At 72.1% G+C, this 53,934-nt stretch carries 44 protein-coding genes and 1 pseudogene; 30 read left to right on the top strand and 15 right to left on the bottom strand.

All coding sequences use genetic code 11. The annotated features are described in order from the left end of the window. From ACWCRA_RS32950 to ACWCRA_RS32935, 4 genes are all read left to right on the top strand, one after another. On the top strand, window positions 1-471 hold a 471-nt coding region (locus ACWCRA_RS32950; RefSeq protein ID WP_451069287.1), incomplete at its 5' end, for a flavodoxin-dependent (E)-4-hydroxy-3-methylbut-2-enyl-diphosphate synthase. A 120-nt stretch (window positions 472-591) separates the two neighbouring features. Beyond that, window positions 592-1,437, top strand: coding sequence for a GNAT family N-acetyltransferase (locus tag ACWCRA_RS32945; RefSeq protein WP_351546290.1), 846 nt, complete (start codon window positions 592-594; stop codon window positions 1,435-1,437). A gap of 20 nt (window positions 1,438-1,457) precedes the next feature. Beyond that, a complete protein-coding gene (locus tag ACWCRA_RS32940; RefSeq protein ID WP_451069286.1) occupies window positions 1,458-2,006 on the top strand; it encodes a GNAT family N-acetyltransferase in 549 nt (182 codons plus the stop codon). Between the two features lie 68 nt (window positions 2,007-2,074). Then, a complete protein-coding gene (locus ACWCRA_RS32935) occupies window positions 2,075-3,772 on the top strand; it encodes a proline--tRNA ligase (protein WP_351546284.1) in 1,698 nt (565 codons plus the stop codon). Between the two features lie 546 nt (window positions 3,773-4,318). Here the strand turns inward: ACWCRA_RS32935 and ACWCRA_RS32930 are convergent. The 3 genes from ACWCRA_RS32930 to ACWCRA_RS32920 are packed head-to-tail and all read right to left on the bottom strand — an operon-like array spanning window position 4,319 to window position 6,130. Next, window positions 4,319-5,188 (bottom strand): aminoglycoside phosphotransferase family protein, encoded by an 870-nt coding sequence (locus tag ACWCRA_RS32930; protein ID WP_351546282.1) that lies wholly within the window; start codon window positions 5,186-5,188, stop codon window positions 4,319-4,321. Between the two features lie 34 nt (window positions 5,189-5,222). After that, a complete protein-coding gene (locus tag ACWCRA_RS32925) occupies window positions 5,223-5,669 on the bottom strand; it encodes a ferritin-like domain-containing protein (RefSeq protein ID WP_451069285.1) in 447 nt (148 codons plus the stop codon). Beyond that, entirely contained in the window at window positions 5,666-6,130 is a 465-nt protein-coding gene (locus tag ACWCRA_RS32920; RefSeq protein ID WP_351546278.1) for a hypothetical protein, read from the bottom strand. Before ACWCRA_RS32920 ends, ACWCRA_RS32925 begins: the two co-directional genes overlap by 4 nt. A gap of 188 nt (window positions 6,131-6,318) precedes the next feature. On the opposite strand from ACWCRA_RS32920, the gene rimP reads away from it, so the two are divergent. The 10 genes and pseudogenes from rimP to ACWCRA_RS32870 all read left to right on the top strand — a co-directional run bounded on the left by rimP (window position 6,319) and on the right by ACWCRA_RS32870 (window position 16,669). Next, window positions 6,319-6,816 carry a ribosome maturation factor RimP gene (gene rimP / locus ACWCRA_RS32915; RefSeq protein WP_451069284.1) on the top strand — a complete coding sequence of 166 codons (498 nt, stop codon included), beginning with the start codon at window positions 6,319-6,321 and terminating at the stop codon, window positions 6,814-6,816. 2 nt (window positions 6,817-6,818) lie between these two features. After that, window positions 6,819-7,826 carry a transcription termination factor NusA gene (nusA, locus tag ACWCRA_RS32910; protein WP_351546272.1) on the top strand — a complete coding sequence of 336 codons (1,008 nt, stop codon included), beginning with the start codon at window positions 6,819-6,821 and terminating at the stop codon, window positions 7,824-7,826. A 177-nt stretch (window positions 7,827-8,003) separates the two neighbouring features. Beyond that, entirely contained in the window at window positions 8,004-8,291 is a 288-nt protein-coding gene (locus ACWCRA_RS32905) for a YlxR family protein (protein WP_451069283.1), read from the top strand. 148 nt (window positions 8,292-8,439) lie between these two features. Then, window positions 8,440-11,544 carry a translation initiation factor IF-2 gene (infB, locus tag ACWCRA_RS32900; protein ID WP_451069282.1) on the top strand — a complete coding sequence of 1,035 codons (3,105 nt, stop codon included), beginning with the start codon at window positions 8,440-8,442 and terminating at the stop codon, window positions 11,542-11,544. 154 nt (window positions 11,545-11,698) lie between these two features. Beyond that, complete coding sequence (locus ACWCRA_RS32895; protein WP_351546265.1) at window positions 11,699-11,992, top strand: DUF503 domain-containing protein; 294 nt, start codon at window positions 11,699-11,701, stop codon at window positions 11,990-11,992. Between the two features lie 34 nt (window positions 11,993-12,026). Continuing rightward, entirely contained in the window at window positions 12,027-12,470 is a 444-nt protein-coding gene (gene rbfA / locus ACWCRA_RS32890; protein WP_351546262.1) for a 30S ribosome-binding factor RbfA, read from the top strand. After that, complete coding sequence (truB, locus tag ACWCRA_RS32885) at window positions 12,467-13,366, top strand: tRNA pseudouridine(55) synthase TruB (RefSeq protein WP_351546259.1); 900 nt, start codon at window positions 12,467-12,469, stop codon at window positions 13,364-13,366. Before rbfA ends, truB begins: the two co-directional genes overlap by 4 nt. Before the next feature lie 149 nt (window positions 13,367-13,515). Continuing rightward, window positions 13,516-14,227 (top strand): annotated as a pseudogene (locus ACWCRA_RS32880) (hypothetical protein); the annotation flags it as partial. A 360-nt stretch (window positions 14,228-14,587) separates the two neighbouring features. Continuing rightward, on the top strand, window positions 14,588-15,688 hold the full coding sequence (locus tag ACWCRA_RS32875; RefSeq protein WP_451069281.1) for a hypothetical protein: 1,101 nt from the start codon (window positions 14,588-14,590) through the stop codon (window positions 15,686-15,688). A gap of 36 nt (window positions 15,689-15,724) precedes the next feature. Further along, window positions 15,725-16,669, top strand: a complete 945-nt coding sequence (locus ACWCRA_RS32870) for a bifunctional riboflavin kinase/FAD synthetase (RefSeq protein WP_351546256.1) — start codon at window positions 15,725-15,727, stop codon at window positions 16,667-16,669. A gap of 526 nt (window positions 16,670-17,195) precedes the next feature. On the opposite strand, the gene ACWCRA_RS32865 is transcribed toward ACWCRA_RS32870, so the two are convergent. The 9 genes from ACWCRA_RS32865 to eccE all read right to left on the bottom strand — a co-directional run bounded on the left by ACWCRA_RS32865 (window position 17,196) and on the right by eccE (window position 28,911). Beyond that, window positions 17,196-18,272 (bottom strand): ABC transporter ATP-binding protein, encoded by a 1,077-nt coding sequence (locus ACWCRA_RS32865; protein ID WP_451069289.1) that lies wholly within the window; start codon window positions 18,270-18,272, stop codon window positions 17,196-17,198. Further along, complete coding sequence (locus ACWCRA_RS32860; protein ID WP_451069288.1) at window positions 18,158-19,186, bottom strand: ABC transporter ATP-binding protein; 1,029 nt, start codon at window positions 19,184-19,186, stop codon at window positions 18,158-18,160. Before ACWCRA_RS32860 ends, ACWCRA_RS32865 begins: the two co-directional genes overlap by 115 nt. Then, window positions 19,132-20,049, bottom strand: a complete 918-nt coding sequence (locus tag ACWCRA_RS32855; RefSeq protein ID WP_351557579.1) for an ABC transporter permease — start codon at window positions 20,047-20,049, stop codon at window positions 19,132-19,134. Before ACWCRA_RS32855 ends, ACWCRA_RS32860 begins: the two co-directional genes overlap by 55 nt. Beyond that, the gene (locus ACWCRA_RS32850) at window positions 20,046-21,032 is read right to left on the bottom strand and encodes an ABC transporter permease (RefSeq protein ID WP_351557577.1); all 987 of its coding nucleotides are present in this window, start codon (window positions 21,030-21,032) and stop codon (window positions 20,046-20,048) included. Before ACWCRA_RS32850 ends, ACWCRA_RS32855 begins: the two co-directional genes overlap by 4 nt. A gap of 3 nt (window positions 21,033-21,035) precedes the next feature. Beyond that, window positions 21,036-22,937, bottom strand: a complete 1,902-nt coding sequence (locus ACWCRA_RS32845) for an ABC transporter substrate-binding protein (RefSeq protein WP_451069280.1) — start codon at window positions 22,935-22,937, stop codon at window positions 21,036-21,038. A gap of 177 nt (window positions 22,938-23,114) precedes the next feature. Then, window positions 23,115-26,084 (bottom strand): SCO5717 family growth-regulating ATPase, encoded by a 2,970-nt coding sequence (locus tag ACWCRA_RS32840; RefSeq protein ID WP_451069279.1) that lies wholly within the window; start codon window positions 26,082-26,084, stop codon window positions 23,115-23,117. Between the two features lie 350 nt (window positions 26,085-26,434). Beyond that, window positions 26,435-26,668 carry a DUF397 domain-containing protein gene (locus tag ACWCRA_RS32835; RefSeq protein WP_351557570.1) on the bottom strand — a complete coding sequence of 78 codons (234 nt, stop codon included), beginning with the start codon at window positions 26,666-26,668 and terminating at the stop codon, window positions 26,435-26,437. A gap of 198 nt (window positions 26,669-26,866) precedes the next feature. After that, complete coding sequence (locus ACWCRA_RS32830; RefSeq protein ID WP_351557567.1) at window positions 26,867-27,517, bottom strand: hypothetical protein; 651 nt, start codon at window positions 27,515-27,517, stop codon at window positions 26,867-26,869. A 44-nt stretch (window positions 27,518-27,561) separates the two neighbouring features. Further along, on the bottom strand, window positions 27,562-28,911 hold the full coding sequence (eccE, locus tag ACWCRA_RS32825; RefSeq protein ID WP_451069278.1) for a type VII secretion protein EccE: 1,350 nt from the start codon (window positions 28,909-28,911) through the stop codon (window positions 27,562-27,564). Between the two features lie 181 nt (window positions 28,912-29,092). Here eccE and eccB point away from each other — a divergent pair, with 181 nt between their 5' ends. From eccB to ACWCRA_RS32790, 7 genes are all read left to right on the top strand, one after another. Then, window positions 29,093-30,628, top strand: coding sequence for a type VII secretion protein EccB (gene eccB / locus ACWCRA_RS32820; RefSeq protein WP_451069277.1), 1,536 nt, complete (start codon window positions 29,093-29,095; stop codon window positions 30,626-30,628). Then, a complete protein-coding gene (mycP, locus tag ACWCRA_RS32815) occupies window positions 30,625-31,905 on the top strand; it encodes a type VII secretion-associated serine protease mycosin (protein ID WP_351557559.1) in 1,281 nt (426 codons plus the stop codon). The genes eccB and mycP overlap by 4 nt, the downstream gene beginning before the upstream one ends. A 169-nt stretch (window positions 31,906-32,074) precedes the next feature. Beyond that, window positions 32,075-32,551, top strand: coding sequence for a hypothetical protein (locus tag ACWCRA_RS32810; protein ID WP_351557557.1), 477 nt, complete (start codon window positions 32,075-32,077; stop codon window positions 32,549-32,551). 6 nt (window positions 32,552-32,557) lie between these two features. Next, entirely contained in the window at window positions 32,558-34,399 is a 1,842-nt protein-coding gene (locus ACWCRA_RS32805; RefSeq protein ID WP_451069276.1) for a WXG100 family type VII secretion target, read from the top strand. Window positions 34,400-34,425: 26 nt separating this feature from the next. Further along, window positions 34,426-35,736, top strand: a complete 1,311-nt coding sequence (locus ACWCRA_RS32800) for a S8 family serine peptidase (protein WP_451069275.1) — start codon at window positions 34,426-34,428, stop codon at window positions 35,734-35,736. A 123-nt stretch (window positions 35,737-35,859) separates the two neighbouring features. Continuing rightward, window positions 35,860-36,225, top strand: a complete 366-nt coding sequence (locus ACWCRA_RS32795) for a WXG100 family type VII secretion target (RefSeq protein WP_351557548.1) — start codon at window positions 35,860-35,862, stop codon at window positions 36,223-36,225. Window positions 36,226-36,284: 59 nt separating this feature from the next. Further along, window positions 36,285-36,584 carry a WXG100 family type VII secretion target gene (locus ACWCRA_RS32790; RefSeq protein WP_351557545.1) on the top strand — a complete coding sequence of 100 codons (300 nt, stop codon included), beginning with the start codon at window positions 36,285-36,287 and terminating at the stop codon, window positions 36,582-36,584. A gap of 300 nt (window positions 36,585-36,884) precedes the next feature. Here ACWCRA_RS32790 and eccCa read toward each other — a convergent pair whose 3' ends face one another. After that, window positions 36,885-40,862 carry a type VII secretion protein EccCa gene (eccCa, locus tag ACWCRA_RS32785; protein ID WP_351557542.1) on the bottom strand — a complete coding sequence of 1,326 codons (3,978 nt, stop codon included), beginning with the start codon at window positions 40,860-40,862 and terminating at the stop codon, window positions 36,885-36,887. A gap of 565 nt (window positions 40,863-41,427) precedes the next feature. Here eccCa and eccD point away from each other — a divergent pair. The 6 genes from eccD to ACWCRA_RS32755 all read left to right on the top strand — a co-directional run bounded on the left by eccD (window position 41,428) and on the right by ACWCRA_RS32755 (window position 48,826). Beyond that, window positions 41,428-42,927 carry a type VII secretion integral membrane protein EccD gene (gene eccD, locus ACWCRA_RS32780; RefSeq protein WP_351557536.1) on the top strand — a complete coding sequence of 500 codons (1,500 nt, stop codon included), beginning with the start codon at window positions 41,428-41,430 and terminating at the stop codon, window positions 42,925-42,927. Window positions 42,928-43,140: 213 nt separating this feature from the next. Continuing rightward, window positions 43,141-43,431, top strand: coding sequence for a 30S ribosomal protein S15 (gene rpsO, locus ACWCRA_RS32775; RefSeq protein ID WP_093600212.1), 291 nt, complete (start codon window positions 43,141-43,143; stop codon window positions 43,429-43,431). A 459-nt stretch (window positions 43,432-43,890) separates the two neighbouring features. Next, on the top strand, window positions 43,891-46,107 hold the full coding sequence (locus ACWCRA_RS32770) for a polyribonucleotide nucleotidyltransferase (RefSeq protein WP_351557533.1): 2,217 nt from the start codon (window positions 43,891-43,893) through the stop codon (window positions 46,105-46,107). Next, window positions 46,104-47,483, top strand: a complete 1,380-nt coding sequence (locus ACWCRA_RS32765; RefSeq protein ID WP_351557530.1) for a M16 family metallopeptidase — start codon at window positions 46,104-46,106, stop codon at window positions 47,481-47,483. Before ACWCRA_RS32770 ends, ACWCRA_RS32765 begins: the two co-directional genes overlap by 4 nt. Before the next feature lie 130 nt (window positions 47,484-47,613). Then, on the top strand, window positions 47,614-48,366 hold the full coding sequence (gene dapB / locus ACWCRA_RS32760) for a 4-hydroxy-tetrahydrodipicolinate reductase (RefSeq protein WP_351557527.1): 753 nt from the start codon (window positions 47,614-47,616) through the stop codon (window positions 48,364-48,366). 4 nt (window positions 48,367-48,370) lie between these two features. Continuing rightward, window positions 48,371-48,826, top strand: a complete 456-nt coding sequence (locus ACWCRA_RS32755; protein ID WP_351557524.1) for a tetratricopeptide repeat protein — start codon at window positions 48,371-48,373, stop codon at window positions 48,824-48,826. Window positions 48,827-48,860: 34 nt separating this feature from the next. Here the strand turns inward: ACWCRA_RS32755 and ACWCRA_RS32750 are convergent, their stop codons facing one another. Both ACWCRA_RS32750 and ACWCRA_RS32745 read right to left on the bottom strand, forming a co-directional pair. Continuing rightward, window positions 48,861-49,412: a hypothetical protein gene (locus ACWCRA_RS32750; protein WP_351557521.1), complete on the bottom strand. Its 552-nt coding sequence runs from the start codon at window positions 49,410-49,412 to the stop codon at window positions 48,861-48,863. Between the two features lie 98 nt (window positions 49,413-49,510). Further along, entirely contained in the window at window positions 49,511-49,750 is a 240-nt protein-coding gene (locus ACWCRA_RS32745; protein WP_351557518.1) for a hypothetical protein, read from the bottom strand. A 216-nt stretch (window positions 49,751-49,966) separates the two neighbouring features. Between ACWCRA_RS32745 and thyX the strand changes: the two genes are divergently transcribed. From thyX to ACWCRA_RS32730, 3 genes are all read left to right on the top strand, one after another. After that, window positions 49,967-50,707 carry an FAD-dependent thymidylate synthase gene (gene thyX / locus ACWCRA_RS32740; protein ID WP_351557516.1) on the top strand — a complete coding sequence of 247 codons (741 nt, stop codon included), beginning with the start codon at window positions 49,967-49,969 and terminating at the stop codon, window positions 50,705-50,707. Between the two features lie 241 nt (window positions 50,708-50,948). Then, complete coding sequence (gene dapA, locus ACWCRA_RS32735; RefSeq protein ID WP_351557513.1) at window positions 50,949-51,848, top strand: 4-hydroxy-tetrahydrodipicolinate synthase; 900 nt, start codon at window positions 50,949-50,951, stop codon at window positions 51,846-51,848. 151 nt (window positions 51,849-51,999) lie between these two features. Further along, complete coding sequence (locus ACWCRA_RS32730) at window positions 52,000-53,685, top strand: ribonuclease J (RefSeq protein ID WP_451069274.1); 1,686 nt, start codon at window positions 52,000-52,002, stop codon at window positions 53,683-53,685. Window positions 53,686-53,934 lie beyond the last annotated feature (249 nt).

The raw sequence follows: 53,934 nt of genomic DNA, 5'->3' as shown, positions 1-53,934 counted from the left end.
AAGTCGGCGGTGGCGTTCGGCGCGCTGCTGAGCGAGGGGATCGGGGACACGATCCGGGTGTCGCTGTCGGCTCCTCCGGCGGAGGAGGTCAAGGTCGGTATCCAGATTCTGGAGTCGCTGAATCTGCGGCAGCGGCGGCTGGAGATCGTGTCGTGTCCGTCGTGCGGGCGGGCGCAGGTGGATGTGTACAAGCTGGCGGACGAGGTGTCGGCGGGGCTGGAGGGTATGGAGGTGCCGCTGCGGGTGGCGGTGATGGGGTGTGTGGTGAACGGGCCGGGTGAGGCGCGTGAGGCGGACCTCGGGGTGGCGTCGGGGAACGGCAAGGGGCAGATCTTCGTCAAGGGCGAGGTCATCAAGACGGTCCCGGAGTCGAAGATCGTGGAGACGCTGATCGAGGAGGCGCTGAAGATCGCCGAGCAGATGGAGAAGGACGGTATCGCCTCCGGCGAACCCCAGGTCTCCATCAGCTGACCCCGGCATGTTTTCGGCCCCGCCCGCGCTCCGCGCGAGCGGGGCCCTCCCTGCGCTCGGCACCCGGCCCACCCGGCAGGTACAGTGCGGAGATCGGCAGACGGCAGGTGAGGCCCCCCAGTGTTGACGCAGACCACCACCCGGGTCCTCGAACCCGGCGACCTCGGCGCGGCGCTCGCCGTCCTGGAGAGCGAACCCGTCGCCAACGCCTTCGTCACCTCACGCGTCCAGGTCGCGGGGCTCGACCCCTGGCGCCTCGGCGGTGAGATGTGGGGCTGGTACGCCGACGGCAGACTCCGCTCCCTGTGCTACTCGGGCGCCAATCTCGTCCCCATCTGCGCCGGCCCCGAGGCCGTCCGCGCCTTCGCCGACCGCGCCCGCCGCGCGGGCCGCCGCTGCTCGTCCATCGTCGGCCCCGCCGAGCCCACCGCCCAGCTGTGGCGCCTCCTCGAACCGAGCTGGGGCCCCGCCCGGGACGTGCGCCCCCGCCAGCCCCTGATGGTCACCGACCGGCTGCCCGACACCGTCCGGCCCGATCCCCTGGTCCGCCGCATCCGCAAGGACGAGATGGACGTGATCATGCCCGCGTGCATCGCCATGTTCACCGAGGAGGTCGGGGTCTCCCCGATGGCGGGCGACGGCGGGCTGCTCTACCAGGCGCGGGTCGCCGAACTCGTCGGCGCGGGCCGCTCCTTCGCCCGGATCGAGGACGGCCGGGTGATCTTCAAGGCCGAGATCGGCGCCGCCACCACCCAGGCCTGCCAGATCCAGGGTGTCTGGGTGGACCCCGAATTCCGGGGCAGGGGCCTCTCGGAGACCGGTATGGCCGCCGTCCTGCGGTACGCCATCGCCGATGTCGCCCCGGTCGTCAGCCTGTACGTCAACGACTACAACACCCCCGCGAGAGCGGCCTACCGGCGCGTGGGCTTCGAGGAGACCGGGGCGTTCATGAGCGTCCTGTTCTGACCCCCAGTAGGGTTTCGCGCATGGCAGCCCTCCCCGACGTCGTGGTCGAACCCATCGACCTCACCACCCGGATCGACGAAGCCCTCGCGGTGCAGGCGCTCGCCTTCGGGCTCGCCGAGGACGAGATCGAGGTCCGCCGGCACATCGTCCACCGCCACCTCCTCCAGCCGGGCGCCCGCGCCCTCGGCGCGCTCACCGGGACGGGGCGCCTCGTCGGCTTCGTCTACGGCATGCCCAACGACCGCAGGCACTGGTGGTCCACCGTCGTGGAGCCGTATCTGCGCCGCACCGGCAGCGAGGGGTGGCTGGACGGCTCCTTCGTGATCACCGAACTCCATGTGCACCCCGCCTTCCAGGCGCGCGGGATCGGCCGCGAACTGATCACCACCGTCACCGACGGCGCGGACCAGCCCCGCTCGATCCTCTCCGCGATCGACATCGAGTCCCCGGCCCGGGGCCTCTACCGCGCCCTCGGGTACGAGGACCTCGCCCGCCATGTTCTGTTCCCCAGCGCGCCGAGTCCGTACGCCGTGATGGGCGCCCCGCTGCCCCTGCGGCGCGACAACTGATTTCCGCCCTCACCCGCCACCCGGCTAACCTCTCGACACCACCCTTTCTTGACGCAGGAGAGTTCCCCATGGCAGCCCAGGTCCAGCGCATGTCCCGTCTGATGGTCAAGACACTGCGCGACGACCCTGCCGACGCGGAGACACTCAGCCACAAGCTGCTGGTCCGGGCCGGGTACGTACGCCGCAACGCCGCCGGGATCTGGTCCTGGCTGCCGCTCGGCAAGCAGGTCCTGGAGAACGTCACCCGCGTGGTGCGCGAGGAGATGGACGCGATCGGCGGGCAGGAGGTCCTGCTGCCCGCGCTCCTGCCGAGGGAGCCGTACGAGGAGAGCGGGCGCTGGGCCGAGTACGGCGCGGAGCTGTTCCGGCTCAAGGACCGCAAGGGCGCGGACTACCTCCTCGGCCCCACCCACGAGGAGATCTTCACCCTTCTGGTGAAGGACCAGTGCACCTCCTACAAGGACCTGCCGGTCACGCTCTACCAGATCCAGACGAAGTACCGCGACGAGGCCCGCCCGCGCTCGGGCATCCTGCGCAGCCGCGAGTTCCTGATGAAGGACTCGTACTCCTTCGACACCACGGACGAAGGACTCGCCGAGTCGTACGCCCGGCACCGCCAGGCGTACATCAACATCTTCCAGCGGCTCGGCCTGGAGCACCGGATCGTGTCGGCGGTCTCGGGCGCGATGGGCGGCTCGGCGTCGGAGGAGTTCCTGGCCCCGGCCGCGGCGGGCGAGGACACGTTCGTGTACTGCCCCTCCTGCGACTACGCGGCCAACACCGAGGCCGTGACCTACGCCGCGCGGCCCCCCGCCGCCGTCGAGCACCCGCCGGTGGAGGAGCTGGACACCCCGGACACCCCGACCATCGAGACCCTCGCCGCGCACCTGGGCGTCCCCGCCTCCGCGACCCTGAAGAACCTCCTGGTCAAGGTGGACGGCGAGATCGTCGCGGTCGGCGTGCCCGGAGACCGCGAGGTGGACCTCGGCAAGCTCTCCGAGCACCTCGCGCCCGCGCAGGTCGAGCTGGTGACCGCCGACGACTTCACCGGCCGCCCCGACCTGGTGCGCGGGTATGTGGGTCCGCAGGGCCTGGAGAAGGTCCGCTGCCTCGCCGACCCGAGGGTGGCCGAGGGCACCGCGTGGATCACCGGGGCCAACAAGGACGGCGTCCACGCGAAGAACGTCGTCGTGGGGCGGGACTTCACCGTCGACGAGTACCTCGACGTCGTGGTCGTCCAGGACGGCGACCCCTGCCCGAAGTGCGGCACGGGGCTGAAGCTCGACCGGGCGATTGAAATCGGCCATATCTTCCAGCTCGGCCGCAAGTACGCGGACGCCTTCCAGCTCGATGTGCTGGGGCAGCAGGGGAAGCCGGTCCGGGTCACGATGGGCTCGTACGGCGTCGGTGTCTCGCGCGCGGTCGCCGCGCTGGCGGAGCAGACGGCGGACGGGCAGGGGCTGTGCTGGCCGGCGGAGATCGCTCCGGCGGATGTGCACGTGGTGGCCGCCGGGAAGGCCGCGCAGACCGAGCTGGCGCTCGATGTGGCGGAGCAGTTGGCGGCGGCGGGGCTGCGGGTGCTGGTGGATGAGCGGGCGGGGGTGTCGCCGGGGGTGAAGTTCACCGACGCGGAGCTGATCGGCGTGCCCAAGATCCTGGTGGCGGGGCGCCGCTCGGCGGAGGGGGTCGTCGAGCTGAAGGACCGCCGCACGGGCGAGCGCGAGGAACTCCCGGTGGCCGAGGCAATCACGCGCCTCCGCCCCTAGGTCGTCTCTTTCGGATCGTGCCAGGGCTCGCGAGCCCCGGCACCGCGCCCCGCCGCGCTGTCGTCGGTCGCCGGTGCTCCGCGTGGGCTCGCTCCTCCGCCCCGCGATCCACGGCCCCGGACCCCGCTCACCGATCCGGCCCGATCCGAAAGAAACTCCCCAGCCCCTCCCCGGGGGCTCCCCGCGCGACCGGCACCCGCACGGCGCGGGCCCGTGTCGGGGGCCGGCCCCCGAACCCCCGCGCCTCAATCGCCGGCGGGGCTGAGAAATCCCAGCCCGTCCGGCGTTTTGAGGACGGACCTCTCGCCACGGGTGGTCCGAGCATTCCCAGCCCGTCCGGCGTTTGAGGACGGACCTCTCGTCACGGGTGGCCCGAGCAATCCCAGCCCGTCCGGCGTTTGAGGACGGACCCTGTGCCACAGGACCCCGCACGGTGCGGGCCACGGTCGGGGGCCGGTCCCTAGCCCCCGCGCCTCAATCACCGGCGGGGCTGAGGAAACCCAGCCCGTCCGGCGTTTGAGGACGGACCCGGGCCCCCGGCCCGGGTCAGAGCCAGGAGGCGAATTCCAGGGTCAGCTCCGCCTCGCGGAGCCTCCCCGCGGCCACCCCCCGCATCCCCGACTCCACCGCCCTGAACAACCCCCACCCCCGCACCCTCTCCGCATCCACCTCCAGCGAATCCGCCAGCCTCCGCACCCTGCGGCGCGCCGCCGACGGGCCGGACGAGGCCGCGATCAGATCCTCCGCGCGGTCGCGGACCAGACGGGCCAGGTCGTAGGCGCGTTCGCCGACCACCGGCTCGGGGCCCACCGCGAGCCAGGGGGTGCGGTCGGCCGCCAGCACCTTCCCCTGGCGGAAGGCACCGTGCAGCAGAAGGCTCTCCGGCGCGTCGGCCACCAGCTCGTCGCGCCGCTCCAGCGCCGCCGCCACCAGCGGATCGTCCAGCCCCCGCAGCCCCCGCGCCTGCCGGTCCGTCCGCTCCGCCACCGTCTCGAACCCGTGCCCCGCCGGCGGCGGAGTCCACAGCCGCCGCACGATCCCCGCCGCCTCCAGCAGCGCCTTCGCCTCCGGCAGCGACCGCAGCGACACCTCCGGGTGCAGCCGCTCCAGCAGCAGCGCGTCCCCCGTGTCCCCCATGGCCAGCGGCTCGACCGAACCCCACCCGCCCCAGTGCTCCAGGGCGGCCCGCTCCAGCGCCGGAAGGGCCTGCGGAGGGGCGAGCTTCAGCGCCGCCGGGGTGCCGTCGGCCCGCCGCACCAGAAGGATCAGACCGCTTCGGCCGCCCGGCGCCAGGACCCGCTCCACCTCCAGGCCGAGCCGGGCCACCGTCTCCTCGGCGATCCCGGGCAGCCGCCCGAGCCACGGGTCGCTCTCGCCGAGCGCCCGCACCAGACGCCGGGGCGCTTCAAAACCCATGCGCGCGTGGCTCCCTATCCCTTGTCCGCAGTTGTCACGGCCGCGCCCGCTCGGCGAGCCCCGGAAAGGCTACGCCGCTGCCCCGCCACCGGACCGCCCGGACCGCCGCTTCCCGCAGCGCCACCGCGGCCTCCCGCCGCAGCCCGCCCTCCCCGGCGCGCACCAGATCGGAGTAGACACCCGCCACCCGGTCCTCCAGATACGCGGCGAGCCGCACCGCCGCGGGCCCGTCGGGCACCGGGAACGGCAGCGTGTAGGCGGCAGCCGCCGGCACGGGCTCACCGCCCAGATCCCGTACGGCGCGCGCGAGCCCGTCCCGCCGGGCCCGGTGCGCCGCGTGCGCGGCGCTCGCCTCGCCCGCGCGCTCCTCGCCGACCCGGGCGCCGACCACCCCGTACCCGTACACCGCCGCGTGCTCCGCGGCCAGCGCCGCCTGCACGGCGGTGACCCGCGCCTTCCCCTTCCCGTCCGTCCCGCTCACCGTGGACCGTCCTCCGTCAGCAGATAGGCGTGCGCGGCCCCCGCCGCCGCCAGTGACGCCAGCAGCCGGGCGAACTCCGGATCGGCGGTCTCCAGGGCCGAGGAGTGCACATCGGCGGTGCGGCGCTCCGCGTCCGCCAGCGCCGCGAGCGCGAGCGGCTCCTCGGCCGGCACCCGCGCCGAGGGCCCCGCCGCCCCCTGCGCCCCGGCCGTCCCCGCCCCGCCGAGCGCCGTGATGTGCTCGGCGACCGACGCCCGCAGCGCGGTCAGCCGCGCGGCCAGCCCGGGGTGGCGCGCGATCGTGGCGTCGTAGCGGTCGCGCAGCGCCCCGCTCGCCGCCGCCGCCCGCCGGCGCGCCGCCGCCGCGGCCCGTACCCGCTCGGCCTCCGCCGCGGACCCCGCGCCCCGGGAGCCCTCCGTGCAGCCCGTGAGGGCGCCCGCCGCGACCACACCCGTCACCATGAGCACACGTCTGCGTGTCGTCCCCGGGTGCCCCACGCACGTCTCCCTCGACCCTCGGTGATCATCGCCGCAGGCGAGCGTACCCCTGGGGCCCCGGAGGTGGACGGCAACACCCTCCGGGACCGGATACCCTTTGATTCGACACGCGACGATCCCACAACAGCACACGCGGCCGAGGAGTCACCCGGATGAGCACCACCCAGAGCGAGAGGCTGCGCGCGTTGCTGGAACCGCTCGTCAGCGCCGCGGACCTGGACCTGGAAGAGATCGAGATCTCCCGCGCCGGACGCCGCCGTCAGCTCAGGATCACCGTGGACTCCGACGAGGGCGCCACCCTGGACGCCTGCGCCGAGCTGAGCCGGGCCATCTCCGAGAAGCTGGACGAGACCGACGCCATGGGCGAGGAGGAGTACGTCCTCGAAGTCGGCTCCCCCGGCGCCGAGCGCCCCCTGACCGAGCACCGCCACTACGCGCGTGCCGTCGGACGGCTGGTGAGGTTCCACCTCGGGGACGGCGGCGAAGTGGTCGCGCGCATCCTCACCGCGGACGGTGAAGGGCTCGATCTGGAAGTGCCCGGCGTCAAGGGGCGCAAGCCCACCGCCCGCCGCATCGCCTTCGCGGAGATCGAGCGGGCGCGTGTGGAGATCGAGTTCAACCGCAAGGACAAGAAGGAAGAGGAGGCGTAGCCGTGGACATCGACGTAAAGCTCCTGAAGGGCTTGGCACAAGAGAAGGAGATCCCCTTCGACCTGCTGGTCGAGGCGATCGAGTCGGCCCTCCTCATCGCGTACCACCGCACCGACGGCAGCCGCCGCCACGCGCGGGTCGTGCTGAGCCGCGACACCGGCCATGTGACCGTCTGGGCCAAGGAGGACGCCGCCGATCTGGAGGAGGGCCAGGAGCCCAAGGAGTTCGACGACACCCCGTCGGACTTCGGCCGGATCGCCGCCACCACCGCCCGCCAGGTCATCCAGCAGCGCCTGCGCGACGCCGAGAACGACGTCACCTTCGGCGAGTACGCCCGCCGCGAGGGCGATGTGGTCTCCGGCATGGTCCAGCAGGGCAAGGACCCCAAGAACGTCCTGGTCAGGCTGGACGACAAGCTGGAGGCCATCCTGCCGGTGCAGGAGCAGGTCCCGGGCGAGGAGTACACCCACGGCCTGCGGCTGCGCACTTATGTGGTGCGGGTCGCCCGGGGTGTGCGCGGTCCGTCCGTGACGCTCTCGCGCACCCACCCCAATCTGGTGAAGAAGCTCTTCGCGCTGGAGGTCCCGGAGATCGCGGACGGCAGTGTCGAGATCTCGGCCATCGCCCGCGAGGCCGGCCACCGCACCAAGATCGCTGTCCGCTCCACCCGCTCCGGGCTCAACGCCAAGGGCGCGTGCATCGGTCCCATGGGCGGCCGGGTCCGCAATGTCATGGCCGAGCTGCACGGCGAGAAGATCGACATCGTGGACTGGTCGGACGACCCGGCCGACATGGTCGCCAACGCGCTCTCCCCGGCACGGGTGAGCAAGGTCGAGGTCGTGGACCTCGCGGCGCGCTCCGCCCGGGTGACCGTGCCGGACTACCAGCTCTCGCTGGCGATCGGCAAGGAGGGCCAGAACGCCCGCCTCGCCGCCCGTCTCACCGGCTGGCGCATCGACATCCGCCCGGACACCGAGCAGAGCGAGGGCTCCGCTCCCGACCGGGACTGACGACCACACCGACCATGGCCGGATTTCGGCCATGGTCGGAGAAATTCCGGCGCGGCCGGGAAGTAATCCGGCGAGGATGCCGTTGCCACAGCAGCGGCATGGCACCGAGAACGAGACAACGATCGTTCGATTCTTGCCCCACGGGGATGAGGTCGCTACGGGGAGGTAGACTTAATCGTGTCTGGCCGGACGCCCGCCCGCCCACGCCCTGAACGCACATGTGTGGGGTGCCGGGAGCGAGCGGCCAAGACCGATCTGCTGCGCATTGTGGCCGTTGGAGACGACTGCGTCCCCGACGATCGCGGTACGCTGCCCGGCCGGGGTGCGTATGTACACCCCGTGCTGGTCTGTCTCGATCTTGCTGTACGACGCCGGGCATTCCCCAGGGCCTTCCGGGGCAGGGGACCGCTTGACACCGCCGCTCTGCGGCGGCGGATGGAGCAGACCAAGCAGCAGGTTCTGTAAGAAGAAGTGCGGCACGGAGCCCCGTGCGGTCAGGTACCTCGCGAGTTGGAAGTAGGTCGAGATTGCGATGAGCACTCGATGAGTACGCGATGAGTACGCCCATGAAGTAGCGACGGTCCGGCGGTAACCCGGACCTCAAAGGAGCGAAGTGGCTAAGGTCCGGGTATACGAACTCGCCAAGGAGTTCGGCGTGGAGAGCAAGGTCGTCATGGCCAAGCTCCAAGAGCTCGGTGAATTCGTCCGTTCGGCTTCCTCGACGATCGAGGCGCCGGTTGTACGCAAGCTGACAGACGCACTGCAGGGCTCGGGCGCGGGCAAGTCCCCCGCCAAGCCCGGCGCGCCCCGCAAGGCAGCGCCGTCCCCCGCCGCCCCCCGTCCGGGCGGCCCCACCCCCGGCGCGCCCTCTCCGGCCGCGCCTCGTCCGGGTGCTCCCAAGCCCGGCGCACCGGCCCCGGCTCCGGCCCCCAGGCCGGCCGCCGCGGAGTCCCCCGCGAGCAGCACCCCGGCTCCGGGCCCCCGCCCGGGTCCCAAGCCCGCCCCCGCCCGCCCCGCGGCCCCGGTGCCCCAGGCGGAGTTCTCCGCCCCGGCACCGGCCCAGCCCGCGGCCCCGCAGGCGCCGCAGGCCGCCCGTCCCGCCGCCACCCCCGGCCCGCGCCCCGCGCGTCCGGCCCCCGGTGGTCAGCGTGACGGCGGTCAGCGCGACGGCGGCCGCGGTGGCGACCGCCCCGCGCGTTCCGCGCCCGGCCAGGGCGGCCCCCGCCCCGGCGGCAACCGTCCGGCCGGTCCCCGTCCGGGCAACAATCCCTTCACCTCCGGTGGCTCCACCGGAATGGCGCGTCCGCAGGCGCCCCGTCCCGGTGGCGCCCCGCGTCCCGGCGGCGGCGGTGCTCCCGGCGCCCCGCGTCCGCAGGGCGGCCCCGGTGGCGCGCCCCGTCCGCAGGGTGGTCAGGGCGGTGCCCGTCCGACTCCCGGCGCGATGCCCCGTCCGCAGGCGCCCCGTCCCGGTGGCGGCCCCGCGGGCAACCGCCCGAACCCGGGCATGATGCCGCAGCGTCCCGCTGCCGGCCCCCGTCCCGGCCCCGGTGGCGGCGGCGGTCGCGGTCCCGGTGCGGGCGCGGGCCGTCCCGGCGGTGCCGGTGCCGGCCGTCCCGGTGGCGGCGGCGGTTTCGCCGGTCGTCCCGGTGGCGGTGGCGGCGGCGGCCGTCCCGGTGGCGGCGGCGGTTTCGCCGGTCGTCCCGGTGGCGGTGGCCCCGGTGGCGGCGGCGGCTTCGGCGGCGGTCGTCCCGGCTTCGCCGGCCGACCCGGTGGTCCCGGTGGCCGTGGTGGCACACAGGGCGCGTTCGGCCGTCCCGGCGGGCCCGCCCGCCGTGGCCGCAAGTCGAAGCGCCAGAGGCGCCAGGAGTACGAGGCCATGCAGGCCCCGTCGGTGGGCGGCGTCATGCTGCCTCGCGGCAACGGACAGACCGTCCGCCTGTCGCGCGGTGCCTCGCTGACCGACTTCGCCGAGAAGATCAACGCCAACCCGGCGTCGCTCGTCGGCGTGATGATGAACCTCGGCGAGATGGTCACCGCCACGCAGTCCGTCTCCGACGAGACGCTGAAGCTGCTCGCGGACGAGATGAACTTCATCCTCGAGATCGTCAGCCCGGAGGAGGAGGACCGCGAGCTGCTCGAGTCCTTCGACATCGAGTTCGGCGAGGACGAGGGCGGCGAGGAGTTCCTCGTGTCCCGTCCGCCGGTCGTCACCGTCATGGGTCACGTCGACCACGGAAAGACCCGGCTGCTGGACGCGATCCGCAAGACGAACGTCGTCGCGGGCGAGGCCGGCGGTATCACGCAGCACATCGGCGCGTACCAGGTCGGCACCGAGGTCAACGGCGAGCACCGCAAGATCACCTTCATCGACACCCCCGGTCACGAGGCGTTCACCGCCATGCGTGCCCGTGGTGCGAAGTCCACCGACATCGCGATCCTCGTGGTCGCGGCGAACGACGGTGTGATGCCGCAGACGATCGAGGCGCTGAACCACGCCAAGGCGGCCGGTGTGCCGATCGTGGTCGCGGTCAACAAGATCGACGTCGAGGGCGCGGACCCGGTCAAGGTGCGCGGTCAGCTCACCGAGTTCGGTCTGGTCGCCGAGGAGTACGGCGGCGACACCATGTTCGTCGACATCTCCGCCAAGCAGGGTCTGCACATCGACTCCCTGCTGGAGGCCGTGGTCCTCACCGCGGACGCCTCGCTCGACCTGCGGGCCAACCCGGAGCAGGACGCGCAGGGCATCGCGATCGAGGCCCACCTCGACCGCGGTCGCGGCGCCGTCGCCACCGTCCTCGTCCAGCGCGGTACCCTCCGCGTCGGCGACACGATGGTCGCCGGTGACGCCTACGGCCGAGTCCGCGCCATGCTCGACGACAAGGGCGAGAACGTCGACGAGGCGGGTCCCTCGACCCCGGTCCTCGTCCTCGGTCTCACCAATGTCCCGGGCGCCGGCGACAACTTCCTGGTGGTCGACGAGGACCGTACGGCCCGTCAGATCGCCGAGAAGCGCGCCGCCCGTGAGCGCAACGCCAACTTCGCCCGCAAGGGTGTCCGGTTCTCCCTGGAGAACCTGGACGAGGCGCTCAAGGCCGGACTGGTCCAGGAGCTCAACCTCATCATCAAGGGCGACGCGTCCGGTTCGGTGGAGGCTCTCGAGTCCTCGCTGCTCCAGCTCGACGTCGGCGACGAGGTCGACATCCGCGTCCTCCACCGCGGTGTGGGTGCGGTCACCGAGTCGGACATCGACCTGGCCATGGGCTCCGACGCCATCGTCATCGGCTTCAACGTCCGCGCGGCCGGCCGTGCCGCGCAGATGGCGGAGCGCGAGGGTGTCGACGTCCGGTACTACTCGGTGATCTACCAGGCCATCGAGGAGATCGAGGCGGCCCTCAAGGGCATGCTCAAGCCGGAGTACGAAGAGGTCGAGCTGGGCACGGCGGAGATCCGCGAGGTCTTCCGCTCGTCCAAGCTGGGCAACATCGCCGGTGTGCTCATCCGCTCCGGCGAGGTCAAGCGGAACACCAAGGCCCGTCTCATCCGCGATGGCAAGGTCATCGCGGAGAGCCTCAACATCGAGGGTCTGCGCCGCTTCAAGGACGATGTCACCGAGATCCGCGAAGGCTACGAGGGCGGTATCAACCTCGGAAACTTCAACGACATCAAGATCGACGACGTCATCGCGACGTACGAGATGCGCGAGAAGCCGCGCGGCTGATCGCACGGCTGACGCGGCACGGTCGGCCGGGGCCGGTCGGCGGGGGATTTAACCCGTCGATCGGCCCCGGCCGCTCCGTGTACGGTTCAGGGGTCCCCGGCGAACACCGGCGGGGACCCCTGAACCCGAACCGGCGGGACATCCGGATACATCCATGTATGTGGGGTCACTCTCCTTCGATCTGCTTCTCGGTGACGTACGGTCGCTGAAGGAGAAGCGTTCCGTGGTCCGTCCGATCGTCGCCGAGCTCCAGCGGAAATTCGCGGTGAGCGCGGCGGAGACCGGCGGACAGAATCTCCACCGCAGGGCCGAGATCGGCCTCGCGGTGGTCTCGGGTGACACCGGGCACCTCACAGATGTGCTGGACCGGTGTGAGCGCCTGGTCGCCGGCCGGCCCGAGGTGGAGCTGCTGTCGGTTCGACGCAGGCTCCACAGCGACGAAGACTGATGGCAAGGCAAGCAGGTAAGAAGGAGAAGGACCAGTGGCCGACAACGCGCGGGCGAAGAAACTGGCGGACCTCATCAGGGAAGTGGTCGCCGAGAAGCTACAGCGCGGCATCAAGGACCCGCGGCTCGGCACTCATGTGACCATCACGGACACCCGGGTCACCGGCGATCTGCGGGAGGCCACGGTCTTCTACACGGTCTACGGCGACGACGAGGACCGTGCCAGTGCCGCGGCGGGATTCCAGAGCGCCAAGGGCGTACTGCGCTCGGCGGTCGGTGCCGCCGCGGGCACCAAGTTCACGCCGACGCTGACCTTTGTCGCCGACGCCCTCCCCGAGAACGCCAAGACGATCGAGAACCTGCTGGACAAGGCACGGTCCTCGGACGCCAAGGTGCGGGAGGCGTCGTCCGGCGCCACCTACGCCGGCGAGGCGGACCCGTACCGCAAGCCGGAGGACGAGGACGAAGCCGCCGAATGACACAGCGGACCACCACGCCCGACGGACTTGTCATCGTGGACAAGCCGTCGGGCTTCACTTCGCACGACGTCGTCGCCAAGATGCGCGGGATCGCCAGAACCCGCCGCGTCGGACACGCGGGGACGCTCGACCCCATGGCCACCGGAGTCCTGGTGCTGGGCGTCGAGAGGGCCACCAAGCTCCTCGGGCATCTCGCGCTCACCGAGAAGGAGTACCTGGGCACCATCCGGCTCGGGCAGAACACCGTCACCGATGACGCCGAGGGCGAGATCATCTCGTCCGCCGACGCCTCCGGTGTCACCCGTGAGGGCATCGACGCCGGGGTGGCCGCGCTGAGCGGCCCGATCATGCAGGTGCCGTCCAAGGTCAGCGCCATCAAGATCGACGGCAAGCGGTCGTACGCACGCGTGCGCGGCGGCGAGGAGTTCGAGATCCCGGCCCGTCCGGTCACCGTCTCCTCCTTCCGCGTCTACGACGTGCGGGAGGCCGCGGCCGAGGACGGCACACCGGTCCTGGACCTGGTCGTCTCGGTGGTCTGCTCCTCCGGTACGTACATCCGCGCCCTCGCCCGGGACCTCGGTGCCGGACTCGGCGTCGGCGGCCATCTCACGGCCCTGCGCCGCACCCGCGTCGGCCCCTACGGCATCGACGCCGCGCGGACGCTGGACCAGCTCCAGGAGGAGCTGACCGTGATGCCCATCGCCGAGGCCGCTGCCGCCGCGTTCCCCCGCTGGGACGTGGACGAGCGGCGCGCCAAGCTGCTGCTCAACGGCGTACGGCTGGACATACCGCCCCACGAGCGGGCACCGGTCGCCGTCTTCGGCCCCGGGGACCGCTTCCTGGCACTGGTGGAGGAGCAGAAGGGCAAGGCCAAGAGCCTCGCCGTCTTCGGCTGACCCCGCCCCACCGCGTCCCGCCCGGGAGCGGACGGCCCACCCGGCCGCCCGCGCCCGGGCGGCGCTCGGAGTCGACCGGGGGTCACCCCGGGGGCGCGTTCGCCGGGCGTTCTTCACCCGCCGGCCGGCCGCGTCCTACCGTCGGAACCATGGGACGCGGGGACCTGGCGAGGCTCAGACCCGGCTGCGATCTGGTGCGGATCTGCGATCTGGCCGGACGGCCGCGCGGCACCGGATTCGCCGTCGACCAGCACGGCACCCTCATCACCGGCCACGAGAGCGTCGACGGACTGGCCCGGCTGGTGCTGCACGCCCCGGGCGGGCGGACCTGGCTCGCCGATGCCGCCGCCATCACCCCGCTGCCCGGCGCCGGGCTCGCCCTGGTGCGCACCCGGGACCTGGGGCTCCGGCCCGTCCCCGTGAGCGTCCGGGCGGCGCATCGCCCCCGGCACGGCCCTGACAGTGCCCGGGTGTGCCGGGCGCTGGGCGGCGATCCGCCGGGGCGGCCCACCCGGGCGGAGATCTTCGGCGCCCATCTGGATCTGCTCTGCCTCCGGATCGCGGCGCGGGTCGCGGCCGTCTCCCTGCCCCCGCTGCGGGGCCGGGCCGTCCGCCGGCCGGCGGCCCGCGTCGCCGGGCGGGTCCACGAGGCCGCCCGGCGCTGTCCGGACCACGGCCATGGCGCACTCGACCGCGAGTCCTTCGAGGAACTCTTCCCCCGGCGCACCGGCTGGGCCGCCGCGACCCTCACGGAGGGCCTGCTCGTCCCGGCGGGCGGCGGGTACCGCTTCGCCCACGAGGAGGTGGCCGACTGGCTCCAGGGAGCCCACCTCGCCCTCGGCGCGGCGCTCCGCACGCTCACGGGCCCGCCGTCCGCCCCGGAGCCCGTGCGCCCGGCTCCGCCCCCGCCGGGCTCCCGGCGGGAGCGCTCGCCGCCCTTGGGCCGGGCGCGGTCCGCGGGACGCGCCCCCGGGCGCCGGGAGCCACGGGAGCCGGCGGAGCGGAACCGGGGCCGGGGCGCCACGGGCTGCCCGCCAGGGCGACGAGGGTGTCCATGGAGGGGTACGTGCCGCCGCCCCCGGGCTCCGCCCGGGCCGAGCCGCCGCCTCCGCTGCCCGTCCACGGCACCGCACCGGGCCCGTCGTCCAGGCGCTGCTGCTCCAGGACCGGGTCCACGGACCGGCCGCGCTGACCCGGGCGCTCAAGAGCCTCATCGACGCGGTGGGGCGGCCGGAGGCCACCGGGGAGACCTCCTGGTGGGCCGGGCGGCTGCTCTCCGAGACCCTGCTCAGGGTGCCCGAGCCCGCCGAGTACCTCCCCATGCTCCGTCTCCTCGCCGACCGCGTCGCCCGCGCTCACACCCGCCACCCCCACGGCCCCGGCGCCACCCCGGCTCCAACCGGCGGCCCGGGAGAGTTCGCCCCGTCCTTCTGGCTGCGGCTGCGCCTTCCCGGGACCGCCCGGCTCGACCTGCTCCGCCGGCTGATCCCGGCGGACGACCCGCCCGGCGCCCCCGGACGCCCCCGCTACCGGGACGCCGCCCCGGCCCTGGCGCCACACGCCCGCGCCGCGCCCGGGCTCGTGGCGAGCGCGTCCACCGATGCCCTCGCCACCCATCCCGGACCGGTGCTCGAAGCCTTCCGGGACCGGCTGGCGGCGGACGACCGGGCGGGGGAGGTGCTCCTGGCCCTCGCCGGGGCCACCGCGCCCGCACCCGCCCGGGGCGCTGCCGCCCTCGTCGCCGCGTACGCCGCCCGCGCCGGCCGCCGCCCCGGCGGAGCCGCCCACACCGCCGCCTGCGTGGACCGGGGGCTGGACCGGGGACCGGCCGCCCGGGCCGTCCTGCTCCCGCTGGTCACCGGCGTACTGCGGGCCCCTGACGGCGCGTGCGGGCGCCCGGCGCTCGCGCCGGTGCTCGTGGGGCCGGGGCCACCGCCCTCCCACCCGCTGCGGGACGAACTCCTCGGGGTGCTCCTCGACGTCTGCCCCGAGGACGAGTACGGCACCCTCGGCGCCCACCTGGAGGCCGCCGCCCACACCTGCGAGGCCCGCCCCGAGCCCCGTACCCGCGAACTCGTCCTCCGCACCGCGCTGCTGCTCACCCGCACATCCGAGGGGTCCGCGCGGTGGCAGCGACGGATTGTCCGGCTGGCCGGGGAGGCACCGGCGTTCGCGGAACTCCTCGCCCAATGGCTGGCCAGAGCCCCTCAGGAGTGGTCCGGACTGACCGGTCCGGCCCTGCGCCGGGCCGTCGCGGCGGGGGCCGGTCCGATACCGGTGCGAGCCGACGGCCCCGGGCATGGCAGTCTTAGACCTGCGTAATTCCAGTACACAGGGTTCGGGCGAGGAGCGGTCACAGTGCAGCGCTGGCGTGGCTTGGAGGACATCCCCCAGGACTGGGGGCGCAGCGTCGTCACCATCGGCTCCTACGACGGGGTGCACCGCGGACACCAGCTGATCATCGGACGGACGGTGGAGCGGGCCCGGGAGCTGTCCGTGCCGTCGGTCGTCGTCACCTTCGACCCGCACCCCAGCGAGGTCGTGCGCCCCGGCAGCCACCCGCCGCTGCTGGCGCCGCACCACCGGCGCGCGGAGCTGATGGCGGAGCTGGGTGTCGACGCGGTGCTGGTCCTGCCGTTCACCCCGGAGTTCTCGAAGCTCTCCCCGGCGGACTTCATCGTCAAGGTCCTGGTGGACAAGCTCCACGCCCGACTGGTGGTGGAGGGCCCGAACTTCCGCTTCGGCCACCGGGCCGCCGGGAACGTGGAGCTCCTCGCCGAGCTGGGCGCGACCTACGACTACGACGTCGAGGTCATCGACCTGTTCGTGACGGGCGAGGCGGGCGGCGGGCTGCCGTTCTCCTCCACGCTGACCCGGCGGCTGGTCGCCGACGGCGACGTCGAGGGAGCCTCGGAGATCCTGGGCCGCCCGCACCGAGTCGAGGGCGTGGTGGTACGGGGTGCTCAGCGCGGCCGTGAACTCGGCTTCCCGACGGCGAACGTGGAGACGCTGCCGCACACCGCGATCCCGGCGGACGGGGTGTACGCGGGGTGGCTGACGGCCGCCGGGGAGCGGATGCCGGCGGCGATCTCGGTGGGGACGAATCCGCAGTTCGACGGGGTGGCGCGGACGGTGGAGGCGTATGCCATCGACCGGGTGGGGCTGGAGTTGTACGGGCTGCACGTGGCGGTGGAGTTTCTGGCGTATGTGCGGGGGCAGCGGAAGTTCGACTCGGTGGATGCGCTGCTGGTGGCGATGGCCGGGGATGTGGCCCAGTGCCGCACCTTGACGAGGGAGCCCTGACCCCTCGTCCGTCCGGCACGGCCTCCCCTCCGAGGCCGCCTGAACCGGCCCCACGTGCCCCCGCACGACGGCCGACCCGAGCGATCCCTTCGGCCGCCCGGGCCATCTCCGCCTCTCCACCGCCCGAGCCCGCCCCCGCGCCCCGGGTGCCCCGGGCAGTCTCATCGGGTGCCCGGGGCATCCTCAGCCCGTCCGGCGTTTGAGGACGGACCCCGCGCCCCGGGCGCCCCGAGCCGTCTCTGCGGCTGCCCCGGGCGTCCTCAGCCTGTCCGGCGTTTGAGGACGGACCCTGTGCCACGAGTGGCCCGAGCAATTTCAGCCCGTCCGGCGTTTGAGGACGGACCCTGTGCGACAGGTCCCCGCATGCTGCGGGCCTCGGTCGGGGGCCTGCCCCCGAACCCCCGCTCCTCAATCGCCGGAGGGGCTGGGTGGTGCTGCTCAGCCCCCCGCCGGGGCTGGAGTGGTGCGGCACGCGTGCCGGAGAAGTCAGGGCTGCCCGGGGCTCCGGGCGGGGGAGGGCGGGAGGTCACCCGGTCCAGTGGCAGGCCACCCCCGCACCCCGCACCACCCCCACCTCCTCCCCCCTGCACTTCCCCTCCACCCCCACCCTCCCCGCCTCCCCCGACGCCACCACCTGGCAGCGGGCGTGGAAACGGCAGCCGGGCGGGATGCGGGCCGGGTCGGGCGGCTCGCCCGTCAGGACGACGGGCGGCACGGGGGACTCGGGAAGCACCGACAGCAGCGCCCTGGTGTACGGATGCCGGGGCGCGAGCAGCACCTCCTCCACCGAGCCGCACTCCACGATCCGCCCCAGATACATCACCGCCACCCGGTCCGCCACATTCCACGCCAGCCCCAGATCGTGCGTCACCACCAGCGCCGAAAGCCCCAGTCCGTCGCGCAGCCGCAGCAGCAGCGCGAGGATCTCCCCGCGCACGGACGCGTCCAGCGACGCCACCGGCTCGTCCGCGACGATCACCTCCGGCTCCAGGACCAGCGCCCCCGCGATCACCACCCGCTGCCGCTGCCCGCCCGACAGCTCGTGCGGATAGCGCGCGAAGAACCGCTCCGGGGGCCGCAGCCCCGCTCGCCCGAGCGCCTCGGCCACCGCCGCCCGCTCGTCCCCCGCGCACCCGTGGACACGGAGCCCCTCCGCCACCGCCTCGTACACCGTGTGGCGCGGATTGAGCGCGCCGCTCGGGTCCTGGAGCACCAACTGCACCCGCCGGCGGTGCGCCTTGAGGGCGCGCGGGGTGTGGGCGAGCGGGGTGCCCGCGAGACCCACCTCCCCCGCCGCCGGCCGCACCAGCCCGAGCAGGGCCCGCGCCAGGGTGCTCTTGCCGCACCCCGACTCCCCGACGAGCGCCACGATCTCGCCCGCGCCGACGGCGAGATCCACCCCGTCGACGGCCCGCGCGGGCGGCCCGCCGCGCCGCCCGGGGAAGACGACCGCGAGATCCCTCGCCCACAGCAGTGGAACGCCGCTCATCACGCCCTCCCCTCCCCGCCCGGCGCGGCCACCCGCACACAGGCCGCCCGGTGCCCGCCGTCCCCGGTCAGCTCCTGCTCGGCCTCGGCGCACACCGCCAGCGCCTCCGGACAGCGCGGACGGAACGCGCAGCCCCCGGGCAGCGCGGCCGGATCGGGCGGATCGCCCGGCAGCCCCCGGGGAGCCCGGCGCGATGCGCTGTCCCCGACCCGGGGAAAGGCCGCCGACAGCGCCCGGCCGTAGGGATGGAGCGCCGCCGTGTACACCGCGCCCGCCGGCCCCTCCTCCACCACCCGCCCCGCGTACATCACCGCGAGCCGGTCGCACACATCCGCCAGCACCGCCAGATCGTGGCTGATCATCAGCAGCCCGATGCCCCGCTCGGTCACGAGCCCTCCGATCAGCCCCAGGATCTGCGCCTGGATCATCACATCCAGCGCGGTCGTCGGCTCATCGGCGACGATCAGCCGGGGCCCGCAGGCCAGCGCCATCGCGATCATCACCCGCTGGCGCTGGCCCCCGGACAGCTCGTGCGGAAAGGAGCCGGCCCGCCCGGCCGGCAGCCCCACCAGCTCCAGCAGCTCCCCGGCCCGCCGCCGCGCCGCCGCGCGCGTCACCCTCTGGTGCAGCAGCACCGGTTCGGCGATCTGATCCCCCACCCCGCGCACCGCGTTGAGGGAGTGCATCGCCCCCTGGAAGACGATCGACGCCCCGGCCCAGCGCACGGCCCGCAGCCGTCCCCAGCGCATGGTGAGCACATCCTCCCCGTCGAGGAGGACCTCCCCGCTCAGCCGGGCGGTCGGGGGCAGCAGCCGCAGCAGCGCGAGGGCGAGCGTCGACTTCCCGCACCCCGACTCCCCGGCGATCCCCAGCTTCCGCCCCGCGTCCAGGCTCAGATCCACCCCCCGCACGGCGGCGACGGCCCCCGCCCCCGACCCGTACGCCACCCGCAGGCCCCTGACCTCCAGCAGACTCACCGCCCCACCCCCAGCCGGGGGTTGAGCGCGGACTCGACGGCCCGCCCGCAGAGGGTGAACGCCAGCGCCACCAGCGCCACGGCCAGCCCCGGCGGCGCCAGATACCACCAGTGGCCCGAGGAGACCGCCCCCGCCTCCCGCGCCTCCTGGAGCATCCCGCCCCAGGAGATCACCATCGGATCGCCGAGCCCGAGGAAGGCGAGCGTCGCCTCCGTGAGGATCGCCGCCGAGATCCCGAGCGTGGTCTGCGCCAGCACCAGGGGCATCACATGCGGCAGCACATGGCGGCTCATGATGTGCCGGTGCCCGCCGCCGAGGGCCCGCGCGCGCTCGATGTACGGGCGGGACTCGACCGCGATCGTCTGGGCGCGCACCAGCCGGGCGGTCGTCGGCCAGCTGGTGACACCGATCGCCACGATCACCGTCCACACACTGCGGGACATCACCGTCGCCAGCACGATCGCCAGGACCAGCGTCGGCATCACCAGGAACCAGTCGGTGACCCGCATCAGCACGGTGGCGAACCAGCCGCCGCAGTGACCGGCGACCACTCCCACGAGCGTACCGATCGCCACCGACATCGCCGCCGCCAGCAGCCCCACGGTCAGCGAGATCCGCGCCCCCCACACCAGCAGATCCAGCAGCGGACGGCCGAACTGGTCGGTCCCCAGCCAGAACGCGCCGCCCGGCGGCTCCATCGGCTCGCCCGGCGTCCCGGTCACCTTCCGCACATCGCCGTCGACCAGCAGCGGCGCGGCGAGCGCCACAGCGGCGATCAGCGCGAGCGCGCCGAGGCCGAACAGCCCCGCCCGCTCTCTCCGGTACGCCGCCCAGAACCGCAGCAGCGCGCCCCGGCGGCGCGCCCACGCCGGGGAACGGGGGAGGGAGGAGCGCGGAATCGCGGAGTCCGTCATCGGGCCACCCGTGGGTCGAGCAGGGGATGGAGCAGATCGGCGAGCAGGTTCATCAGGATCATCGCCCCGGCGAAGACCAGGAAGAGGCCCTGCACCAGCGGCAGGTCGGGCACGCTGAGCGCCTGGTAGAAGAGCCCGCCGACCCCCGGCCAGGAGAACACCGTCTCCACCAGGATCGAGCCGGCCGCCACATGCCCCAGATTGATGAAGACCATGGTCACGGTCGGCAGCAGCGCGTTGGGCACGGCGTGTCGCCGCCGTACCGCCGAGTCCCGCAGCCCCTTGGCCCGCGCGGTCGTCAGATAGTCGGCGCCCATCTCGTCCAGCAGCGACGACCGCATGACCAGCAGCGTCTGCGCGTACCCCACCGCCACCAGGGTGAGGACCGGCAGCACCATGTGGTGGGCGACATCGACGGCGTACGCCGAGCCGCTCATCCCGCCCGACTCCATACCGCCGGTGGGGAAGAGCCCGGGCACCGGTCCGGCACCGACCGAGAACACGGTGATCAGCAGCAGTCCGAGCCAGAAGGACGGCACCGACCAGAGGGCCAGCGCGACCCCGGTGTGCAGCCGGTCGGACCGCCCGCCGTGCCGCCAGGCCGCCCGGGTGCCCAGCCACAGCCCGAGCGCCGAGTAGAGGACGACCGCGACCCCGGTCAGCAGCAGGGTGGCCGGCACCTTCTGCGCGATCAGCTCGCCGACCGGGGCGCGGAATTGGTACGACATCCCGAGATCGCCGGTCAGGGCTCTGCCGCAGTAGTCGGTGAACTGCTGCCACAGCGGCTGGTCGAGTCCGAACTGCCGGCGCAGCGCGCCGAGCTGCGCCGCCGTGGTCGGGGTGCCGTGGGTGAGGACCTTCACCGGGTCGCCGGGGATGATCCGGAACAGGAAGAAGCTGGTGACCAGCACGGCGAGCAGGGAGACGGCGGCGCCGCCCAGTCGGCCCGCCGAGTAGAGCAGATAGGCGCGTGCCGCGCTCATCGGCTATTCACGGTCGTCGGCCGTGGCCCGGCGGCGCAGCGCGACCAGCGCCCCGATCACGGCGGCCACCGCGACGAGGGCCCCGATGCCCACCACGACCTCGGTGGCGGACCCGGAGCCGCCGGAGCCCGCGCCGCCGCCCTCGGCCGGTTCGGCCGACCACCAACTCCAGTAGCCGTCCTGACCCCAGAGGTTCCCCCCGTCCTCGGGCATGGTGGTGATCGACGCGATGTGGTCGGTGCGGTAGGCCTCGACCGCGTTCGGATAGGCGAGCACATGCATCAGCCCCGTGTCGTACAGCCGCGACTGCATGCGTCTCACCACGTCGGCGCGCCGGATCGGATCGTACTCGGCGATTTGTTCCGCATACAGGTCATCGAATTCCCGGTCACAGATGAAGTTGTCGGTGGAACCGGTCGACCTCGGGGTTTCCGGGAGTGCGGCGCAGGTGTGAATCGCCAGGACGAAATCCGGGTCCGGGTTGACCGACCAGCCGTCGAAAGCGAGATCGTAGTCCCCTCTGAGCCAGGGATCGGAGACATTGTCGCGGCACTCCATCCGCGTCTCGATCCCGAGATCCCGCCAGACGTCGTGGAGATATTTCCCGATGTTCGCCTCGATGGGCTCGGTGGCGTGGCACAGCAACCGGAAGGAGAGGGGACGGCCGTCCTTTCCGACCCGCGCACCGTCGCGGTTCTTCCGGTAGCCGGCCCGGTCGAGGAGCAGCGCGGCCCGCTCCGGATCGTGGGCGATCCGCTGCCCGGGGCCCGGTTTCCAGAAGTACGCCCCGAAGCGCGGCGGGATATAGCCCTCGCCCTCCACCGCATGGCCCCGGAAGAACCCCTCGACGATCTCGGAACGGTCCACGGCGTGGAAGAGCGCCCGCCGCACCACCGGATCGCGCAGCGCCCGGTGCCCGGTGCCGAAACGGGTGCCGTCCTTCGACTGTGCCCCCGGGTTGACCGCCAGAGCGAGGAATCGGCGTCCGGGAGCGTCGTTCACCTTGATGTTCTCGGCTCGCTTCAGCGCGGCGGCCTGAGCGGGAACCAGCCCCTGGACAAAGGAGACCTCCCCCTTCCGCAGGGCGGCCACCGCCGCGTCCCCGTCCTTGTGGAAACGGAGCACCAGTTCGTCGAACGCGGGCGCGCCGCGCCAGAAGCGCTTGTTGGACTTCAGCACGATGAACCGGTCCACCTTGTACTCGGTGATGACGAAAGGACCGTTGCCGACGACCGGGAACTGCCGGTCGTTGTTGAAGGTGCCGAAGTCCCGGACCCTCTCCCAGATGTGCCGGGGCACGATCGGGACATCGAGGGAGACCATGGTGGCCTGTGGTTTTCTCAGCTCGACCACCAGGGTCACCGGATCGGGCGCGGTGACCTTCCGGAAATTGGCGGTGAAACTGCCGTTGGCCGTCGCCGCCTTCTCGTCCGACATCATGGTCCGGAAGGTCCACGCCGCGTCCTCGGCCGTCACCGGGCGGCCGTCCGACCAGAAGGAGTCCGCGCGGATCGTATAGGTCCAGATCAGTTTGGAGGGCGAGGACTTCCAGGCCGTCGCGAGCCCCGGAATCACCCGGCCGTCCCGGGGGTCGTAATTCGTCAGATACTCATAGGCCAGCCGGTGGACGGTCGTGGACACCAGCCGCTGCGCCAGAAAGGGGCTGAGCGAGTCCACGCTCTGCGCCACGGCGACGGTCAGGACCCTCCGGCCACCGCCGTCCGCCCCGGCCCGTGGCGCGGCCGGTGCCGAGACCTGTGCCGAGACCTGTGCCGAGACCGGTCCCGAGGTCGGTGCCGAGACCGGCGCGAGGGCGAGGGCGAGAGCCAGGGCCGACAGCACGAGGGCCGCGCACAGCGCCGCCCGTGCCCGGACCCGGCGCGGTGATGGGAGCCGACCGGCCATGACGGTGACCTCGCCTCGTCGCTCACGGGCTGCTGATCCGAGGTGTACCAGCGGTGACCGGCGCCGTCAACGACCCCCGTCGGCGGCCCCGTCGGCGTTCCGGGACGGCGTGTGCGGCCGGGCGGACGCGCCGGGGCCCCGGTCGACGGGGTCGACCGGGGCCCTCGTTCGGCCGCTCTACTGCTGCGGAGCGTGCGGGGGATGCCGCGGCGGCCACCCGGCCGGCGGCAGCGCGTCCTGGTCATCGGGCCGCTCCGGCTGTTCCCGCTGCTCCTGCTGTCCGGGCTGTGGCTGGGGCGCGTGCTGGGCCGGGTACGGCTGCGGGTAGCCGTACTGCGGGGGAGGCGGGCCGCCCCCCGGGCCCTGCTGCGGAAAGCCGTACGCCCCCTGCTGCGGCTGAGGCGGGGCCGGCGGATAGGGCTGCCCGGGGGCGGGTGGCTGCCCCGGCTGCTGGGGGTGGGGCTGCTGGTGGGGGAGCGGGTACCCCGGTACGCCGTGCCGCGGTGGCTGCGCCGGGTGCATCGGCGGGCCGTGGTGCTGAGGCGCGCCGTGGTGCGGGGGCCCGCCGTGGTGCGGCGGGGGCTGGGGGTGCTGCTGCCCGTGCTGCCCGGGGTACGCCGGCTGCGCGGGGGCCTGCTGATGGCCCGGCATCGGCGGCGGCATGGTCGGCGGCGGGTTGCCGTCCGCCGTCCACAGCCCCTGCTGCTGCTGGGCGCGGGAGAAGTCCTCGGCGATCAGCGCCGACAGATGGAAGTAGGCGTCCCGGGTCTTCGGCCGCATCATGTCCAGATCGACCTCGGCGCCCGCCGCGAGATGCTCGTCGAACGGCACCACGACCACACCCCGGCAGCGCGTCTGGAAGTGCGCCACGATGTCCTCCACCTTGATCATCTTCCCGGTCTCGCGCACCCCGGAGATGACCGTCACGGAGCGCTGCACCAGCTCCGCGTACCCGTGCGCCGACAGCCAGTCCAGGGTGGTGGACGCGCTGCTCGCGCCGTCCACGGAGGGTGTCGAGACGATGATCAGCTGGTCGGCCAGATCGAGCACCCCGCGCATGGCGCTGTAGAGCAGCCCGGTGCCCGAGTCGGTGAGGATGATCGGGTACTGACGGCCCAGCACATCGATCGCCCGCCGGTAGTCCTCGTCGTTGAAGCTCGTCGAGACCGCCGGGTCGACGTCATTGGCGATGATCTCCAGACCCGACGGCGCCTGCGAGGTGAAGCGCCGGATGTCCATGTACGAGTGGAGATACGGGATCGCCTGCACCAGGTCGCGGATGGTGGCCCCGGTCTCCCGCCGCACCCGGCGGCCGAGCGTGCCGGCGTCCGGGTTGGCGTCGATCGCCAGGATCTTGTCCTGCCGCTCGGTCGCCAGGGTCGAGCCCAGCGCGGTGGTCGTGGTGGTCTTGCCGACGCCGCCCTTGAGGCTGATCACCGCGATCCGGTAGCAGGAGAGCACCGGGGTGCGGATCAGCTCCAGCTTGCGCTGCCGCTCGGCCTCCTCCTTGCGGCCCCCCAGCTTGAAACGTGACGCGGCGGTCGGGTTCCGGCTCGACTTGGCTTTCTGCTTGTTGTTGCGCAGCAGCCGGTCGGAGGAGAGTTCGACGGCCGCCGTGTACCCGAGCGGCGCGCCCGGCACCGACCGCTCCCGCTGGTCGTGCGTCACCGCCGAGGGCCAGGCCGCGCCGGAGCGCGGGTCCACGGCCGGAGCGGCCGGGTACGACGGCCCCTGCTGTCCGGGCTGCCCGTGCTGTCCGTGCTGCTCATGCTGTCCTTGTGGGGGCGCCGGCCGCTCCGGTGGCAGCGGTACGGGCGCGTGCGCGCCGGGCTGCCACTGCGGGGGATGGCTGTACCCCTCCCGCGGGGCGTGCGGTGCCACGGCGGGCGGCAGCGGTGCCGGCGGCAGCGGCTGATGCGGCGCCTGCGGCTGAGGTTGGTGCGGTGCCTGTGCCCGCGGAAGGGGCTGTGCCTGCGCCTGTGCGGGCGGCGGCGGTGCCTGTGCCGGAAGGGGCAGGGGAGCGGACGGTACGGGAGGGTACGCCCCGTGCTGGGCGGCGGCGGGCAGCGGCCCGCCGCCGTGCGGCGGGACCGGGGGAGGCGGGGCCGCGGACTCCTGGGAGGTCTGCGGGGAGACCGGCCACTGCGGCGCGGACGCGGGTGCCGAGGCGGGCTGGAACGCGGGCGGCAGCGGCGGAAGCCCGGAATCCGGCGTGGGCGGACCCATCGACCAGGGCTGTGCGGGGCCGGGCGCGGGCGGGGGTGTCCCCGGTGCCCCCTCGGGCACCTGTGCCTGCGCCTGCGCCGGTGCCTGTGCCGGGGGCTCCGGCGCGGTGCCTCGTGGGTCCCCGGGCCCCGGCGCGCTCCCCGCCCCGGCTGCGGACTCCGGGCCGCTCGGCGCGCCGGAAGCGCTGGGGCCGCCGGGAGCCGCCTCGTCGTCCTCCCGGCGCGGTTCGACCGTCCGAGCAGCCGCCTCCCGGCCGCTGTCGGAGCCCGCCGCCCCGGAGTCCGTACCGGGCAACGGGAGCGGTACCGGGGCCGGGAAGGGGCCGGACGGGCCGGAGCCCTCCGCACCCTCCGCGCTCTCACCCGCAGGGCCGTCCCCCGGGGCGCCCGGGGACAGCGCGGGCGCGGCGGAACCCTCCGTACCGCCGGAACCTCCCGCGGCGGCGGAGCCACCGCGGTCGCCGGTACGCTCCGCGCCGCCGTGTTCCGCTTTCTCCGTCTCCCGGGCCTCCCCGGCGGCCCGTTCGGCCTCCTTGGCGGCGTCGAGCGCGGCGAACTCCCGCTTCAGGGCGGTGGGGGAGAACCGCATCGTCGCGCCGCTCTCCGCCTCACCGCCGCCGAGCGCCCGCGCCGCCGGCTCCTGCTCCCCGCCCCGCTCCGGCGCGGGGGACCGCTCCGGCGTCCACTGAGGCTCGAACCCACTTCCCACCGGCAGCCCCGGCGTCGCCACCGGGGAGCCACTGGGCGGCGGCGGAGGCGGGACCCGGCCCGCGCCCGATCCGTCGCCCGCCGCGTTCTGCGTGTACCAGGCCGGAGGGGTGTAGTCGATGGTGAACTCACCCGTCATCTCGGCGGGCTCCGCGTCGGACTCATCGGCGGGAAGGTCCCATCCCCCGCGGATCTCGTCCCGATCGCTGTTCACTGTGCCTCCTGGTGTGGTCGAGCACCCTGGTGCGTCGTGGGTGGGGCGACCGTTCTCTCTGCCGATCGGCCCGGCTCTCCGCCCGGGGACACGATGGGCATCCCCGCAGGTTCTTCTGCCGCTGTCCGTCCCAGCCTAATCGTCAACAAGGGCGGCCCGGCAGGGCCGACGCCCGACGGCCACTGTCCCCCACGCCACACGCCGCCACCAAGTGAACAGAAGGTGGCGGAGAGCCGGGGAAGGTGCGGAGACCGGGGCCCGGCGCCACCGGTCCCGCCCCCGGCCCGTCCCGGCGCCCGGGGGCGGGGCCGTACCGCGGCCACCGGGCACCCCGGGACGCCCGGGCGGAATCACCGCAGGTCGAACTCCCCGTCACGCGCCCCCAGAACGAACGCGTGCCACTCGGCCTCCGTGTACCGCAGCACGGTGTCGGGGTCCAGCGACGACCTCATCGCGACCGCCCCGCCCGGCAGATGGGCGATCTCGACCCGCTCCTCGTCCTCGCTCGTGCCGGGGGCACTGAGCCACTCGACGCCCGAGATGTCGAGGGCGTAGAGCTCGTCCTTCTCCTGTGCGCTCCCCATCGGTCCAGCTCCCCTTCCGTCGGCGGTTCGGCACCGGCCCAGCGCCGCGACCCCGCGCCGGCGGTCCGCCCGGGACCGGTCCCCATCACGCGGGAAGTCTAGGCCGAGCACAGCGCGTCATCCGGCGGAATCCCGGCGGGCGCACGCAAGAACGTATGAGCGTACAAACCCGGCCCGCGCGGGGGCGCGCACACCGGCTCAGTCCATCCGCCGGGCCGCGCCCAGCAGCCCGCTCTCCGGGTCCGTGCCGCTCGTCATCACCCAGTGGCGCTCCCGGCCCGAACACCACAGCGTCACCCCGTCCGCCAGTGTCGGCAGCGCGTCGCTCTCCGCCCGGGTCAGCCCCAGAATCCGGCCGATCTGCTCCGCCTCCTGCGGCGACACCCGCTGCACACCCACCAGGGTCGAGTCGCGCAGCAACCGGGGCGCCACCGGGCTCAGATACGGCAGCAGCGTCAGCACCGACTGCCAGGGCGAAGCCACCACCCGGCCGCGCGGCGGCCGCATACCGCAGTCGCGCACCACCACCACGGGACTGCCGACCGTCGCGCCCATCGGCGGCACCCGGCCCACATCGTGCAGCGTCACACAGTCGAGCCCCGCGCCCGCCGCCTGCGCGAGCCCCGTCCACGCCCGGGCCCGCCCGGTCTCCACCGCCACCCGCGCACCCGTCCCCGCCGCCCGCAGCGCGAGCACCTGGGCCGTCCACAGACCGCCGATCAACAGGACGTCGTACGGAGTCGAACGGTGGAACCCGATCATCAGCGGGCGGCCCTCCGCGTCGTCACCGATCACCACACCGTCGTCCCCGACCGGCAGCGACAGCGCCCCCAGATCACTCGCGGACATCGTGTGCCCGGCGTGCTGCGGACCGCGCAGCCCGCGCGGCCCCCTCACCGGGCACCGCCCAGCGGAAGCGTCGCCAGCGCGCCCGGCACCTGCTCGCGGTCCAGCCGGACCAGACCGACCTTCGCGGCGCGCGCCGACTGCTCCAGCGTCCGGCGCACCCCTATCAACTCGGTGTCCGAACCCCCGGTGACCCGCACATGACCGGCCACGGCCATCGCCCCCTGATGCGCGCCCCGCCGCAGGGTGAGGCTGAAGGTCGTCGCGTACGCCGGTGCCGCCGTCAGCAGGGACACCAGTTTGGGCAGCGGAGTGGCGCCCCGGCCCAGCTCCGGCCAGCGGCCCACCGCGTAGGTGGTGTGCCAGCGGTCGTCGCACCGCCAGACCCGGGCCGTCTCGCTGGTCCGGCGCCGCGGCGCGGCATCCGGCCGGCCCGCCCGCGCCGCCAGCCTCGGACTCGCGCAGGCGGCGGTCGCCACCGTGGAGTTCAGCTCCTCCTGGTCCAGCACCACCGCCTGGAAACCCGCCCCGGTGACCCGGCTCGCCACATGGTCCGCGACCCGCACCAGACAGCGCTGCGCGCCCTCCAGCCCACCGCCGCGCGCCTCGACCGCCTCCCGGCACAGCTCCGGGTCCAGCTTCACCGCCACCCAGGTCATCCGCAGCGCGGGCGCGCCCGTCCGCTCCTGCAACGGGGCGTACGACAGCCGCGCCATCGACTGCTGCGGCAGATGCGGCGCGGGCGCGGCCCGCACCTGCTGCACCAACTGCACCGACTCCAGCACGATGTCGTCCACCGCGAGCGCGCCGCCCAGCACCGACAGCGGCAGCGCCCGCGCGCCGAAGGCGGGACGCAGCGCGTCACCGCTCGCCTCCACGCGCACCACGGCCGTCAGGAACGACCCATCGCCGAGCATGCCGACCGTGCGGCGGCTCCGGTCCACCCAGGGGAACGGGCGGAAACCGGGCACGCTCTCCGCGACGGGCGCCAGCGACGCGTCGGTGCCCCGCGCCGCCGGTTCGGCATCCCGCCCGCGCGAGCGCAGGGCCAGCGCGGTGGACAGCCAGTCCTGGACGGCCTGTCCCCGGCGCCGTATGAACGCGAGCAGCAGCAGTGCGCCGCCGAGCACCGTCGTGGGCACCAGCCACAGACCCCCGAGCGCCAGCCCGACCAGCGCGAGACCGATGGCGATCTCCACCAGCGCCAACTGGCCGAGCCGGAGGGGGCCGACGCGACCGCCGCGCGCGAGGGGGCGCAGAGCGGTGGACGCGGGGACGGCGGCGGCGGTCGCACCTCCCGCCGGACCCGGTGCGGCGCCCCGTCCGCGCCCTCCCCGGGAAGCGCCGCGACGCCGTTCCGAAGTCCGGCCATTTCGCGTGCGCGTCGCCGTACCCATCGCCGCGTTGCCCCCTCGTGTCCGTAATTACCAAATTCCTCTGGGCGTTGACCGGGCGATCACCCTACCGGAGCAGTAACCCCTGAGCCGCAGCAGGCATAGTAGGGGGCGGCACGAGGGCCGGCCCCTCTCAGCGAGTACGGGAGCCTGGCCGCCCAGCGGGGAGAGGGACAGCGGACAGATGGCATCACGTCGGGACGAACTCAACGCGTACACCTTTGCCAAGCGAAGGCTGATCGCGCAGTTCCTCCAGCCCAGCACCACCGGTTCGGAGGAAGGCGCACCGCGCCCGCTGCGTGCCGTGGTACCCGGTGCCATTGTCGGAGTGGTGATTCTCGCGGGATTCGCCGCCTGGGGCATGTTCCGGCCGGTGGCCCCGAAAGGATGGGACGCCCCGGGCGAGAATGTGATCATCGCCAGTGAATCCACCACGCGCTATGTGGTGCTGAAAACCGGGGACAAGGTACAACTCCACCCGGTGCTGAATATGGCGTCAGCGAAGCTGCTTCTCAACGCCAACAAGGACAAGGTCATCAAGGTCGCCGAGTCGGTACTCGACAAGGGCGATATCCCGCACGGCGCGACCCTCGGCATTCCCTACGCCCCCGACCGCCTCCCCAAGGCGAAGGAAGCGGGCGAGGCCAAGCGCTGGGCCGTGTGCGAACGCCCCGGAGCCGGCGGCAGGTCCATCCAGAAGGCCGCCTTCGTCCTCGCCGAGCGCGAGGAGAGGAAGACCGACGGCGCGAACCGGCTCCGCGACGGCGAACTCCTCTACGTGGAGGGTCCCGCCCCCGACCGGAAGCGGTACGTCGTCGACGCCGCCGGAACCGCCTACCCCCTGGCCGGCGACGAAGCGCTGCTGCTCCAGGCCGTCGGACAGGTCCGGGAGCCCCAGCGCGTCTCCGCCGCCTGGCTCGCGACCCTCCACGAGGGCGACACCGTCGACTTCCCCGAACTCCCCGCCCCGCCCGGCACCGACGCCGGCATCCCCGCGGCCGACCTCGACCCCTCCCTGAACAAGGTGGGCATGGTCCTGGAGGCCGGCGCCGGGTCCGGGGACCAGAAGTACGTGGTGCTGCCCGGCCGGGTGGCCCCCGTCTCCGACTTCACCGCCAACCTCATCCTGAACAGCAGGGACCTGGTCGGACTCGACCAGGACGGCGAGCCGGAGCGGCTCAGCGCCGGTGCCTTCCGCCCCGGTGAGCCCTTCAACCAGGACCGGAAGTGGCCCCAGCACCTCCCGGAGACCGTCAACGAGGCGAGCCGCGAGGACGGCAGCCGCAACACCGTCTGCAACGTCCTGCGCGACGTCGACGCGGACAACGGCGAGACCACCCTCAGCACCTGGGCCGGCACCGGATTCCCCGCGCCCCTGCCGGTCGGTTCCAGCAGCGCCTATGTCACCCCCGGCTCCGGCCAGCTGTTCCGCCAGTTCAAGGGCTCCCAGACGGACACCGGATTCCTGTTCCTGGTCACCGACACCGGCCTGCGCTACGCCATGCAGTCCAACAGCGACAGCGCCACCGACTCCTCCGCCATCGGCTCCTCCGGAACCCCGGAGGAGAAGGAGGCGCGCCAGCAGGAGGCCCGGCTCGCCCAGGTCCGGCTCGGCTTCAAGGACATCGAACCGGTGCCGGTGCCCGCCGCCTGGTCCTCCTTCCTGCCGACGGGCCCCCGGCTCTCCACCGGCTCCGCCAACCAGCCCCAGGGCTCGTGAGGGCCGGCGGCGGGGGCGCGCGCCCCCGAAGGTTCTCCCGGAGGCTGCTCGCCGGCGCGGCGGCCACCGCCGTCACGGCCATCGGCCTTCCGGTGCTGCCCGCGACCACCGCCGCCGCGGACACCCCGGGCCAGTGCACCTACCCCGCCGACCCCTACAAGGGACGGCCCTGGGCGCTCCAGCGCGTCCTCCTGGACGAACTGTGGAAGCAGTCCACCGGCAAGGGCGTGCGGGTCGCGGTCATCGACACCGGAGTCGACATCAGGCACCCCCAGCTCCGGGGCGCCGTCGACGCCGGCGCCGGCCTCAACACCCTGCCGAAGGACGGCAAGGACGCAGGCGGCAACGCGATCGACCGGGGTGCCGCCAACGGGACCACCGACAGCGTCGGCCACGGCACCAAGGTCGCCGGCATCATCGCCGCCCGCCCCGCCGAGGGCACGGGCTTCGTCGGCCTCGCCCCCGGTGCCACCGTCATCCCCATCAAGCAGAACGACGGTGAGGGCCGCGGCACCGCCGCCACCCTCGCCCGGGCCATCCGGCACGCCGTCGACGAGGGCGCCGGGGTCATCAACATCTCCCAGGACACGGTCAACGCCGTGAAGCCCGACCCGCTGCTCCTTCAGGCCGTGAACGAGGCCCTGAAGGAGGGCACGGTGGTCGTGGCCTCCGCGGGCAACGACGGCCTCGGCGGAAACGTCAAGAAGACCTACCCCGCGTCCTTCGAGGGGGTCATCGCCGTCGCCTCGTCCGACCGCAACAACGAGCGGGCCGCCTTCTCCCAGTCCGGCGACTTCGTCGATGTCGCAGCCCCCGGCGTCGACATCATCACCACCGTCCCCGGCGGCGGCCACTGCGCCGACAACGGCACCAGCTTCTCCGCCCCGTACGTGGCCGGCCTCGCGGCGCTCATCAAGAGCAAGCACCCCAGATGGACCCCCCGGCAGATCACCGCCCAGATCCAGCAGACCGCCGAACGCTCCACCGATGGCCACGACCGCCTCGTCGGCTGGGGCGTCGCCGACCCCGTCCGGGCCCTCACCGAGGACGACAGGCCCATCGAGCGCCCGGCCGCGGGCGAGGGAGTCACCGCGGCGCAGACCCCGACTCCGCCCGAGGTCCACCTGGGCGAGTCACCCGACGAGCGCGACACCCGCCTCGCGGCGTATGTGGTCGTCGGCGGAGGAGTGCTGGTCGCGGCCATCGCGGGCGGCGCCATCGCCCTGCGCGACGCCCGCCGCCGCACCGGCCGAACGGCGCGCGCCGGAGCGGAATGACCGCCACCACAAGAGATGGCACGGATTCTTCACATTCCCGAAGCGGCCCATCACTGAAGCAGCTTGGGGCTGTCATAGGCAATCGATAGAGTGGTATCCGGCTGATCAGCGGTGGTATTCCGCCGCGATCACGAGGGACAGCTGTAACAAACGGGGAGGAACGGGCATCGTGCTCGATGCGGAGAGTGGTGGAGTCGGAGGTTCGGGCGGGACGGGTGACCTGCGGCGCGGTGTCGACGCGCTGAAGAAGTTCCATGGGCAGGTGACCGCACTTCTGAAGGATTTCGAAGGCGGCGAGGGCAGCAGCAGCAAGGTCGCGGAACAGCGTGTCTCGCGGGCCTCGTTCAGCGGCGCCCATCTGCCGTTCGCAGAGGCGGACGGGTTCTTCAGCCAGTACAACCGGGTGCACACGGCACTTGTCTCGCTCTCGAAAACCCTTGGCGATCAAATCGAACTGCTGACCATCGGTGTTCACGCCGCCGACGTCGGCTTCGACAACGTGGAGGAAGAGATGCGCCGGCGCTTCCACACGATCCAGTCCGTCCTCAAGGAGGAGCGGACCGCACAGGAGAAGCAGTACGGGGCGCCCGGGGAGAAGAGCGCGGAGCGCAACAACGACACCGCCCTTCCGACGGACTTGGGGTAATGGCCGATGGGTGACAACGGCAAGCAGGAACTGACCCACGAGCAGCAGCAGGCCGCTGACTCCACACAGATCCAGACCCGCTTCGGCGCCACCGACGCCATCGAGCGCGTCCTCGGCACCCTGGAGAAGTTCGGCCTCGGCTCCGGCTCCGGACCCGGTGGCTTCTTCGGCAAGACCGACTTCGAGAACGCCCGGCTCAACGCCATGATCGACCTGCTGGAAGCGGCCAACCCGACCGACCTGGAGAACGCCGGGGACGCCCTTCAGCGCGCCACCAAGGCCCTCAACAAGGCCGCGGGCGACCTCGACGCGTTCGTCAAGGGAGTGGAGTGGACGGGCGAGTCCGGCACGGAGTTCCGCCGCTTCGGCGCGGAGCTGTCGAAGTACGCCGGCGACCTCGGCACCTTCGCCAACGCCGTCGGCACCCAGATGAAGGTGGCCAGCGAGGGCCTCACCTCGGTCCGCAACTCCAAGCCGCCCCGCGACACCCGCGCCGACCCGAAGAAGCCGGAACACTTCCCGGATTCGGAGCGCAAGCAGGACAACCCGGAGTACGTGGCGGCCCAGAAGGCGGAGAAGGATCGCCAGGAGGCGATCAATCAGATGAACCGCCTGGCGTCGTTCTACGCGGTGTCGGAGCAGACGCTGGCGGGGAAGGAGCCGCCGAGGATTCCGGGGGCGTTGTCTGCGGCGGTGCCGCCGCCGTCCAGCGTCAAGAATCCCGGTCGGGGGACGGACGAATTGGGCCGCCCTCGCTCGAATGCCTACGCCCAAGTTGCTCCGGATGAGCGGGCCACCCACATGGACGTGGTGAACACTCCTCAGGGCCAGCCCGTCGGCTCCGTACCGACTGCTCCGCTGACCTCGACGGTGCCCGCGCCGACACCGACAGCTCCGGGCCCTGTGACACAGGCACCGGCTCCCGACACATCGATGCAGATCGACTCCGTCGCCGCTCCGCCCTCCACCCCCGCGGCCCCGGCCGCGCCGACCCCTTCATCCAACGCGCCCGGTGGCACACCCAACAGCCAGGTGCCGCCGGTGACCGCCGGTATTCCCAACGCCGGGCAGAGCAAGGCCGCGCCCCCGGCGCAGCGTGCGCCGGGAGCCTCCAAGGTTGGCGGAGCGCCCCCCGTCGGTGCGGGAGGGCGGCCCCAGGTCGGCGGCGCACCACCGGCCCGGTATGCCGAGGCCGGTCGCTCCGGTCCCATGAGCGGTGGCCCCGGATCGCCCGGCGGCAGTCAGGCCGGCCGAGCGGGTGCCACGGGACCCGTGGGCGGAGGCGCCGGATCGCAGGGAGCAGCGCGTGCCGGTACTCCCGGTGGCGCTCCCCAGTCCCCGATGGCCGGACGAGCGGGTACGGCCGCCGGACAGCAGATGGCCGGCAGGCCGGGCTCCGGGTCTCCCGCAGCAGGGTCTCGGGCGGGCCGTGCGGACGGCATCGTCGGGGGTACGCCCCAGCGAGCCGCCGGCGGTTCCACGGCGCCGCGTGCCCCGAGAGGAACGGTCATCGGTGCGGATGGTCCGGCGTCCAACCGGGCCTCCGCCGCAAGGCCGGGCCAGTCCGGAGTCATCGGTACGGGCCCTGCGCGCAATGCCCCCGCTGGGCGCGGTACCCCCAGCGCCAACGGCATCGTGGGTACGCCACGCAGCGGTGGCACCGGGCCCCGCTCGGCCAACGGGGGCTTCACCGCCGGTGGTGCCGGGCTCACCGGTGGCCGTCCCGGTCGTCAGCACTCCCCTGAAGAGGAGCGGGACCAGCCCGGTTCGACCCGTCCGGACTATCTGACGGAAGACGAAGAGACATGGGCGGTTCGGCGGCGTGTTGTCCCTCCAGTGATCGATTAGGCACAGCGGAAGGTTCGGAAGCCAGAATGACGGCAGGAATGAGCCGGGTCCGGAAGCGTGGAGAGTCGTACGCCGTGAGGCGAGGACTGCTCTGTGCGGTGGCGGTGGCCGGAGCTTGGACCGTGGGAGTCGTCGGGACCGCTCCAGTGGCGGTCGCGGCAGAGGATGTGCGGTCCAAGCAGTGGTACCTGGATGCCATGGACGCCGACAAGGTCTGGAAGACCACTGCCGGAGAGGGCATCAAGGTCGCTGTCATCGACTCCGGGGTCAACTCGTCCACTCCGTCGCTCAAAGGCCAGGTTCTCAAGGGTCTGGATGCCACAGGGGTGAAGGGCGATGAAACCGACGACTATGACGGGCATGGGACGACCATGGCCGAATTGATCGCTGGTACAGGCCGCGGAGGCGGATTGCAGGGGTTGGCTCCCAAGGCGAAGATCATTCCCTACCGTGTTGCTCTGGGAGAGTTTCAAGAGGAGAACAAGGAAGATCCCTGGGATAAGTCGGTGGCGATCCGTGCGGCGGCCGATAGCGATGCCCAGATCATCAGCATGTCAATCGGCAGCGAATTCTTTGAACCCAAGGAAGAGCTCGCCATCAAGTATGCGGAGAGCAAGGGAAAGTTGCTCTTCGCGGCTGCTGGAAACTCCGGGCACAAGGAGAACAAGGGCGAGTATCCTGCCAAGTACCCGGAGGTTGTCGGGGTTGCTGCGGCAGCCCCCGAGGGTCGGACAGCCGAGTACTCCGAGCACGGAGAATTCGTCGATTTGGCATCCCCCGGCAATGACATTCCTGCCTGGTGTGACGCCACCTTCAAGAGCTACTGCGACGGCGACGGCGGCACCAGTGCCGCCACCGCCATCGCCTCCGCCTCCGCCGCCCTCATCTGGTCCGCCAACCCCGACTGGACCGCCAACCAGGTCCTCCGCGTCATGTTCGAGAGCGCGGGCAAGGGCAAGGACGGCAAGGGGAAGGGGCTCAGCAACTACTACGGCCACGGCGTTGTCCGGCCGGGGGCACACATCAACCGGGGGCTCGGGAAGCCGGGTGACCCCGACATCAGTCCGTTGACCAACAAGCGGACCGGTGGGGCCGGTGCGTCGGCGGCTCCTTCCGCATCAGGCGCGTCACAACCGGGCGAGGGCGCGGACGGCACCGCTCCCGCCGTGGCAGGCTCCGGCGACACGCCGGAGCAGGAGAAGGCGGGGAGGACGGAGAGCGCCGCCAAGTCCGAGGACGAGAGCAGCCAGTTGGGCCTGATCCTCGGTGGTGCCGCGATCGTGGTCGTCCTCGCCGGAGGCGGCCTCCTCGTGGCCCGCAAGCGCCGCGCCGCCTGAGCCCGAGGGCACGGTGTTCCGCCGCCGGGGCAGGCGGCGGAACACGGTGGCGTGACCCGCCCATGAACCAGCACCATTCACCCGATCGAGTAGAAGCGAACGCAGCGAAGGGAAGACTCATCCATGTCGGATGTACAGAAGCTCGGTGATGAGGGCCTCAAGAGTCTCCAGGACGAGATCACCAAGAACTTCGAGGGCGTCAAGGCCCAGCTCCAGAGGCTCCACGGTGTCATCGACGACCTCGAGGGCAAGTGGAAGGGCATCGGCCACGGTGCCTTCGACTCGAAGCAGGCCGAGATCAACGAGGGCATGGTGCGCATCGCCAAGATGCTGCTCCACTTCCAGGAGGCGATCCAGGTCACCCGTACCACCGCCGGCAACACCGAAGAGGACGTTCGCGCGGCGCTGCAGGGCGTCGACGTCACCGCCGGGTTCAGCGGCGACGCGGGCGCGACCAGGGCCGCCACCTCGAACATCAGCGGCTACTGAGCCCGGCCCACCGCATCACCGGCGACACACACCACCCACACACAGCATTCGGAGGACCCATGGCGAACAACGGCGGCGCGGACATGATCGTCACCTATACGGCGCTGCAGCAGGCTGCCGCGACCATCGACAAGCAGGCCGGGGAGCTGGACCGGAGCCTGGAGGCCATCCAGGGCAAGCTCCGCAGCATCTCCAGCACCTTCGAGGGTGAGGCCGCCACGGCCGCTGAGGCCTACCACAAGCAGTGGGACAAGGAGACGCGGATGATCCACACCGCGCTCCAGGGCATCGCCCGCGCCGTGCGCGACGCGGCCCCCGCGTACCAGGCCGGTGACCGGAAGGCCGCAGGCTACTTCTAGGAGCCCGCCGCGCGCGGGAATCCGTACCGGCGCCGGTGTGGGTATGCGCGGGAGATGCCCACTCCGCGGACCGTGGCCCGGCCCCCTCACCCGAGGGGACCGGGCCACAGCGCTTCCCCGACCCCGAGCGCAGGAGAGCCGGCCCGGCACGGCACCGGCCCGGCCCGGAACCGGCCCGGCCCGGAACCGGCCCGGCACGGAACCGGCCCGGCACGGAGACGCCCGGGCCGCCGAAGCGACCCGGGCGCACTCCCACCCGTACCCCGGCGGGCACCAACCCCGCCCGAGGCCCCACACACCTCACATGTGCTCGTCCGCGGGCATGAGACCCGTCTGCACCAGCGGGTTCCCGCGCTGGCGAGACACGAAGACCCCCCGGCCCGCGGGCATCGGCCGCATCCGCGCACCGCCCAGCACATCGCCCTCCTGCGGATCGCCGGAGAGCAGCACACCCTGCGCGCCGAGCTCCATCATCCGCTGCATGAACGACTCGTACGCGGCCCGGCTCGCCCCCGCCCCGCTGCGGGCGATGATGAAGCGGACGCCCACGTCGCGCGCGAAGGGCAGCAGCTCCGTGAGCTTCGCCAACGGGTTGCCGCTCGATGTGGACACCAGGTCGTAGTCGTCGACGACCACGAAGACCGAGGGCCCCCGCCACCAGCTGCGCTCCCGCAACTGCTGGGCCGTGACATCCGCCGACGGGGTGCGGCGCTGCATCAGATCGGCCAGCGCGTCCACATGGTGCTCCATGTTGTTGGACATGGGGACGTACTCCGCCAGATGCGTCGGCGGGGTGACGTCCAGCAGCGCCCGCCGGTTGTCGATGACGAAGAACTTGCAGGAGTCACCGTCGTACCGCTCGCACAACTGCTTGATCAGCAGCCGCAGCAGATTCGACTTGCCGGACTCGCTCTCGCCGAAGACCAGGAAGAACGGGTCGCGGTCGAAGTTGACGAAGACGGGCTCCAGATTGTTCTCGTCGATCGCGAAGGCGACCCCGCGGCCCGGGTCGGCCGACCCGGCCGGGAGGTTCCCCGCCGGCAGCTCGCGCGGCAGCAGACGCACCTTCGGGGCGCCCGGTGCCGTCCAGTGCCGGGTGACCTCCTGGCTCATCGCCGTCGTCGCCTCCGACAGATCACTGGACGAGCTGATGCCGTCGATACGCGGCACCGCCGCCATGAAGTGCAGCTTCTCCGGGGTCAGACCGCGCCCCGGCACTCCGGTCGGCACATTGACGGCGGCCTTCCGGTCCAGCTCCGAGTCCATGGTGTCACCGAGCCGCAGTTCCAGCCGGTTCATCAGATGGTCCTTGAGGTTGGCGCGCACCTCCATCGAGCGGGACGCCGTGAGGACCAGATGGATGCCGTAGCCGAGACCGCGCGCCGCGATCTCCAGGACGGCCGGCTCCAGGCCCTCGTACTCGGTGCGGAAGTTGCCCCAGCCGTCGATGAGCAGAAAGACATCGCCCCACGGCTGCTCGGTCGTCGAGATCTCACCGCGCGCCCGCATCCTGCGGAAGGTGGCGATGGAGTCGATGCCCGAGCCGCGGAAGTACTCCTCGCGGCGGGACATGATCCCGTACACCTCCGCGACGGTGCGCCGCACGCGCTCGGGGTCGAGCCGTGACGCGACCCCGCCGACATGCGGCAGACCGGTCGTCGACGACAGACCGCCGCCACCGAAGTCGAGTCCGTAGAACTGGACCTCCTGCGGAGTGTGCGTGAGCGCGAACCCGGCGACCAGGGTGCGCAGCAGCGTCGACTTCCCGGACTGCGGGCCGCCGACGATCTGCATATGTCCGGCCGCGCCGGAGAAGTCCCGGTAGAGGGGGTCGCGGCGCTGCTCGAAGGGCTTGTCCACCACGCCGAGGGGTACGACCAGCCGGCCGGCGCCCTCGTACCCGGGCACGGTCAGTCCGCGGCCCGGCACACTCGCCAGACCCGGCAGCAGCTCGTCCAGCGGCGGCGGGTTGTCCAGCGGCGGCAGCCACACCCGGTGGGCCTCGGCGCCCCGGCCCTCCAGGCGGCGCACGATCACATCCAGTACGGAGTCGGCGAGCGCGTCGTCCTCGGCGGCCCGCGCCTCCGGTACGGCGGTCGCGGCATCGGGCGCGGCGTACCGCACCGGCACCGGGGCCGCGGTGAACGGAACGGGCCTGCGGTCCACCGGAAGCCGCCCGCCGGGGACCGCCGCGCGGGCGGCGCCCGCCCGGTAGACCCCGGACACATAGGCGGCCTTGAACCGCACCATCTCGTCCGTGCCGAACTTCAGATACCCGGAGCCGGGGACGTTCGGCAGGGAGTACGCGTCCGGCACACCGAGCGCGGCACGCGACTCGGCCGCCGAGAAGGTCCGCAGGCCCACCCGGTACGACAGATACGTCTCCAGGCCGCGGAGGCGGCCCTCCTCCAGCCGCTGCGAGGCCAGCAGCAGATGCACCCCGAGCGACCGGCCGATCCGGCCGATCTGGACGAACATCTCGATGAAGTCGGGCATCGCCGTCAGCAGCTCGCTGAACTCGTCGATGACCAGCACCAGCGAGGGAATGGGCTGGAGCGCGGCGCCCGCGGCGCGCGCCTTCTCGTAGTCGTGGATGTTGGAGTAGTTGCCCGCGTCGCGGAGCATCTCCTGCCGGCGGTTCAGCTCACCGCGGATGGAGTCGCCCATGCGGTCCACCAGCGTCAGATCGTCCGCGAGGTTGGTGATCACCGCCGCGACATGCGGCATCTGCGACATGCCGGCGAAGGTGGCGCCGCCCTTGAAGTCCGCGAGAACGAAGTTGAGCGTCTCCGAGGAGTGGGTGACCGCCAGACCCAGGACCAGCGTCCGCAGCAGCTCCGACTTCCCGGAGCCGGTGGCGCCGACGCAGAGTCCGTGCGGACCCATGCCCTCCTGCGCGGCCTCCTTGAGGTCCAGCATCACCGGGGTGCCGTCCTCGCCGACCCCGATCGGCACCCGCAGCCGCTCGGACTGCGAACGGGGCCGCCAGGTGCGGCTCACATCCACGGAGGCCGCGTCGCCCAGATTCAGCAGATCGGTGAAGTCCAGATTGGCCAGCAGCGGCTGGTCGTCGTCGCCGCCGGTGCCCACCCGCAGCGGGGCGAGCTGGCGGGCGAGCGCCTCGGCGGCCTCGGGGCTCAGCAGATCCGGCACCCCGTCGTAGACCAGCCCGTGCCCCGACTCCAGCTGGAGCGCGCCGGGCCGGACGCTGATGGAGAGACCGCCGCGCGCACCGGAGACCTCGCCGGTGACGATCTCGATGACCGTCACCCCCTGGAGCCCCTCGGCCGCCGCCAGCGCGGAGACCGGCGGTACGGACTGACCGTCGAGGACCACCACCACATGCGGCTGGTCCAGCAGCGGATGCCCGGCGCCCTGGAACCGGGGGCGGCCCTCCAGGTGCGCCGCGAGCATCTCCTCCAGGTCGCGCGCGTCGGTGGTGATCAGCCGCCTGCTGCCGGCGCCGTCACCGGCGCCCGCGGCCTGCACGTGCGGCAGCCACTTCGCCCACTCCCAGTGCTCCACCGCCTCCCGTCCGGCGGCGACGGCGACGACGAGATCCTCGGGGGAGTGCAGCGAGGCGAGCGAGCCGATCATCGTCCGGGCGGTGCCGCGCACCGCGTCGGCGTCCCCGCTGACGGTCAGATGGTAGAAAGCCCGGAGCGATACGGCCATGGGCAGCCCGTCGAGCGTGGAGTGCGCCGTGAGGAACTGCCGCATGGCACCCGCCGTCAGCGGCTCCAGCTCGTCCACCGGCGCGGTCTCCGGCGCGACCAGCGGGGTGGCGAGCGGCTGGGTGCCCAGACCCACGCGCACCTGCCCGAAGTCGGCATCGCCGATCCGCCGTTCCCAGACCCGGCTGCCCTCGGCGACCAGCGCCCACAACTGCTCGGGCGACGGGTGCAGGTAGTACTGCTCGTCGCGCTGGAGCCGGGCGGTCCGCAGCACCCCCCGCCGGGTCTGCGTCAGATACTTCAGATAGTCGCGGCGCAGATCGGCGAGTTCCCCCTGCGTGCCACGCCGGTAGCGGACCAGCATCGCGATGGCCATGGCGATCGTCGACGCAATCATGACCATGCCCATGATCCGCATGATCGGATTCGGCGTGATGAAGAAGAAGACCACCGAACCGCCCATGCCCAGCATGGGCAGCAACTGCATGAGCGCGCCCTCCTGCTGGCCTCTCGGCAACTCGGGCGGGGGTTGCAGCTGCACGTGCTCGCCGGGTACCTCGGAAGGCAGGACCCGTGGTGGGCGCTTGACGACGATCTGACTCACCAGCTCACCAATTCCCTTGCCGGACGGAAATGTTCCTATCGGCGCCCCCGTGGCGACGGGCTCCGTCCGCGGGGACGGATTCTACTTTCGGCGGGGGCGGGAGGTGGGCGGTAGGGTGGCGCGATGTGTTTGCGCACCCACTGAACTTCCGCAAAAATCGGGAATTTCGGAGAGCGGTGCGGGACCGTGGGTGAATACTCCGCAGCCGCGCCGAACCTGTCGGCCGGTCGGTCCGCCGAACCTGTCGGCCGGTCGGTCCGCCGAACCTGTCGGCCGGTCCGCCATGTACGCCCGGGCCGCCGCGTACGCACACCGCGAGCACACCGAACGGACACCGAATCACCGCACGACGACGATGTACCGCACCGCACCGCACGACGACGTACCGCACCGCACCGCACCACATGACGGCACCACCACACAGGCAGAACGAATCACCGCCCGATGTTTCACCGCGTCTCACCGCGTCTCACCGTGATTCGCCGTGTTTCATCGCGGTTCACATGATTCACAGGATTCACCGCACAGAGCACACGAAGTTCACGAGGGGATGCAGCAGGTGAGTATGACGGCCCCAGCGGCGGCCACCGGAGCGGGTCACCCCGGCCAGGCCACCCCGTCCAGCAACGGAACCGGCTTCTGCCGCGTCACCGTCGTCGCCCCCGACGGCCGTGTCGACGTGGCACTGCCCGAAGACATCGCCGTCGCCGACCTCTACCCGGAGATCCTCCGCCTCTCCGGCCAGAGCCCCACCCCCGGCGCCCCCGTCGGCTACCACCTGGTGCGCCGCGACGGCACCGTCCTCGACGGCGCCCGCTCCCTCGGAGCCCAGCGCATCCTCGACGGCGAGCTGCTCTCGCTGCGCCCCTTCGCCGAATCCCTCCCCCCGGCGGTCTTCGACGACGTCACCGACGCCGTCGCCACCGCCGTCGCCCGCGACCGCACGCTGTGGAGCGACGCCCTCATGCGCGGCGCCGGGCTCTTCGGCGGCTCCGTGCTGCTCCTGCTGCTCGCCTTCGTGCTGTGGTCCTCCGCACCCGGCCACGACATGCACGGCCTCCAGGGCATCCTGGCCGCCGTCGCGGGCGTGCTGCTGCTCGCCCTGGCCTGCGTCCGCGCCCGGGTGTACGACGACCGGGCCTCGGCCGTCGCCCTGGGCCTCGGCGCCATGGCCAACGCCGCCGTCGCCGGATCGGGACTGCTGCCGCCCGCCGACGGCCAGGGCATCGGCCGGCTCCACTTCCTGCTCGCCTGCGCCGCCGTACTGGTCGTCGCCGTGATCCTCACCATCGTCGCCCCCGGCGGCGACGGCCCCTTCGTCGCCTTCGTCCTCGCCTCCGCCACCGGTCTGCTGGTGACCTTCCTCGCGATCGTCCACCGGCTGGAGCCGACCGAGACCGCCGCCGTGTGCGCCCCGCTCGCCGTCGGCACCCTCGCCTTCCTGCCCGGCCTCTCCACCCGCTTCGCCCGCCTCCCCATCGGCTTCGACCCTCCCCGCACCGCCATCGGCGGCTACGGCGACGAGCCCGAGCCCCAGGGCGCGGTCGACGCCGAGCGCATCGCCGCCCAGGCCCGGCGCGGCCATGAGCTGCTCGTCGGCCTGGTCGGCGGCTGCGCGCTGGTGGCCGTGGGCGCCGCCGCCGTGCTCGGCTTCTCCGCCGATGTGTGGGGACAGCTCCTCGCCCTCGCCACCGGTGTCGCCATGCTCATGCGGGCCCACCTCTTCCGCTACACCGCACAGGTCGGCTGCGCCCTCGCCGCCGGTCTCGGCGCCCTGGCCCTGCTCGGTCTCGGGCTCTGCCTCAACCCCCCGCACACCCTGATGCGCGAGGCCCTGCGCGGCGACAGCTCCGGCCTCGACATCCGTACGATCTGGCTGGCCGCCGCCGTCGCGGCGGTCGCCGCCCTGATCACCGCCATCGGGCTGATCGTCCCGCGCACCGGCGTCACCCCCTTCTGGGGCCGCTTCCTGGAGATCGCCGAGACGTGCGTCCTGCTCACCCTGCTGCCCCTCGCCCTGGCGGTCTTCGACGTCTACCACGCCATCCGCGCCACCACCTCGTGAAACCCTCCCGGGCCCGGTACCGGGCCCGGGAGGGAGCCCGGGGAAGAGCCGAGGGCAGCGACTGGTACGCTGGGTGACGGCCGTTTGTGTACGCGTTCCCGGGTTCCCCTGGGGGCTGCGCTCATCGGACCTCCGCCTCCGAGTCACGAAAGCTCCCCTGAGACCAAGACCAGGGCACTCGTCGGCGCACGAACACCACCAGAGGAGTACCGAGTGTCTCTCGACGCCGCTACCAAGAAGCAGATCATGACCGAGTTCGGCACCAAGGAGGGCGACACCGGCTCCCCCGAGGTCCAGGTCGCCATGCTCTCGCGCCGCATCTCGGACCTGACCGAGCACCTCAAGACCCACAAGCACGACCACCACTCCCGCCGTGGTCTGCTGATCCTGGTCGGCCAGCGCCGCCGTCTGCTGCAGTACCTGGCCAAGAAGGACATCCAGCGCTTCCGTGCGCTCGTCGACCGCCTCGGCATCCGCCGCGGTGCGGCCGGCGGCGCCAAGTAAGACGCCGTGGAGGGAGCGGTTCCCACTGAGAGGGAGCCGCTCCCTTTTGCTGTACACGCCGTACGGGCCGTCCACGGCGTCCACGCCGTGAACCCGGCGGCCCGGGGCCGTGCGCAACCGGCGGCCCGGGCCCGTACCGCACCCCAGCGGTACGGAAAGTGCCCGGCCCGGCCCACTCGGTCACCTCCGCGTGACCCGCTGTGCGTGCGCGACGCACCGGACGGCAATTAGTCTGGACACGCACAGAGCATCACCGAACGACACAACGCACCACTGAAGACGCACCACTGAAGAGCGAGAAGCCGACTCGCCGCCGCCGGTCCTCGGTAGTGGCTCCCGGAGTCGAGTCCGACCCCGGGTGCTTCGATCGAAGACCGGCCCAGTACGAGAGCTTCTCCGCAGGTCCTCCCGCCACACGGGCGAGGGGACGAAAGACGCAAAGTAACGGAGAAAACGCTAGTGGAGAACGAGACCCACTACGCCGAGGCCGTCATTGACAACGGCACCTTCGGCACCCGCACCATCCGCTTCGAGACGGGCCGCCTGGCCAAGCAGGCCGCCGGCTCCGCCGTGGCGTACCTGGACGACGACACCATGGTGCTGTCGGCCACCACCGCTTCGAAGAAGCCCAAGGACCAGCTCGACTTCTTCCCCCTCACGGTGGACGTCGAGGAGCGGCAGTACGCGGCCGGCAAGATCCCCGGCTCCTTCTTCCGCCGCGAGGGCCGTCCCTCCGAGGACGCGATCCTCACCTGCCGTCTGATCGACCGGCCGCTGCGCCCCTCCTTCAAGAAGGGCCTGCGCAACGAGATCCAGATCGTTGAGACGATCATGGCGCTCAACCCCGACCACCTGTACGACGTGGTCGCGATCAACGCCGCCTCCTGCTCCACGCAGCTCGCGGGCCTGCCCTTCTCGGGTCCCATCGGCGGCACCCGGGTCGCGCTGATCAAGGGCCAGTGGGTCGGCTTCCCGACCCACACCGAGCTGGAGGACGCCGTCTTCGACATGGTCGTCGCCGGCCGTGTCCTGGACGACGGCGATGTCGCGATCATGATGGTCGAGGCCGAGGCCACCACGAAGACCATCCAGCTCGTCAAGGACGGCGCCGAGGCTCCCACCGAGGAGATCGTCGCCGCCGGCCTCGAGGCCGCGAAGCCCTTCATCAAGGCGCTCTGCAAGGCCCAGGCCGACCTCGCCGCCAAGGCCGCCAAGCCCGAGGGCGAGTTCCCGGTCTTCCTGGACTACCAGGACGACGTCTACGACGCGCTGGCATCGGCCGTCAAGGGCGAGCTGGCCCAGGCGCTCACCATCGCGGGCAAGCAGGACCGCGAGGCCGAGCTGGACCGCGTCAAGGAGCTGGCCGCCGAGAAGCTCCTCCCGGCCTTCGAGGGCCGCGAGAAGGAGATCTCCGCCGCCTACCGCTCGCTGACCAAGAACCTGGTGCGCGAGCGCGTCATCAAGGACAAGGTCCGCATCGACGGCCGCGGCGTCACGGACATCCGTACGCTCGCCGCCGAGGTCGAGGCCATCCCGCGCGTGCACGGCTCGGCGCTGTTCGAGCGTGGCGAGACCCAGATCCTGGGCGTCACCACCCTGAACATGCTCCGCATGGAGCAGCAGCTGGACACCCTCTCCCCGGTGACCCGCAAGCGCTACATGCACAACTACAACTTCCCGCCCTACTCCGTCGGTGAGACCGGCCGCGTCGGTTCGCCGAAGCGCCGCGAGATCGGCCACGGCGCGCTCGCCGAGCGCGCGATCGTGCCGGTGCTGCCGACGCGCGAGGAGTTCCCGTACGCGATCCGTCAGGTCTCCGAGGCCCTCGGCTCCAACGGCTCCACCTCCATGGGCTCGGTCTGCGCCTCCACCATGTCGCTGCTGAACGCCGGTGTGCCGCTGAAGGCCCCCGTCGCCGGTATCGCCATGGGCCTGATCTCCCAGGAGATCGACGGCAAGACGCACTACGTCGCCCTCACCGACATCCTCGGTGCGGAGGACGCCTTCGGCGACATGGACTTCAAGGTCGCCGGCACCAAGGAGTTCGTCACCGCCCTCCAGCTCGACACCAAGCTGGACGGCATCCCGGCCTCCGTCCTGGCCGCCGCCCTCAAGCAGGCCCGTGACGCCCGCCTCCACATCCTCGACGTGATGATGGAAGCGATCGACACCCCGGACGAGATGTCCCCCAACGCCCCGCGGATCATCACCGTCAAGATCCCCGTGGACAAGATCGGCGAGGTCATCGGCCCCAAGGGCAAGATGATCAACCAGATCCAGGAGGACACCGGCGCCGAGATCACGATCGAGGACGACGGCACCATCTACATCGGTGCCGCCGACGGCCCGGCCGCCGAGGCCGCCCGCGCCACGATCAACGGCATCGCCAACCCGACCATGCCGGAGGTCGGCGAGCGCTACCTGGGCACGGTCGTCAAGACCACCACCTTCGGTGCGTTCGTCTCCCTGCTCCCGGGCAAGGACGGCCTGCTGCACATCTCGCAGATCCGCAAGCTCGCCGGTGGCAAGCGCGTGGAGAACGTCGAGGACGTGCTCGCGGTCGGCTCCAAGGTCCAGGTCGAGATCGCCGAGATCGACTCCCGCGGCAAGCTCTCCCTGATCCCCGTGATCGAGGGCGAAGCCTCCGCCGACGAGAAGGACGACGCTGCCAAGTGACGTCGCGCAGTCCCCGTGCGACGGCCCGTGCCTCTTCCCAGGCACGGGCCGTCGCCCGTACCCAAACCCTTCTCCAGGGCGAGAACGGCATCGGCACGGTCCGCCGCACCACCCTCCCCGGTGGGCTGCGCGTCGTCACCGAGACCCTGCCGTCCGTGCGCTCCGCCACCTTCGGCATCTGGGCCCATGTCGGCTCCCGTGACGAGACGCCGTCCCTGAACGGCGCCACGCACTATCTGGAGCACCTCCTCTTCAAGGGCACCGCGCGCCGGTCCGCCCTCGACATCTCCTCCGCGATCGACGCGGTCGGCGGCGAGATGAACGCCTTCACGGCGAAGGAGTACACCTGCTACTACGCCCGGGTGCTCGACACGGATCTGCCGCTCGCCATCGATGTGGTCTGCGACATGCTCACCGGCTCCCTGATCCTCCAGGAGGACGTGGACGCCGAGCGCGGGGTGATCCTCGAAGAGATCGCCATGACCGAGGACGACCCGGGCGACTGTGTGCACGACCTGTTCGCGCACACCATGTTCGGCGACACCCCCCTCGGCCGCCCCGTCCTCGGCACCGTCGACACGGTCAACGCGCTCACCGCCGAACGCGTCCGCCGCTTCTACCAGAAGCACTACGACCCCACCCATCTGGTGGTGGCCGCCGCGGGCAATGTCGACCACGCCACCGTGGTGCGCCAGGTCCGCCGCGCCTTCGAGAAGGCCGGCGCCCTCACCCGTACGGACGCGGTCCCGCTCGCCCCCCGCGACGGCCGCCGGGCCGTGCGCACCGCCGGCCGGGTCGAGCTCCAGAACCGCAGGACCGAGCAGGCGCACGTCGTCCTCGGCATGCCCGGCCTGGCCCGCACCGACGAGCGCCGCTGGGCCCTCGGCGTGCTGAACGCCGCACTCGGCGGAGGCATGTCCTCCCGCCTCTTCCAGGAGGTGCGGGAGAAGCGCGGTCTGGCCTACAGCGTCTACTCGTACACCTCGGGCTTCGCCGACTGCGGGCTCTTCGGCGTGTACGCGGGCTGCCGCCCCAGCCAGGTCCACGACGTCCTCAAGATCTGCCGCGACGAACTCGACCGGGTCGCGTCGCACGGTCTCGACGACGACGAGATCGGCCGCGCCATCGGCCAGCTCTCCGGCTCCACCGTCCTCGGCCTGGAGGACACCGGCGCGCTGATGAACCGTATCGGCAAGAGCGAACTCTGCTGGGGAGAGCAGATGTCCGTGGACGACATGCTCGCGAACATCGCGGCCGTCACCCCCGACGACGTACGCGCGGTCGCGGCCGATGTCCTCGGCCACCGCCCCTCGCTCGCGGTGATCGGCCCGCTCAAGGACCGCCAGGCCGACCGGCTCCACGAGACGGTCTCCTAGGGAGTTCTCTCTCGGATCGGGCCGGATCGGCCAGGCGCGGCGCCAGGGCTCGCGAGCCCGGCAGGATCCGAGAGAGACGACCCGGCCTCCCACCCCGCCCGAACCCCGGCAAAGCGAAGGAAAGAGACGGATGAGCAAGGTGCGTGTGGCGGTCATCGGCGCCAAGGGCCGGATCGGCTCGGAAGCGGTACGGGCCGTGGAGGCCGCCGATGACCTGGAACTGGTCGCCGCCCTCGGCCGGGGCGACTCCCTGGACACCCTGGCCGGCGCCGGGGCCCAGGTCGCGGTCGAGCTGACCACCCCCGACGCGGTGATGGGCAACCTCGACCACTGCGTACGCCACGGCATCCACGCCGTCGTCGGCACCACCGGCTGGACCGACGACCGTCTCGCGCACCTCACCGCCGCTCTCGCCGGGTCCCCGGGGACCGGGGTGCTCATCGCCCCGAACTTCTCCATCGGCGCCGTCCTCACCATGGTCTTCGCCCAGCGGGCGGCCCGCTGGTTCGAATCCGCCGAGGTCGTGGAGTTGCACCACCCCCACAAGGCCGACGCCCCCAGCGGCACCGCCACCCGCACCGCCCAGCTGATCGCCGCCGCCCGCGCCGAGGCCGGCCTCGGCGCGCAGCCCGACGCGACGGCCACCGCGCTGGACGGCGCCCGGGGCGCCGATGTCGACGGAGTGCCCGTGCACTCGGTACGGCTCCGGGGGCTCCTGGCCCACCAGGAGGTCCTGCTCGGCGGTGAGGGCGAGACACTGACCATCCGGCACGACTCGCTGCACCACAGCAGCTTCATGCCGGGCATCCTGCTCGGTGTCCGCCGAGTCGGGAACACCCCGGGCCTCACCCTCGGCCTGGAACACTTCCTCGATCTGGGCTGATCCCATGCGCGCGAAAATCGTCTACATGATCACGGCAGCCGTCCTGGTCGTCTACTTCGTCCTGGTCGGCAGCCGCGGTGTGATGCTCATCCAGCAGGGCACACTGCTCACCGTCACCTTCGGCCTCGCGGTGCTGATCCTGCCGGTGATCGGTGTCTGGTTCCTCTGGAAGAACACCCAGTTCGTCACCCGGGCCAACCGGCTCGCGGCCGAACTGGACGCCGAGGGCGGACTCCCCGTCGACGAACTGGCCCGCACGCCGTCCGGCCGGATCGACCGCGACGCCGCCGACGCGGTCTTCGCCCGCCGGCGCGCGGAGACCGAGGACTCCCCGGACGACTGGCGCTGCTGGTTCCGTCTCGCCGTCGCCTACCACGACGCCCGGGACACCCCGAGGGCCCGCAGGGCCATGCAGCGGGCCATCGCCCTCCACGCGGCTCCGGAGCGCGCCCCCCGCTGACCGCGGGGTCCGCCTCCCGGCCGGGAGGCGGACCTCAGGACGGGCGGTACTCCGCGCCCCACGCCTCCACCGTGTCCGCCGCCCGGTCGAAGGCCTCCACCCGCGACAGGAAGTCCGCGTTGTGGTCGGTGAGCAGCGGCATCGGCTCGCTCTGTCCCTGGCGTACGAGAACGAGCGCCTGGCCCTGGACGGTGCGCGGCAGCCCGAGCCAGCGAACCGGCTGCTGAACGGTCCGTACCGCGGTCGTCTTGGCCCAGGGCACGGTGGTCGTGGTCAGGAGCCCCACCCTCCGCACACCGTGGCGGCTCACCCACACCCCCACCCGCAGCAGCCGCAGCGCCGCGGTGATCAGCGCGAGGCCGACGGCCGCGCAGACCAGGGCGCCGGAGGCCGCCCCGGCGAACGCGATGATCATCATCGCGAGCAGGACGAACGAGGCGAGCAGCAGGGCGAGGGCCGAAACCCCCACCCGCCAGGGCCCCGGACGGTACGGACGCCGCCACTGGTCGTGGTCGTCGAAAGGCAGCGCGATGTCGTCCGCCGCCGCGTCAAACGCACGGTCGGCCGTCAGAAAGGGCAGGGGCACGACTGATCCTCACTCACCAGCACACTCGATCGGGGGCTGTGACGGGTGAGGCTACCGAGGCGATCTCCGGCCGACCACCCCCGGGGGGCCGTACGAGTTCAGCGGCGCTCGGTCGCCTCGGACTGCTGGGTGTTGCCCGGGGTCTGCCCCGACTCCAGCGCGGGGAGCCCGAAGAGCAGTGAGCCGGCCAGCCCGGCGGCCAGGGTCAGACCTATCAGCGCACGGCCCACGAGCTGCGCGGCGCCGGGCCGCTGACGCGGCGGGGGAGTGACATTGCTGCGGAAGCTCTCGCTCTCGGCCACAAAGGAGAACGGGACGGCCTCTCGCCGGCGGAACATCAGGTTCACGCTCCTTGATACGGGGATGGTGCCCGGGTCGTTTCCCGGGCCGGGTGGTGCGGCCGCGTCTGGCGCGGCCTCTACTCGTACAGACGCGCGGGACGCCGATTCGGTGCCCGATTTCACCGAATCGGCGCAAGCGGGTGGCGCGGGGGAGGCCGGGACCGGGTGGACTAGAGTGGACGCCGCCCGGCACACCCCCTGGAAGGACCCTCGGTGACCGACACCCCCGACGAGACCGCGACTCCCCGATTCCGCGGTGATGTCACCGTGGAACTGGTGAAGCACACCGCGGCGGACACCGATGTGCTGTGGGCCGCTCGTGTCTCCACGGCCGGTGAGCAGTCGCTGGAGGAGCTCCAGAAGGACCCGGAGCGCTCGAAGGGCCTCATCAACTACCTGATGCGGGACCGCCACGGCAGCCCCTTCGAGCACAACTCGATGACCTTCTTCATCAGCGCCCCGATCTTCGTCTTCCGCGAGTTCATGCGGCACCGCGTGGGCTGGTCGTACAACGAGGAGTCGGGCCGCTACCGGGAGCTGGAGCCGGTCTTCTACGTCCCCGCCCAGGACCGCAAGCTGGTCCAGGAGGGCCGCCCCGGGAAGTACGTCTTCGTCGACGGCAGCCCGGAGCAGCACAAGGTCGTCGGGGAGGCCATGGAGGACTCCTACCGGCGCGCCTACGAGACCTACCAGGAGATGCTGGCCGCCGGCATCGCCCGCGAGGTGGCCCGCGCGGTCCTTCCCGTGGGGCTCTTCTCCTCGATGTACGCCACCTGCAACGCCCGCTCGCTGATGCACTTCCTCGGGCTGCGGACCCAGCACGAACAGGCCAGGGTGCCGTCCTTCCCCCAGCGGGAGATCGAGATGGTCGGCGAGCGGATGGAGGAGCACTGGGCCCGTCTCATGCCGCTCACCCATGGCGCCTTCAACGCGAATGGCCGTATCGCCCCCTGACCGGAATCAGCTCTCTGACCTGTGCGGCAGCCCTTCACCGGGACAGAGAAGAGAACATGCGTGCGGATTTCGCCGGTGAAGTGTCCGCATTGCGGTATTTCATGAAGTTCATCTAGGCTGATCAAACGGACCCGGCACTGCCTGACCCCCCGAGCAGGCAGTGCCGGGCTCCTCACAGCCACGATGTACGTCACGCCCTCCAGGGGACACAGCGTGCTGAGCAACGAGTAGCGTGTTACCCATGGCTCCGATCTCCACTCCGCAGACCCCATTCGGGCGGGTCCTCACCGCCATGGTCACGCCCTTCACGGCGGACGGCGCACTCGACATCGACGGCGCACAGCGCCTGGCGGCCCATCTGGTGAACGCAGGCAACGACGGCCTGATCATCAGTGGCACCACCGGCGAGTCGCCCACCACCAGCAACGCGGAGAAAGACCAGCTCGTACGGGCGGTACTGGAGGCGGTGGGAGACCGGGCCCATGTCGTGGCCGGCGTCGGCACCAACGACACCCGCCACAGCGTCGAACTGGCCGAGGCCGCCGCCCGCGCCGGCGCGCACGGCCTCCTCGCGGTCACGCCGTACTACAACAAGCCCCCCCAGGAGGGCCTGCTCCGGCACTTCACGGCCATCGCCGACGCCACCGAGCTGCCCGTGATGCTCTACGACATCCCCGGCCGCAGCGGCGTCCCGATCGACACCGAAACGATTGTGCGGCTCGCCGAGCACCCGAGGATCGTCGCCAACAAGGACGCCAAGGGCGACCTCGGCCGCGCCAGCTGGGCCATCGCCCGCAGCGGCCTCGCCTGGTACTCCGGCGACGACATGCTCAACCTTCCGCTGCTCTCCGTGGGCGCCGTCGGCTTCGTCTCCGTCGTCGGCCATGTCATCACCCCCGAGCTGCGCGCCCTGCTCGACGCCCATCTCAACGGCGACGTGCAGAAAGCCACCGAGATCCACCAGCGGCTGCTCCCCGTCTTCACCGGCATGTTCCGCACCCAGGGCGTCATCACCTCCAAGGCCGCCCTCAACCTCCAGGGCCTCCCGGCCGGCCCGCTCAGGCTCCCCCTCGTGGAGCTCTCCCCGGAGGAAACCGCACAGCTGAAGATCGACCTGGCGGCCGGCGGGGTACAGCTGTGACCACAGACTTCACAACTGAATACAAGAACAAATAAACACAAACACGGAAAACCGGCCGTCCGTGGCCGGGCACTGACAACAGCAAGTGCACGACAGTCACGTACGCCACGTGCCTCCGCGGCGCGTGGCGTACGTGGTGAAGGAGAGTCTTTTGAGTCATCCGCATCCAGAACTCGGCGCCCCGCCGAAGCTCGCCAAGGGCGGCCTCAGGGTCACCCCGCTCGGCGGCCTCGGTGAGATCGGCCGGAACATGACGGTTTTCGAATACGGAGGCCGGCTGCTCATCGTCGACTGCGGCGTCCTCTTCCCCGAGGACGAGCAGCCCGGGGTCGACCTGATCCTGCCGGACTTCACCACCCTCCGGGACCGTCTCGACGACATCGAGGGCATCGTCCTCACCCACGGCCACGAGGACCACATCGGCGGTGTCCCCTATCTGCTCCGGCTGAAGCAGGACATCCCGCTGATCGGCTCCAAGCTGACCCTCGCGCTGATCGAGGCGAAGCTCCAGGAGCACCGCATCCGCCCCTACACCCTCGAAGTCACCGAGGGGAACCGCGAGCGCATCGGCCCCTTCGACTGCGAGTTCATCGCGGTCAACCACTCCATCCCGGACGCGCTGGCCGTGGCCATCCGCACCCCCGCGGGCATGGTGGTCCACACCGGTGACTTCAAGATGGACCAGCTCCCGCTGGACAACCGCCTCACCGACCTCCACGCCTTCGCGCGGCTCAGCGAGGAGGGCATCGACCTCCTTCTGTCCGACTCGACCAACGCCGAGGTCCCGGGGTTCGTCCCGCCCGAGCGCGAGATCTCCAGCGTTCTCCGCCAGGTCTTCGCGAACGCCCAGAAGCGCATCATCGTGGCGAGCTTCGCCAGCCATGTGCACCGCATCCAGCAGATCCTCGACGCCGCGCACGAGTACGGCCGGCGGGTCGCCTTCGTCGGCCGCTCGATGGTCCGCAACATGGGCATCGCGCGCGACCTGGGCTATCTGCGGGTCCCGGCCGGCCTCGTCGTCGACGTCAGATCGCTCGACGACCTGCCGGACCACGAGGTCGTCCTCGTCTGCACGGGCTCCCAGGGCGAGCCCATGGCGGCTCTCTCCCGCATGGCCAACCGCGACCACCAGATCCGTATCGTCCAGGGCGACACCGTCATCCTGGCCTCCTCCCTGATCCCGGGGAACGAGAACGCGGTGTACCGCGTGATCAACGGACTGACCCGCTGGGGCGCCAATGTGATCCACAAGGGCAACGCCAAGGTCCATGTCTCGGGCCACGCCTCGGCCGGCGAGCTGCTGTACTTCTACAACATCTGCAAGCCGAAGAACCTGATGCCGGTCCACGGCGAATGGCGCCATCTGCGCGCCAACGCCGAACTCGGCGCGCTGACGGGTGTCCCCAAGGACCACATCGTCATCGCGGAGGACGGCGTCGTGGTCGACCTGGTGGACGGCAAGGCCAGGATCGTCGGCAAGGTCCAGGCCGGATATGTGTATGTCGACGGCCTCTCGGTCGGCGATGTCACCGAGTCCTCCCTCAAGGACCGCCGCATCCTCGGCGACGAGGGCATCATCTCGGTCTTCGTCGTGGTCGACTCCACCACCGGCAAGGTCGTCGGCGGACCGCACCTCCAGGCCCGGGGCTCCGGCATCGACGATTCCGCCTTCGACGGGGTCATCCCGAGGATCGAGGAGGCCATCGCCAAGGCCGGCTCCGACGGTGTCGCCGAGCCGCACCAGCTCCAGCAGTTGGTCCGCCGGACGGTGGGCAAGTGGGTCTCCGACACCTACCGCCGCCGGCCCATGATCCTCCCGGTCGTGGTCGAGGTCTGACGGTCTGACGTCGCACAACCCGGAGCGGGGCGCCTCGATTTGCATCGGGGCGCCCCGCTCCAGTAGGTTTACGGCTCCGCCCAGGGGGAACCCGACGCATTCAAGCGCTCGGACCAAGTGAACCCGAATGGGCGGGAAATTCCGACTCAGAACCTCTGATAAAGTCGGAGCAGCCGAAAGGCGAAAGGCCGGTCCAACTGGCCGCTGGATCTGAATCCAAGTCCGGAAACGGAATGGGAAAACGGTCTG

The sequence above is a fragment of the Streptomyces sp. NPDC001889 genome, assembly GCF_053594535.1.
The sequence above is the reverse complement of the archived record's forward strand: the minus strand, read 5'-3'. Positions and strand labels throughout refer to the sequence as shown.

Coding starts and splice junctions, on each gene's coding strand:
- ACWCRA_RS32940 (WP_451069286.1), top strand. CDS start 1,458: ATGGCAGCCCTCCCCGACGTCGTGGTCGAACCCATCGACCTCACCACC.
- ACWCRA_RS32935 (WP_351546284.1), top strand. CDS start 2,075: ATGGCAGCCCAGGTCCAGCGCATGTCCCGTCTGATGGTCAAGACACTG.
- ACWCRA_RS32930 (WP_351546282.1), bottom strand. CDS start 5,188: ATGGGTTTTGAAGCGCCCCGGCGTCTGGTGCGGGCGCTCGGCGAGAGC.
- ACWCRA_RS32920 (WP_351546278.1), bottom strand. CDS start 6,130: ATGGTGACGGGTGTGGTCGCGGCGGGCGCCCTCACGGGCTGCACGGAG.
- rimP (WP_451069284.1), top strand. CDS start 6,319: ATGAGCACCACCCAGAGCGAGAGGCTGCGCGCGTTGCTGGAACCGCTC.
- ACWCRA_RS32895 (WP_351546265.1), top strand. CDS start 11,699: ATGTATGTGGGGTCACTCTCCTTCGATCTGCTTCTCGGTGACGTACGG.
- truB (WP_351546259.1), top strand. CDS start 12,467: ATGACACAGCGGACCACCACGCCCGACGGACTTGTCATCGTGGACAAG.
- ACWCRA_RS32855 (WP_351557579.1), bottom strand. CDS start 20,049: ATGACGGACTCCGCGATTCCGCGCTCCTCCCTCCCCCGTTCCCCGGCG.
- ACWCRA_RS32850 (WP_351557577.1), bottom strand. CDS start 21,032: ATGAGCGCGGCACGCGCCTATCTGCTCTACTCGGCGGGCCGACTGGGC.
- ACWCRA_RS32845 (WP_451069280.1), bottom strand. CDS start 22,937: ATGGCCGGTCGGCTCCCATCACCGCGCCGGGTCCGGGCACGGGCGGCG.
- ACWCRA_RS32835 (WP_351557570.1), bottom strand. CDS start 26,668: ATGGGGAGCGCACAGGAGAAGGACGAGCTCTACGCCCTCGACATCTCG.
- ACWCRA_RS32830 (WP_351557567.1), bottom strand. CDS start 27,517: ATGTCCGCGAGTGATCTGGGGGCGCTGTCGCTGCCGGTCGGGGACGAC.
- eccE (WP_451069278.1), bottom strand. CDS start 28,911: ATGGGTACGGCGACGCGCACGCGAAATGGCCGGACTTCGGAACGGCGT.
- eccB (WP_451069277.1), top strand. CDS start 29,093: ATGGCATCACGTCGGGACGAACTCAACGCGTACACCTTTGCCAAGCGA.
- ACWCRA_RS32805 (WP_451069276.1), top strand. CDS start 32,558: ATGGGTGACAACGGCAAGCAGGAACTGACCCACGAGCAGCAGCAGGCC.
- ACWCRA_RS32800 (WP_451069275.1), top strand. CDS start 34,426: ATGACGGCAGGAATGAGCCGGGTCCGGAAGCGTGGAGAGTCGTACGCC.
- ACWCRA_RS32795 (WP_351557548.1), top strand. CDS start 35,860: ATGTCGGATGTACAGAAGCTCGGTGATGAGGGCCTCAAGAGTCTCCAG.
- ACWCRA_RS32790 (WP_351557545.1), top strand. CDS start 36,285: ATGGCGAACAACGGCGGCGCGGACATGATCGTCACCTATACGGCGCTG.
- eccD (WP_351557536.1), top strand. CDS start 41,428: ATGACGGCCCCAGCGGCGGCCACCGGAGCGGGTCACCCCGGCCAGGCC.
- dapB (WP_351557527.1), top strand. CDS start 47,614: ATGAGCAAGGTGCGTGTGGCGGTCATCGGCGCCAAGGGCCGGATCGGC.
- ACWCRA_RS32755 (WP_351557524.1), top strand. CDS start 48,371: ATGCGCGCGAAAATCGTCTACATGATCACGGCAGCCGTCCTGGTCGTC.
- ACWCRA_RS32745 (WP_351557518.1), bottom strand. CDS start 49,750: ATGTTCCGCCGGCGAGAGGCCGTCCCGTTCTCCTTTGTGGCCGAGAGC.
- dapA (WP_351557513.1), top strand. CDS start 50,949: ATGGCTCCGATCTCCACTCCGCAGACCCCATTCGGGCGGGTCCTCACC.